The organism is Roseateles chitinivorans (assembly GCF_002761755.1).
Taxonomy (GTDB): Bacteria; Pseudomonadota; Gammaproteobacteria; order Burkholderiales; family Burkholderiaceae_C; genus Roseateles; species Roseateles chitinivorans.
The window spans coordinates 1-51,004 of sequence record NZ_PEOG01000042.1 but is presented as its reverse complement, the minus strand read 5'-3'; the positions used below and the strand labels follow the sequence as shown (position 1 = coordinate 51,004).

Annotated in this window: 41 protein-coding genes and 1 tRNA gene; 25 read left to right on the top strand and 17 right to left on the bottom strand. The window is 69.8% G+C overall.

Translation table 11 applies throughout. From position 1 onward, the window contains the following. A partial coding sequence (locus CS062_RS15815) for a di-heme oxidoredictase family protein (protein WP_199174257.1) occupies nucleotides 1-2,684 on the top strand: 2,684 nt, incomplete at its 5' end. 53 nt (nucleotides 2,685-2,737) lie between these two features. Further along, a complete protein-coding gene (locus CS062_RS15810; RefSeq protein WP_143742366.1) occupies nucleotides 2,738-3,364 on the top strand; it encodes an MliC family protein in 627 nt (208 codons plus the stop codon). A 31-nt stretch (nucleotides 3,365-3,395) separates the two neighbouring features. Here the strand turns inward: CS062_RS15810 and CS062_RS15805 are convergent, their stop codons facing one another. Beyond that, nucleotides 3,396-4,502: a Leu/Phe/Val dehydrogenase gene (locus tag CS062_RS15805; protein WP_099862560.1), complete on the bottom strand. Its 1,107-nt coding sequence runs from the start codon at nucleotides 4,500-4,502 to the stop codon at nucleotides 3,396-3,398. Between the two features lie 235 nt (nucleotides 4,503-4,737). Here CS062_RS15805 and CS062_RS15800 point away from each other — a divergent pair, with 235 nt between their 5' ends. The 3 genes from CS062_RS15800 to CS062_RS15790 are packed head-to-tail and all read left to right on the top strand — an operon-like array spanning nucleotide 4,738 to nucleotide 7,858. After that, nucleotides 4,738-6,195, top strand: a complete 1,458-nt coding sequence (locus CS062_RS15800; protein ID WP_233218087.1) for a sensor histidine kinase — start codon at nucleotides 4,738-4,740, stop codon at nucleotides 6,193-6,195. Then, nucleotides 6,192-6,617, top strand: coding sequence for a response regulator (locus CS062_RS15795; RefSeq protein WP_099862558.1), 426 nt, complete (start codon nucleotides 6,192-6,194; stop codon nucleotides 6,615-6,617). Before CS062_RS15800 ends, CS062_RS15795 begins: the two co-directional genes overlap by 4 nt. After that, complete coding sequence (locus tag CS062_RS15790) at nucleotides 6,614-7,858, top strand: hybrid sensor histidine kinase/response regulator (RefSeq protein WP_099862557.1); 1,245 nt, start codon at nucleotides 6,614-6,616, stop codon at nucleotides 7,856-7,858. The genes CS062_RS15795 and CS062_RS15790 overlap by 4 nt, the downstream gene beginning before the upstream one ends. 18 nt (nucleotides 7,859-7,876) lie before the next feature. Here the strand turns inward: CS062_RS15790 and CS062_RS15785 are convergent, their stop codons facing one another. From CS062_RS15785 to CS062_RS15760, 6 genes are all read right to left on the bottom strand, one after another. Then, the gene (locus CS062_RS15785) at nucleotides 7,877-9,220 is read right to left on the bottom strand and encodes an HlyD family type I secretion periplasmic adaptor subunit (RefSeq protein WP_099862556.1); all 1,344 of its coding nucleotides are present in this window, start codon (nucleotides 9,218-9,220) and stop codon (nucleotides 7,877-7,879) included. Next, on the bottom strand, nucleotides 9,217-11,460 hold the full coding sequence (locus CS062_RS15780; protein ID WP_099862555.1) for a type I secretion system permease/ATPase: 2,244 nt from the start codon (nucleotides 11,458-11,460) through the stop codon (nucleotides 9,217-9,219). Before CS062_RS15780 ends, CS062_RS15785 begins: the two co-directional genes overlap by 4 nt. A gap of 98 nt (nucleotides 11,461-11,558) precedes the next feature. Beyond that, complete coding sequence (locus tag CS062_RS15775; protein WP_099862554.1) at nucleotides 11,559-19,652, bottom strand: C2 family cysteine protease; 8,094 nt, start codon at nucleotides 19,650-19,652, stop codon at nucleotides 11,559-11,561. 127 nt (nucleotides 19,653-19,779) lie between these two features. Further along, the gene (locus tag CS062_RS15770) at nucleotides 19,780-21,162 is read right to left on the bottom strand and encodes a TolC family protein (protein ID WP_099862553.1); all 1,383 of its coding nucleotides are present in this window, start codon (nucleotides 21,160-21,162) and stop codon (nucleotides 19,780-19,782) included. A 441-nt stretch (nucleotides 21,163-21,603) separates the two neighbouring features. Continuing rightward, complete coding sequence (locus CS062_RS15765) at nucleotides 21,604-22,350, bottom strand: 2OG-Fe dioxygenase family protein (RefSeq protein WP_099862552.1); 747 nt, start codon at nucleotides 22,348-22,350, stop codon at nucleotides 21,604-21,606. Between the two features lie 106 nt (nucleotides 22,351-22,456). Further along, nucleotides 22,457-23,494: a CDP-6-deoxy-delta-3,4-glucoseen reductase gene (locus CS062_RS15760; protein WP_099862551.1), complete on the bottom strand. Its 1,038-nt coding sequence runs from the start codon at nucleotides 23,492-23,494 to the stop codon at nucleotides 22,457-22,459. Between the two features lie 155 nt (nucleotides 23,495-23,649). On the opposite strand from CS062_RS15760, the gene CS062_RS15755 reads away from it, so the two are divergent. Next, nucleotides 23,650-24,573 (top strand): NAD-dependent epimerase/dehydratase family protein, encoded by a 924-nt coding sequence (locus tag CS062_RS15755; RefSeq protein WP_099862550.1) that lies wholly within the window; start codon nucleotides 23,650-23,652, stop codon nucleotides 24,571-24,573. Between the two features lie 18 nt (nucleotides 24,574-24,591). Here the strand turns inward: CS062_RS15755 and CS062_RS15750 are convergent, their stop codons facing one another. Continuing rightward, a complete protein-coding gene (locus CS062_RS15750) occupies nucleotides 24,592-25,179 on the bottom strand; it encodes a rhomboid family intramembrane serine protease (RefSeq protein ID WP_099862549.1) in 588 nt (195 codons plus the stop codon). A 320-nt stretch (nucleotides 25,180-25,499) separates the two neighbouring features. Next, nucleotides 25,500-25,584: transfer RNA gene (locus CS062_RS15745), tRNA-Leu, on the bottom strand. 150 nt (nucleotides 25,585-25,734) lie between these two features. On the opposite strand from CS062_RS15745, the gene cysM reads away from it, so the two are divergent. The 3 genes from cysM to CS062_RS15730 all read left to right on the top strand — a co-directional run bounded on the left by cysM (nucleotide 25,735) and on the right by CS062_RS15730 (nucleotide 27,541). Continuing rightward, nucleotides 25,735-26,664 (top strand): cysteine synthase CysM, encoded by a 930-nt coding sequence (cysM, locus tag CS062_RS15740; RefSeq protein WP_099862548.1) that lies wholly within the window; start codon nucleotides 25,735-25,737, stop codon nucleotides 26,662-26,664. 64 nt (nucleotides 26,665-26,728) lie between these two features. Next, nucleotides 26,729-27,256, top strand: coding sequence for an NUDIX hydrolase (locus CS062_RS15735; RefSeq protein WP_099862547.1), 528 nt, complete (start codon nucleotides 26,729-26,731; stop codon nucleotides 27,254-27,256). A gap of 57 nt (nucleotides 27,257-27,313) precedes the next feature. Further along, on the top strand, nucleotides 27,314-27,541 hold the full coding sequence (locus tag CS062_RS15730) for a sulfurtransferase TusA family protein (RefSeq protein WP_067063834.1): 228 nt from the start codon (nucleotides 27,314-27,316) through the stop codon (nucleotides 27,539-27,541). A 141-nt stretch (nucleotides 27,542-27,682) separates the two neighbouring features. Here CS062_RS15730 and galU read toward each other — a convergent pair whose 3' ends face one another. After that, nucleotides 27,683-28,552 carry a UTP--glucose-1-phosphate uridylyltransferase GalU gene (gene galU, locus CS062_RS15725; RefSeq protein WP_099862546.1) on the bottom strand — a complete coding sequence of 290 codons (870 nt, stop codon included), beginning with the start codon at nucleotides 28,550-28,552 and terminating at the stop codon, nucleotides 27,683-27,685. Between the two features lie 84 nt (nucleotides 28,553-28,636). Between galU and CS062_RS15720 the strand changes: the two genes are divergently transcribed. Next, the gene (locus tag CS062_RS15720; protein ID WP_099862545.1) at nucleotides 28,637-29,611 is read left to right on the top strand and encodes an NAD(P)-dependent oxidoreductase; all 975 of its coding nucleotides are present in this window, start codon (nucleotides 28,637-28,639) and stop codon (nucleotides 29,609-29,611) included. Here the strand turns inward: CS062_RS15720 and CS062_RS15715 are convergent. Next, nucleotides 29,553-32,411: a valine--tRNA ligase gene (locus CS062_RS15715; protein WP_099862544.1), complete on the bottom strand. Its 2,859-nt coding sequence runs from the start codon at nucleotides 32,409-32,411 to the stop codon at nucleotides 29,553-29,555. The two genes, CS062_RS15720 and CS062_RS15715, sit on opposite strands and share 59 nt — an antisense overlap. Nucleotides 32,412-32,755: 344 nt before the next feature. On the opposite strand from CS062_RS15715, the gene CS062_RS15710 reads away from it, so the two are divergent. From CS062_RS15710 to CS062_RS15660, 11 genes are all read left to right on the top strand, one after another. Beyond that, complete coding sequence (locus tag CS062_RS15710) at nucleotides 32,756-33,424, top strand: hypothetical protein (protein WP_099862543.1); 669 nt, start codon at nucleotides 32,756-32,758, stop codon at nucleotides 33,422-33,424. Beyond that, entirely contained in the window at nucleotides 33,424-33,771 is a 348-nt protein-coding gene (locus CS062_RS15705; protein WP_099862542.1) for a 4Fe-4S binding protein, read from the top strand. Before CS062_RS15710 ends, CS062_RS15705 begins: the two co-directional genes overlap by 1 nt. Beyond that, on the top strand, nucleotides 33,749-34,480 hold the full coding sequence (locus CS062_RS15700) for a response regulator transcription factor (protein ID WP_099862541.1): 732 nt from the start codon (nucleotides 33,749-33,751) through the stop codon (nucleotides 34,478-34,480). The genes CS062_RS15705 and CS062_RS15700 overlap by 23 nt, the downstream gene beginning before the upstream one ends. After that, entirely contained in the window at nucleotides 34,477-35,763 is a 1,287-nt protein-coding gene (locus CS062_RS15695) for a HAMP domain-containing sensor histidine kinase (protein WP_099862540.1), read from the top strand. Before CS062_RS15700 ends, CS062_RS15695 begins: the two co-directional genes overlap by 4 nt. 235 nt (nucleotides 35,764-35,998) lie before the next feature. Then, nucleotides 35,999-36,583 (top strand): hypothetical protein, encoded by a 585-nt coding sequence (locus CS062_RS15690; protein ID WP_143742365.1) that lies wholly within the window; start codon nucleotides 35,999-36,001, stop codon nucleotides 36,581-36,583. Nucleotides 36,584-36,696: 113 nt separating this feature from the next. Beyond that, nucleotides 36,697-37,380: a response regulator transcription factor gene (locus tag CS062_RS15685; RefSeq protein WP_099862565.1), complete on the top strand. Its 684-nt coding sequence runs from the start codon at nucleotides 36,697-36,699 to the stop codon at nucleotides 37,378-37,380. Beyond that, a complete protein-coding gene (locus tag CS062_RS15680; RefSeq protein WP_143742364.1) occupies nucleotides 37,364-38,866 on the top strand; it encodes an ATP-binding protein in 1,503 nt (500 codons plus the stop codon). Before CS062_RS15685 ends, CS062_RS15680 begins: the two co-directional genes overlap by 17 nt. 92 nt (nucleotides 38,867-38,958) lie before the next feature. Continuing rightward, nucleotides 38,959-39,411 carry a helix-turn-helix transcriptional regulator gene (locus CS062_RS15675; protein WP_099862537.1) on the top strand — a complete coding sequence of 151 codons (453 nt, stop codon included), beginning with the start codon at nucleotides 38,959-38,961 and terminating at the stop codon, nucleotides 39,409-39,411. A 76-nt stretch (nucleotides 39,412-39,487) separates the two neighbouring features. Continuing rightward, nucleotides 39,488-39,901: a VOC family protein gene (locus CS062_RS15670; RefSeq protein WP_099862536.1), complete on the top strand. Its 414-nt coding sequence runs from the start codon at nucleotides 39,488-39,490 to the stop codon at nucleotides 39,899-39,901. Between the two features lie 12 nt (nucleotides 39,902-39,913). Continuing rightward, complete coding sequence (locus CS062_RS15665; RefSeq protein ID WP_099862535.1) at nucleotides 39,914-40,339, top strand: DUF1801 domain-containing protein; 426 nt, start codon at nucleotides 39,914-39,916, stop codon at nucleotides 40,337-40,339. A gap of 117 nt (nucleotides 40,340-40,456) precedes the next feature. Continuing rightward, entirely contained in the window at nucleotides 40,457-42,757 is a 2,301-nt protein-coding gene (locus CS062_RS15660; RefSeq protein ID WP_158238808.1) for a diguanylate cyclase domain-containing protein, read from the top strand. Nucleotides 42,758-42,923: 166 nt separating this feature from the next. Here the strand turns inward: CS062_RS15660 and CS062_RS15655 are convergent, their stop codons facing one another. Further along, complete coding sequence (locus CS062_RS15655; protein WP_233218086.1) at nucleotides 42,924-43,484, bottom strand: prolyl hydroxylase family protein; 561 nt, start codon at nucleotides 43,482-43,484, stop codon at nucleotides 42,924-42,926. 111 nt (nucleotides 43,485-43,595) lie between these two features. Continuing rightward, nucleotides 43,596-44,132, bottom strand: coding sequence for a hypothetical protein (locus tag CS062_RS25860; protein ID WP_143742362.1), 537 nt, complete (start codon nucleotides 44,130-44,132; stop codon nucleotides 43,596-43,598). 782 nt (nucleotides 44,133-44,914) lie between these two features. Between CS062_RS25860 and CS062_RS15650 the strand changes: the two genes are divergently transcribed. Beyond that, on the top strand, nucleotides 44,915-45,610 hold the full coding sequence (locus tag CS062_RS15650) for a hypothetical protein (protein WP_143742361.1): 696 nt from the start codon (nucleotides 44,915-44,917) through the stop codon (nucleotides 45,608-45,610). Between the two features lie 96 nt (nucleotides 45,611-45,706). Next, nucleotides 45,707-46,852, top strand: a complete 1,146-nt coding sequence (locus CS062_RS15645; protein ID WP_158238807.1) for an alpha/beta hydrolase — start codon at nucleotides 45,707-45,709, stop codon at nucleotides 46,850-46,852. On the opposite strand, the gene CS062_RS15640 is transcribed toward CS062_RS15645, so the two are convergent. From CS062_RS15640 to CS062_RS15630, 3 genes are all read right to left on the bottom strand, one after another. Then, nucleotides 46,840-47,259 carry a VOC family protein gene (locus CS062_RS15640; RefSeq protein ID WP_099862531.1) on the bottom strand — a complete coding sequence of 140 codons (420 nt, stop codon included), beginning with the start codon at nucleotides 47,257-47,259 and terminating at the stop codon, nucleotides 46,840-46,842. The two genes, CS062_RS15645 and CS062_RS15640, sit on opposite strands and share 13 nt — an antisense overlap. 216 nt (nucleotides 47,260-47,475) lie before the next feature. Next, nucleotides 47,476-48,078 carry an alpha-ketoglutarate-dependent dioxygenase AlkB gene (locus tag CS062_RS15635; protein ID WP_099862530.1) on the bottom strand — a complete coding sequence of 201 codons (603 nt, stop codon included), beginning with the start codon at nucleotides 48,076-48,078 and terminating at the stop codon, nucleotides 47,476-47,478. 72 nt (nucleotides 48,079-48,150) lie between these two features. Continuing rightward, nucleotides 48,151-48,681 (bottom strand): gamma carbonic anhydrase family protein, encoded by a 531-nt coding sequence (locus tag CS062_RS15630; RefSeq protein WP_099862529.1) that lies wholly within the window; start codon nucleotides 48,679-48,681, stop codon nucleotides 48,151-48,153. A 37-nt stretch (nucleotides 48,682-48,718) separates the two neighbouring features. Between CS062_RS15630 and CS062_RS15625 the strand changes: the two genes are divergently transcribed. Further along, the gene (locus tag CS062_RS15625; RefSeq protein WP_099862563.1) at nucleotides 48,719-49,093 is read left to right on the top strand and encodes a hypothetical protein; all 375 of its coding nucleotides are present in this window, start codon (nucleotides 48,719-48,721) and stop codon (nucleotides 49,091-49,093) included. 57 nt (nucleotides 49,094-49,150) lie between these two features. Then, a complete protein-coding gene (locus CS062_RS15620; RefSeq protein ID WP_233218085.1) occupies nucleotides 49,151-50,176 on the top strand; it encodes a threo-3-hydroxy-L-aspartate ammonia-lyase in 1,026 nt (341 codons plus the stop codon). A gap of 29 nt (nucleotides 50,177-50,205) precedes the next feature. On the opposite strand, the gene CS062_RS26230 is transcribed toward CS062_RS15620, so the two are convergent. Further along, on the bottom strand, nucleotides 50,206-51,004 hold a 799-nt coding region (locus CS062_RS26230; RefSeq protein WP_158238806.1), incomplete at its 5' end, for a hypothetical protein.

The window sequence follows — 51,004 nt, the reverse complement described above, 5'->3', positions numbered from 1 at the left end:
CTGCGCTGCAGCTGCCCACGGGCCTGGACCTCAGCCAGCCCGGCGCGGCGGTGGCGATCGTCAAGGCCACGTCCAGCGCGACCGAGAACGACGCCAACGGCCCGGACAAGGCGATCGACGGCAACCTGGCCAGCCGCTGGTCCAGCAAACCCGACGACAAGGCCTGGATCCAGTTCGACTTCGGCGCCAAGAAGCCGATCGGCTATCTGAAGCTGGTGTGGGAGAACGCCTATGGCAAGGAATACGCGCTGCAGGTGTCCGACGACGGCGAAACCTGGTACCAGCTGCGCTACGTGGCCGGCGGCAAGGGCGGCACCGAGGAGTTCTTCAACCTGAACGCCAATGTGCGCTACCTGCGCCTGCAGGGCGTCGCGCGTGCCACGCAGTACGGCTACTCGCTGTTCGAGGTCAGCGTCGTCGCGCCGGGCAGCGACAACACGCTGCCGACGCTCACCACCTCGGCCCTGCCGGTGCCCCCGGCGGGCGCGACGGCGGTGACGCCCGCCGCACCGGCGGTGCTGGAGCAGGTGCAGTTCTCGCTGCCGGACGGCACGCTGGTGACCCGCTTCGGCTTCGTCGGTCGCTCGCGCCATGCGCGCGAGCGCGGCGAGGACTGGAACGAAGTCGGCTTCGGCCCCAACGACACGGTGGACGCCAACGGCAAGCCGCAGGACAAGGGCCCGGGCGCCTACCTCAACTTCATCTCCAACTACTTCAAGAACCGCACCTGGGGTGTGGAGTTCATCGACAACAGCCGCGTGGCCGGCGTCACCAAGCCCCGCATCATCGTCAACCAGTACTACCAGCAGGCGCAGCGCGGGGGCGGCCATTCCTTCTTCCGTCGCTTCGACGACGCCGGCGTCACCGGCTACGGCTGGATGTCGCCGGGCCGGCTGCTGGACAACACCACCTACACCGACGGCTTCAAGGACCTGACCTCCTGCCCGGTGGTCCCCAAGCCGCCCGAGGGCGCGCTGCTCAAGCCGACCAGCGGCTTCGCCGGCGTCATCGGCGCGAATGACGGCTGCTCGGTGGTGCTGGACAACGTGCCGGGTCACCAGGACGTGGCCGCCAATGCCAATGGCGTGCTGGTGCCCAACGGGGTCAACGTGCCCTCGCGCGATCTCAAGATCGGCGACGCGATCGAGTTCACCGGTTCCTTCTTCGCGAGCCGCGCGTCGATGGACGCGATCGGGGACAACGGCAATTTCCGCTACTACACCAACGAGGTGACCTATGTCGTGGGCAGCGGCCTGCGCCCCTGGTACGGCGTGCAGCCGCGCCTGCTGAACGCGCCGCTGCCGGCCGAGACGCTGCAGGGCGGCACCGGCTCCATCTCCTACGACTACGCCGACAACGCGACCTTCATGTTCCAGCAGCCCAACACGCAGATCGGGATGCAGAACATGCAGCGCTTCGTCGAGGGCCGGCGCTGGTTCCACACCAACATGTGGACCGGCGATCACAACGAGGCGGGCAACGACCGCAACACCGCCGCGGTGAAGCTGCAGGGGCCGCGCTTCAACCAGACCAACTGCTTCGGTTGCCACATCAACAACGGCCGCAGCCTGGCGCCGCAGGTGATCAACCAGCGCCTGGACACGATGGCGGTGCGCACCGCCGCGATCGGTTCGGACGGCAAGCAGCAGGCGCATCCGGTCTACGGGCTGGCGGTCCAGATGAACGCGCGCTCCCTCGCCACCGGCGCCGCTCAGGACTGGGGCAATGCGGTGCGCGTGGCCGGCTTCGACACCCGCACGGTCACCCTGGCCGACGGCACGGTCGTGACGCTGAGCAAGCCGCGGATCCGCTTCGACGGCCCGACGCCGGCGGCCTATTCGCTGCGCAGTGCGCAACCGGTGATCGGCCTGGGCCTGCTGGAGGCGATCCCCGACGCGGACATCCTGGCGCGGGTCCGCAGCACGCCGGACGAGGATGGCGTGAAGGGCCAGGCCAACCTGGTCTACGACCCGGAGACCGGCCAGGTGCGGGTGGGCCGCTACGGCTGGAAGGCGACCAAGGTCAGCCTGCGCCATCAGACGGCCAACGCGGCGCTGCTGGACATGTCGGTCACGTCGCCGATCTATCCGAACCGCGACTGCCTGGCCGGCCCGGCCCAGTGCGACAAGAAGAAGGTGGAGAAGGGCCTGAGCGAGGATGAGCTGCAGCTGATCTCGCGCTACGTCGCCCAGCTCGGCGTGCCGGCGCAGCGCAGCCTGGTCAGCGGCTTCCCGAAGGGCGTGACGCCGCTGTCCTACCTGGCGGTGGATCCGGTCAAGGTCGCGGCGGGGGCGCAGGTGTTCTCCAGCATCCGCTGCACCGCCTGCCATGTGGCCGAGATGAAGACCGGCCTGGCCAGCGAGCTGGCGGAGATGCGCAACCAGACGATCAAGCCCTACACCGACCTGCTGCTGCACGACATGGGCAGCGATCTGGCCGACAACCTGGCCGAGGACCAGGCCAGCGGCAGCCAGTGGCGCACCTCGCCGCTGTGGGGCATCGGCTATACCGAGGCGGTGGCGGGTCCCGGTGTGAAGGTGGGTTACCTGCACGACGGCCGCGCTCGCACGCTGACCGAGGCGATCGTCTGGCACGGCGGCGAAGCAGCGGCCAGCCGCCAGCGTTTCGTCAAGCTGAGCACCGCGGACCGCGAGGCTTTGCTGGCCTTCCTCAATTCGCTCTGAGGCGGGGCGGAGAATGGGCCTCCGGATCGAGTTCCTTGGAGCAGGAGACCCTGATGACGCCTTTCCGTTTGACGCTGATGGCGCTGGCGCTGGCGCTGGCCGCGGCGCCGGCGGCCTGGGCCGCCGGCCCGAGCTTCTCGTGCGCGAAGCCGGCCGGCCAGGCCGAGCGCCTGGTGTGTGAGGACGCCGAGCTCGCCCAGCTCGACCGGGAGGTCGCGCGGCTGTACGGCCTGGCGAGCACCGGCCCCCAGGCCCGGCGGCATCCGGAGTTGAAGGCGATGCAGCGCGGCTGGCTCAAGGGCCGCGATGACTGCTGGAAGCGCGATGACCCGCGGCGCTGCGTCCGCGATGAATACGCGCTGCGCATCGCCGAGCTGCGCGCGCTGCCGGACGCGCGGCGCGAGGACCGGCGCGGCATCGCGGTCGGGCCCTTGCCGCTGCGCTGCCCTACTGTCGACGGCGAGGTGACCGTCACCTTCGTCAACAGCGACCCGGGCGCCGCGGTGCTCAAGACCGCGCAGGGCAGCGTGGTGCTCGACCACCAGGTCAGCGCCTCAGGCGCGCGCTACGGCGGCCGGCTCGCCGACGGCGACTACCTCTTGTGGAACAAGGGCCGGGAGTTCCGCCTGGAACGGCCCGGCCTGCCCGCCGCGGACTGCACCGACGCCGCAGCGCGCTGAGCGCGCGCCCACGGGCACGCGCGAAGGCCGATCAGGCCGGCTTCACCAGCAGCGAGCGCGCCCAGGCGTCGGCTTCGCGGGCCGGCGTCCGGCCGCTGGCCTTGACGCGTTCCAGCAGCTCGGCGACGCGGCCGCGGATCTGGCCGACTTCGGCCATCACGGCGGATTCCTCGCCCTCGTTGCGGAACTCGCGGGCGACGCTGATGATGCCGCCGGCGTTCACCAGGTAGTCCGGCAGGTAGGTGATGCCGCGGGCCTGCAGCGCATCGCCGTCGGCCGCCGTGGCCAACTGGTTGTTGGCAGCGCCGGCGATCAGCGTGGCCTTCAGCGCCGGGATCGACTGCGCGTTCAGCGTCGCGCCCAGGGCGCACGGGGCGACCACGTCGACATCGGCGGCCAGGATCTCGGTCACGCTCACCGCAGTAGCGCCCAGCTCGGCCTGCGCGCGGGCGACCTTCTCGGCATTGACGTCGGCGACGACCAGCTTCGCGCCGGCCCGGTGCAGGTACTCGGCCAGGTGCCAGCCCACCGCGCCCAGGCCCTGCAGCGCGACGCGCACGCCCTCGAGCGACTCGCGGCCCAGCACGCGCTTGACGCCTTCGTCGATCGAGACGAACACGCCGTAGGCGGTCTTGGGGCTGGGATCGCCACCGAAGGCGCCGTCGCGCGGGATGCCCGACACGTACTGCGTGTGGGCCAGCATGCCCGTCATGTCGGCGGTGGTCGTGCCGACGTCCTCGGCGGTGATGTAGGCGCCTTGCAGCGACTGCACCGCGCGGCCGAAGGCCGCGAACAGCGCGGCGCGGTCGAAGTCGCCCTGCGGCTTGAGGATCACCGCCTTGCCGCCGCCGAACGGCAGGTTGGCCAGCGCGTTCTTCAGGCTCATGCCCTGCGACAGGCGCAGCGCGTCATTCAGCGCGGCCAGTTCGTTGTCGTAGCTCCAGAAGCGGCAGCCGCCGAAGGCCGGGCCGCGCGCGGTGCTGTGCACCGCCAGGATCGCCTTCAGGCCGGTCGCCGGATCGGCGGCCAGCAGCACGCGTTCATGCGGGGCCTGGTCGGGCAGCCCGAAGAGCGAGGAGGGGAGGGAGTCGGACGAGCCGGCGGCCAGCGCGCGGGCGATGTCGGTCAGGGCGTTCATGGGTGAACCTGCACTTGTGATGCTTGAAGGGAAACCGGCCCGTGGCGGGCCGGCGGTGTGCCCGGCGCTTGTGGCGCATTGGGGGGCGCCAGTGTAAGCGGACGCCCCCGAAGGGCCGTTGCCCGGGCCCATCGTCCCCCTCTCGGGGACGGGTGACCCCTTGGCGCGCGCCCCAGGCCCGTGATACACCTCCACTCAAATTCATGTGCGCATGACGCACGCCCAGGGAGGGCCCGTGTCCGACAACCCCGCTGACGACCGGTTCCGGTCGATCGTGGAGGCGATCCCGAATGCCATCGTCCTGGTGGATCGGGAACGCCGCATCCGGCTGGTCAACCGCAAGGCCGAGGAACTCTTCGGTTACGCGCGGGAGGACTTGCTGGGCGCCGCGGTCGAGACCCTGATCCCCGCCCGATTCCAGGCCGGCCATCCCCGCCATGTGGACGATTTCTTCGCCCGACCCGAGACACGCGCCATGGGCGCGGGCCGCGACCTCTTCGGCCGACGCAAGAACGGCGAGGAAGTGCCGATCGAGATCGGCCTGAGCCCGATCGACACCGCCGAGGGCTTGTGCACGCTGGCTGCCATCATCGACATCACCGAGCGCAAGCGCGCCCAGGAACGCTTCGAGCTGGTGGTCGAGGCCTCGCCCAGCGCGATGATCATGATCGACGCGGCGCGCCGCATCCGCCTGGTCAATCGGCGGGCCGAGGAGATGTTCGGCTACGCGCGGGCCGAGTTCCTCGGCCAGCCGATCGAGATGCTGGTCCCGGAGCGCTACCGGGCCGGCCATCCGGGCCATGTGGCGACCTTCTCCGGCCGGCCCGAGGCCCGGCCGATGGGCGCGGGGCGCGAGCTCTTCGGGCTGCGCAAGGACGGCTCGGAGATGCCGGTGGAGATCGGCCTGACGCCGATCGACGCCCCCGACGGCCATTACGTCGTCGCGTCCATCATCGACATCACCGAACGCCGCCGCAGCGAGGACGAGCTGCGTCGCAGCAATGCCGAGCTGGAGCAGTTCGCCTACGTCGCGTCGCACGACCTGCAGGAGCCGCTGCGCATGGTCGCCAACTACACCGAGCTGCTGGCCCAGCGCTATGCCGGGCAGATCGACGAGCGCGCCGACAAGTACATCCGCTACGCCTCCGACGGCGCGCGCCGCATGCAGCGGCTGGTGGCGGACCTGCTGGCGTACTCGCGGGTGGGCTCCCAGGGCAAGCCGCTGATGCCGGTGGAGGCCGACCAGGTGCTGCAGGCGGTGACGCATGCGCTGCAGCGGCTGCTGCGCGAGTCGGGCGGCATCGTCGAGAGCGACCCGCTGCCGCGGGTGCAGGCCGACGAGGGGCAACTGCACCAGCTGCTGCAGAACCTCATCGCCAATGCGATCAAGTTCCGCTCGGAGGCGCCGCCGCGGGTCAGGATCTCGGCGCGCCCGCAGGGGCACCGCTGGCTGTTCCAGGTCAGCGACAACGGCATCGGCATCGACATGCAGTACGCGCAGCGCGTGTTCCAGATGTTCCAGCGGTTGCATGAGCTGGGGCGCTACGAGGGCAGCGGCATCGGCCTGGCCATCGCCAAGCGCATCGTCGAGCGCCACGGCGGAACCATCTGGATCGACTCCGTGCCGGGCCAGGGCAGCACCGTGTCCTTCACCCTGCCGCCGGCCCGCACCGAAGGAGCCTTAGCCCCATGAGCCAACCGCTGAACATCCTGCTGATCGAGGACAACCCCGGCGACGCCGACCTGGTGGCCGAGACGCTGGAGCAGAGCCGGCTGCGCCTGGACATCGCGGTCGCGGTGGACGGCGCGCAGGCACTGGCGCGGCTGCTGCGCGAGCCGCCCTATGAGGCGGCGCCGCGGCCCGACCTGATCCTGCTCGACCTCAACCTGCCGAAGCTGGGCGGCCGGGAGGTGCTGGCCCGCATCAAGGTCGAGCCCGAGCTCCGGGAGATCCCGGTGGTGGTGCTGACCTCCTCGGACGCGGAGCACGACATCGTCAAGAGCTACCAGCTCGGCGCCAACTGCTATGTGACCAAGCCGGTGGGACTGGTGGCCTTCCAGTCCATCGTGCAGGCGATCGAGGGCTTCTGGTTCACGGTGGTGAAGCTGCCATGAGCGCACTGCCCGACGACCTGGCCACGGCGCGCCGTGCGCCGCTGCCGATCCTGCTGGTCGAGGACAACGACGGCGACGCCGACCTGATCACCGACCTGCTGGCCGAGGCCACCGCCCGGGCGCCGCGCACGGTGGTGCGCGCGACACGGCTGTCCGAGGCGGTCGCGCTGCTGGAGCGGCACCGGGTGGCGGCGGTGCTGCTCGACCTGCACCTGCCCGACGCCGCCGGCATCGAATGCGTCAGCGCCGTGCGGGCCCAGGCGCGCGACACGCCGATCGTGGTGCTCACCGGCATGGAGGACGATGCGCTGGCGATGTCCTGCATGACGGCCGGCGCGCAGGACTACCTGTCCAAGCAGGACGTGCAGGCGCGCACGCTGGTGCGGGCGATCGACTACGCCGAGGCCCGCACCCGCGAGGCCCGCGTGCGCATGCGGGCGCAGGCGCTGCGCCTGCGCAGCGCGGAACTCGAACTGGAGAACAAGCGCATCCTGGAGATCAGCCGCCACAAGGGCCGGTTGCTGGCCAACATGTCCCATGAGCTGCGCACGCCGCTGAACGCGGTGATCGGCTTCTCCCAGCTGCTGGCGGACGGCGCCACCGCGCTGCCGCCGGAGCGGGTCCGCAGCTACGCCGGCCACATCCTGTCCGGCGGCCGCCACCTGCTGGACCTGATCAACGACATCCTCGACCTGGCGCGGCTGGAGGCGGGCAGCATGGAGCTGCATCCGGCCGCGACCAACGTGGTGGACATCGTCCGCGAGGTGGTGGATGTCGTCACCGGCAGCTTCTCCGACAAGCCGCTCTCGGTGGACCTGGAGATCGACGACGAACTCGGCCTGGTCTGGACCGACGCGCTGCGCCTGCGCCAGGTGCTCTACAACTACCTCTCGAATGCGTGGAAGTTCACGCCGGAAGGCGGCCATCTGACGGTGCGGGCGGCGCCTTGCGGGGATCACCGGTTCCGCGTCGAAGTCGAGGACACCGGACCAGGCATCGCGGACGAGGACCTGGCGCGCCTGTTCACCGAGTTCACGCAGCTGCCTTCGGCGGTGCGCTCCCAGTACCGGGGCACCGGCCTGGGCCTGGCCCTGACCAAGCGCATCGTGGAGGCGCAGGGCGGCCGGGTCGGCGCGCACAGCGAGCTGGGCCGGGGCTCCACCTTCTTCGCGGAACTGCCCGACCCGGACCCGCCGGGCGGCAACGCCGGCCCCGGCGGCGCACCGGCCCCGGTGCCATGAGGCGCGCCTGGCCGGGCTTCAGCGCTCGCGCAGGCTTTCCTCGCGGTGCTGGACCAGCGGCGACAGCACGTACTCGATGACGCGGCGGCGTCCGGTGCGGATGTCCACCGAGCCCGACATGCCGGGGCTGAGCGCGACGGCCTTGCCGTCCACCTGCACGCTGGTCTGGGACAGCTCCACGGTGACCGCGAACACCAGGCCGCGCTTGTCGTCGTGGATCGCGTCGCGCGAGACATGCAGCACGCGGCCTGGCAGCGTGCCGTAGCGGGTGTAGTCGAAGGCGTCGATCTTCACCGCCACGGTGTCGCCCTCATGGACGAAGCCGGCATCGCGGTTCTCGATGAAGGCCTCGAACTGCACGCGGTCGCTGCTGGGCACGATCTGCATCAGCGCCTGCGCGGCGGGGACCGCGGCGCCGACGGTGTGCACCGCCAGTTGCTGGACCGTGCCGTCCACCGGGGAGCGCAGCTGCAGCAGCGCCCGGTGGGCGGTCGCCCGGACCACGTCCTGCGCCGCCGCCTGCGTCGTGCGCAGGGCCTCGGCGAGGCGATCCTGCGCCGACTTGCGCAGGCTGGCGCGCAGCTCCGCCTGCTGGGCACGCGCCTGGGCGAGCTGGCCTTCGATCTCGAGCCGCGCCCCCTTGCGCTGCATCCACGCATCGCGCGACACGTCGCGCGTGGCGGCGAGCGCCTCGTAGTCGCGCTCGCGATCGACCGCCAGCGGCAGAGCCGCCTCATGGCGCGCGATCTCGGCGGCCAGCCGGTCGCGGCGGGCGGCGTACTCGCTCCAGGCATCGGCCAGGAAAAGCTCGCCGGCGCGGCGCCGGTCCTCGTCGACCCCCGCCAGCGGCTCCAGGCGCGGCGCGCGACCGGAGCCCAGCGCGTCGATCAGCGCCCGGTGGACGGCCGCCTGCACGGCAGCGGTCTGGCGCTCCCCGTCCGCCTTGTCGAATTCGCTGCCGGCCTCGCGCTCGTCGAGCTCGATCAGCAATTGACCGGCGCGCACGCGCTGGTTCTCGGCGACGTGGATGGCGCGCACCGATGCGACCTGGGTCGCGGAGATGGTCTTGGTCTCGCCGGTGACGGCGATCTTGCCCTGGCCGACGGAGACGACGTCGACCTGGCTGAAGGTGGCCCAGGCCAGCGCGATCAGCACCATCCCGATCAGGCCGCGTGCGACCCATCGGCCGGCCGGGGAGACCGGGCTGGCCTGCAGGGCCAGGGCGGCGGGCAGGAACTCGGCCTCGTGGGCCTTGAGGTCGGGCGTGCCCTGCGCGGATTGCAGCCGCCACGCATGCCGCGTGACCTGCGCATAGCGGCTCAGCAGCTCGGCTGCGGCCTGGAGTCGGTGTCGGAGGCTCATGCTCGTGTCTCCCGGGAGGTGTCCCGCAGCGTCTGCTGCAGCGTGTTCAGGTGGGTGTAGATGCCGTCGGGGTTGGCGAGCAGCTCGTCGTGGGTGCCGGACTCGGCCACCTCGCCGCGCTCCATGACCACGATGCGGTGGGCATCGCGGACCGCCGACAGGCGGTGCGCGATGATCAGCACCGTGCGCCCCTGGCAGATCGAGCGCATGTTGTCCTGGATGACTTTCTCGGACTCGTAGTCCAGCGCGCTGGTGGCCTCGTCGAAGATCAGGATGCGCGGATCGCCGACCAGCGCGCGCGCGATCGCGATGCGCTGGCGTTGACCGCCGGAGAGGCCGGTGCCGCTCTCGCCGACGATGGTGTCGTAGCCGTCGGCGAGCTCGCAGATGAACTCATGGGCGCCGGCCAGCTTCGCGGCCTGGATGACGGCCTCGATGGGCAGCGTCGGATCGGACAGCGCGATGTTGTCGCGGATGGAGCGGTTGAACAGCACGTTGTCCTGCAGCACCACGCCGACCTGCTGGCGCAGCGACGCGGTGTCGATGACGGCGATGTCCTGGCCGTCGATCAGCACGCGGCCTCGGTTGGGCACATACAGGCGCTGGACCAGGCGGGTCAGCGTGCTCTTGCCGGAGCCGGAGCGGCCGACGATGCCGATGACCTGTCCCGGCTCGATCGTCAGCTTCACGCCGCGCAGCACGTCGGACGCGTCGGGACGGTAGCGGAAGGCGACGTTGTCGAACTCGATCGCGCCGGCGAGCCGCGGCAGACGGGTCTTCTGACCGGCGACCTCAGGGCGCGCGTTGAGCACGTCGCCCAGTCGCGCGACCGAGATGCCGACCTGCTGGAAGTCGTTCCATAGCTGCGCCAGCCGCAGGATGGGACTCGACACCTGTCCGGCCAGCATGTTGAAGGCGACCAGCTCGCCGACGCTCAGCTTCTGGTCGATGACCAGCAGCGCGCCGACCCACATGATGGCGGCGGTGACCAGCTTGCTGATGAGCGTGATCGCCGCGTTGGCGACGGTGGCGATGTTGGTCACCGACTGGCCGGCGGTGACGTAGCCGGCCAGCTGCTTCTCCCACTTCTGGATCCAGCGCGGCTCGACGGCCATGGCCTTGACGGTGTCGATGCCGCTGATCGTCTCGACCAGGAAGGACTGGTTCTCGGCACCCTTGTTGAACTTGGTGTCCAGCCGCGCGCGCAGCACTGGCGTCAGCACGACCGAGACCACCAGGTACAGCGGAATCGACAGCGCCACGATCAGCGTCAGCGCCGGGCTGTACCAGAGCATCACGCCGAAGAACACGACCGAGAACAGCAGGTCCAGCACCAGCGTCAGCGCGTTGCCGGTCAGGAAGGAGCGGATGTTCTCCAGCTCGCGGATGCGGGCGACCGAGTCGCCGACGCGGCGCGCGTGGAAGTAGGACAGCGGCAGCGCCACGAGGTGGCGGAAGAGGCGCGCGCCGAGCTCGACATCGAGCTTGTTGCTGGTGTGCGAGAAGACCCAGGAGCGGATCCCGGTGAGCACGACCTCGAAGACGGTGGCGCAGATGAGGCCGACGGCGACCACGTTGAGGGTGCTCATCGCGTGGTTGACCAGGACCTTGTCCATCACGACCTGGAAGAATATCGGCGTGACCAGCGCGATCAGCTGGATGAACAGCGAGATCAGCAGCACCTCGCCGAGGATGCGGCGGTAGCGGACGATCGCCGGAATGAACCAGGTGAAGTCGAACTTGGCCATCTCGCCGGCGAAGCTCGCCTTGCTGGTGAACAGCATCAGCGTGCCGGTCCAGAGATCGGTGAAGGCGTCCAGGGCCAGGACCTGCGGCGCTTCGCCGGGGTACTGCATCAGCACCTGGAGCGGCTGGTCCGGCACCTGGCGGCACTGGGCCAGGATGAAGGGGCGGCCGGTGTGGTCGCGTCCGATGGCGGGCAGCGGCGCCTTCTGCAGGCGGTCCGCGGGCTGGCGGACCAGCTTGGCCGCCAGGCCCAGCGTCCGGGCCGCCAATTGCAGCGTCTGCTCGTCGAGGAACTCGCCGCCGAACTGGTGGCGGATCTGCGCTTCGTCGGCGGAGAGGCCGTGCAGCGCGGCGATCGACAGCAGGCATTGCAGCGCGGGATCGGCGGCCGGCGGGGCCGTGGTGGCGGCGCTGGTGGCTGAGGAGGCCCTGGCGGTGGCGGGGCAGGCCGGCGGCGCGGTGGCCGCGACGGCATCGTCGAGGGTGCAGTCCATGTTGGGGTCCGGTGAGGGTTTGGGGGAGCCCGGGCGGCCGAGGCCGCCCGGGAGGCGTCAGCGGGTGGGACGCGCGTCAAGGTCGATGCGAGGCGGTGTCATCGCGGGACCGCCAGGTCGAGCCCGGTGGTGACCGGCTTGTCGTCGAGCTTGCCGGTCGTCATCGCGCCGGTGGGCGCTCCGAAGCCGGCCATGGCTTCCACCAGGCTGGCCGCGTCCAGCAGCGGTTGCGACGGTCGCGCGGCCGGGACCTCGGCCGCCGTGAGCTCCGCGACCGCGGGTGCCGCGAGCGTCGTCGGCCGCGCCTCGCCGGCCGCGACGGGGGCCTGCTGCTGGGTCGTTGCCCCGGCGCCGTCCAGGAACTTGGTGACGACGAAGTAGCCGCTGCCGTCCATCGCGTCGAGCTCCTGGGCGGACAGCTCGAACACCAGGTCCGAACTCCACGGGTTGCGGAAGATCATCTTGCCGTTGGCCTCGTTGATGCCGATGACCGAGAAGGCATGCCCGCCGACCAGATTGGTCTTGCCGTCCGCCCCGGTGGAATTTCTCCACGACGAGTAGTTCACCATGCCGGACCGCGACTTCAGCGTGGCGGCGATGTCGTCGTAGGCCGCGGCCCCGGTGTCGTAGTCCCGGGTGAAGTTGCCCACGAGCGCCCGGTGGGCGCGACTGTCGTAGTTGCCTCCCAGGACGGCGCTGTACGCGTTGGCGGTCTGGGTGAAGCCGCTCTTGACCAGCTGGCCACCGGCGACCGCTTCCACCAGGGCGCTCTCGAGCAGCCGCTGCCAGCTTCCCGCGCCGATGCCGGCGCCACGGGTCGAGGTGCGGCCATCGACGGTGAGGAAGACCGGGTTGTTCAGGCCGCCGTCATAGAACTTCACCGCGTAGGTGCCGTTGCCGTTGGCACCGATCAGCCCGGACAGCCGATCGGGGTCGTTGGCCGCCAGCGATTCCAGCGATGCCATGAACCAGCAGTTGCCCCAGCTGCCCTGGTCGACACCCAGGGCCGCCTGCTCGATGCTGCCGTTGAAGAGCGCCATGTCCGACAGGTTGACGTAGGAGTCGCTCACCGGCTCATTGGTGCCGAGGAACCACTTGCCCACCGAGGCGCTGAACGCATCCGCGCTCATGCCGGCCGCCAGGCCTTCCTTGTCGATCATGCTGGTCAGCAGCGACGAGACATAGGTCTGCCCGCCGTTGACCGCCTTGGCGCCGGACAGCATGCCGTTGATCGCGGCGAACTGGTCGACCGAGAGGCCGTCGGCGCCGATGCTGTCCTTCATGCCGGTGAGCATGGCCAGCACCGAGTCATAGCTGATCGACGCATCGCGCGAGGCCGCCGCGATGTAGCCGGCATGGATCGTGTCGGCCTTGCCGAGCGCGATCGCCCGCCGCGTGGCGTCGAGGCCTTGCAGCGCCGCCAGCGACATCTGGTTGATGCCGTCGGCCGGGATGGCGGCGAAGGCCTCCACCGACAGCGCATTCAGCCAGCGGGCGCTGACCGTGTCCAGGTCGGTGACCCGGCCCAGTTGGTCGGGCCGGATGCCGGCCACGGCGGACTCGGGGATCCAGCCGACATTGGCCACGGCGGCGAACTGCTCCGCGGACCAGGCCGCGACCGCCCCGGCGGTGAGACCGCGCAGCGCGGCGGCGTTGAACTGGCCGAAAGCGCTCAGCGGGACCGCGGGCCAGGCGTTGGCCGACAGTGCCCCGAGCCAGGTCGGATTCAGCTTGCTCCATGCCCCGGCGGGGACGGCACTGACCTGGTCGGCGGTCAGCGCGGCCACCGCGGCGGGGGACAGCGATTCAACACCGGGGAGGGTCGAGATCCGGGCGGGCGACAAGGTGGCGATCATGTCCGGCCGCAGGCCCGAGGCACCGGCGGCGGACAGCCGGGTGACGTCGAGCGCCGCGAACTGGTCCAGGGTCAATGCGCCGATGGTGGCGGCCGTCAGCTGCGGGATGGAGCCGGTGTACATCGTCTTGATGCCCCCGGGCGGCACGGCGGCCAGGGCCTCGGGGCTCAATGCGTTGAACCAGGATCCCCACATCGCGGCAAAGGGCACGGTGATCGCGCGGACCTGGTCGGGCGTGAGCGCATGGACCGCCGTCGGATCCAGCTCATGGATGCGGGCGATGCGCGCGATCTGGTCAGGCGCCAGTCCGCGGATCACCTCCGCCGTCAGGCCGGCGGCCCCCGCCGTCGTCATCGACGGCAGGTTGCCGATCGCGGCCACCTGGGTCGCATTCAGGCCGCGCACCGTGGCCGCGTTCAAACCGGCGACGGCGGCGGTGGACAACTGCGCCAACCCGGTCAGCGGCAGCGCGGCCACCGCCGCTGGCGACAAGGCGTTGAGCCAGGCGGCGCCGACGGCGTTCCAGCCGCAGCGGATGCCGGCCACCTGCTCGGCGGTCAGCAGCGCGACCGCGGTCACCGGCAGCATCTCCGGATTGCGCAGGGCGGCGACCTGCGCGGGGGACAGGGCGGCCACCGTCTCCGGCAGCAGCGACTGCACCGTGGTGCCGGGCAGGAGGCTGAAGCCGCCGGCCGGCAGCGAGGCGAGCTGTGCCGGCGACATGCCGTTCAGCACCGTGGCCGACATCGTCGACCAGTCGATCGTGCTTGCGGTGCCCAGCGCCGCGCTGCGCACTCCTGCGGCCGCGGCCGACAGCGACGACGCGAAGGGAATCGCCGTCAACTGGTCGACGGACATGGCGGAGACCTGGGTGGCTGTCAGTCCGGCGACCGCCGTGGCGGAGAGCGAGGCGAACGCCGACGGACGCAGCGCGGCGATGGCCTGAGGCGTCAGCGCCGCGAGCCAGGCCGCGGAGGCGCCGGTCAGGTTGGTCAGCGCGCTCAGCTGGGTGATGTTCAGCGCCGCGACGGCGGTGCCGGACAGCTTGCCCACGTTCTGCAGCACGGAGAGTTGCTCCGGCGACAGGGCGCGGACCTTGTCCGCCGTCAGTCCCGCCACGGCCGAGGCGCTGAACTGCGCCACGTTGGCCGGCGGGATCGCGGCGAAGGTCTCCAGGGGCAGGCTGTTCAGCCAGGCCGCGGACATCCAGGACCAACCGATCGCCAGGTTCTGCACCTGCGGCGCGGACAGGCGGCTGGCCGCGGCCGGGGTGATCCAGTCCGGATTGGAGATTGCGGACACCTGCGCCGGCGTCATCGAAGCGATCGTGGCAGCCGTCAGCTCCTTGACCGTGGCGGCGGTCAACTGCTTGATCGCGGTCCGGGGCAGGGCGGCGAGCGCGGCCGGCGTCAGCGCGTTGATCCATGCGCCCGAGGTGCTGCCCAGGCTCTGCGTGATCGCGGCGGTCTGCGCCGGGCTCAGCGCCGCCACGGCGGTCGACGACAGCGTGGCGAACCCGGGCAGGACGGCGAACTGCTGTGGCGTGAGCGCGCGAACGGTGTCGGCAGTCAGGGCCGGTGCGATGCCGGGCGACAGCTTGGCCAGGCAGGTGGCCGGGATGCTGGCGATCGATGCGGGCGGCTGCGCGTTCAGCCAGTTGGCGTCCAGGGTGTTCCAAGCGATCGGCAGCGCGGCGAACCGGGCCGCGTCCAGGCTTCCGAGCACCGCCGGGGCGAGTTGCTCGGCGTGCGGCAGGACGGCCAGCTGCTGCGGGCTCAGCGCCGCGACCGTGGCGGCCGAGAGGCCCTGCACCGTCGTGTCGCGCAGCTGGGCGATTCCTGCCGGCGCGACCAGCGCGATCGCCGCCGGCCGCAGCGCGTTCATCGCTTCCGCGGTGATGGCTGACCAGTCGGGCGGCGCCATCAGCAGCGCTCGCACGGCGGCTGCGTCGGCGCTCAGTGCGGCGGGCGAAGCGAAGGCCGTCAGCTGTTGAGCGCTCAGCGCCTGGATCGTCATCACCGTCAGTTGGGACACGGTCGTCGCGTTCAGCGCGGCGATCGCCGAGACCGGCAGCGCCGCCACCGCCTCGCGGGACAGCGCGTTGATCCAGCTGGCTGGCGCGCCACGCCAGTCGATCGGCAGGCCGGCGATGCGGGCGGCATTCAGGCCTGCGAGGGTGGCGCCGCTGAGCTGCGCGACCTGAGCCGGCGACAGCGCCGCGGCGGCCTGCGGCGACAGGGCGTTCACCCAGTCGGCACCGACGCCGGAGACCTTGCCGATGGCGGCGATCTGCGCCGGCGACAGCGCGGCGGCGGCGGTGGCCGACAGCGCGCCGATCGTGGCGATCGCGCCCACCTGTTCGGGCGAGAGCGCCGCGACGGTATCGGCATCGAGTCCTCGCACCGACCCGGCCGAGAGCCGGGCCATCGCGGACGGCGGCAGGCCGGGCAGTGCATCGTGCGGCAGCGCATCGAGCCAGTCGGCGTACACGGTGTTCAGGCGGGAGGACAGCGCGCCGACCTGCGCGGCGCTCAGCACCGCCACCGCATCCAGGGACAGCAGGCCGATCGACGGCAGCACCGCGATCTGGTCAGGCGTCATCCGGCCCACCTTGTCCGCGGTCAGCGTCGGGACGACGGCGGAGGACAAGGCCTTGATGCCGGTGGGCGGGATGGCCGCGAAGGCCTCGGACGTCAATGCGGCGATCCAGTTGGCCGACATCGCCGAGTAGGACGTGGTGATCGCGCGCACCTGCTCCGGCGTGAGGGCGCCGACGGCCGCGGGGCTCAGCGCCTGGATGCGGGTCAGGCGAGCGATCTGCGCGGGCGCCAGCCCGCGGACCGCCTCCGCGGAGATGCCGCTCATGCCGAGCGCCGAGAGGGCCGGCAGGTTGCCGATGGCGGCGATCTGGTGGGCGTTCAGCGCGCTGACCGTCGCGGCCGTCAGGCCGCCCACCGCGCTGCTCGACAGCAGGGCCAGGCCGGACGTGGGCAGGGCAGCCGCCGCGGACGGCGACAAGGCGTTGAGCCACTTGGCATCGACCGCGCCCCAGCCGGCCTGGAGGCCGGCCACCTGCTCGGCGCTCAGGGCGGCGACCGCATCCAGCGGCAGCAGTTCGGGGTTGCGCAGGGCGGCGATCTGGGCGGGAGACAGCGCGGCGACCGTGGCCGGCAACAGCGACTGGACCGTCGTCGTCGGCAGGCGACTGAAGCCGCCCGCCGGCAGCAGCGCCAGGCTGGCCGCCGACATGCCGTTCAGCGTCTCGGCCGTCATCGTCGACCAATCGAGCGAGGCATTGGCGCCGAGCACCGCATTGCGGACCTCGGCCGCGGCCGCTGACAGCGACGACGGGGAGGCCAGCGCCGCCAGTTGGTCGACCGACATGGCCGACACCTGAGCCGCCGTCAGTGCCGCCACCGTCGTCGCGGACAGCGTGGCCAGGGCATACGGACGCAGCGCGGCGAAGGCCTGAGGGGACAGGGCCGCCAGCCAGGCGGCCGACACGCTGCTCAGCTTGGGAATGGCGCCGACCTGGGCCGCGCTCAGCACGGCGACCCGGGCGAGATTGAGGCTCTGTGGATTCACCGTGGCCATGCCGGCCAGCGGAATGGCCGCGACCGCTTCCAGCGTCAACGCGTTCAGCCAGGTGGGCGACATCGAGCTCCAGCTGGTGGTGATCGCCTGGATCTGCGCCGGCGTCAACTGGGCGGCGGACGCGGCGGGCAGGTAGTCGATGCGCTTGATCTGGCCGATCTGGCGCGGCGTCATCAGCGAGATCGCCTCGGGCCTCAGGGCTTGTGTCTGGCTGGTGGACAGCGCGTCCAGCGAGCTGATGGCCGCCTGCTGGGCGCCGGACATGGCGCTCAGCGTGGTCTTGGTCAGCCCCTGGATCGTGGCGCGCGACAGCTTGGCGATGTCGGTCGGCGCGATGGCGGCGATCGCCGTGGCCGTCATCGCGTTCACCGCGTCGGCGCTGAGGGTCGACCAGTCCACCGGCGGCGTGAGGGCGGCGTCGCGGAAGGCACTGGCCTGCGGCGACAGCAGTTCCGGATGCGGCAGCGCGGCCAGTTGCGCCAGGCTCATCGCGGACAGCGTCTCGACGCTCAGCGCGGAGAGGGCGGACGACGGGATCGCGGTGACCGACAGGGAGGCGACCACCGCAGGCGACAGCGCGTTCACCCAGGAAGCGCTGACCCGGGTCCAGTCCACCGTCAAGGCGGCGAACCGCTCGACGGACAGCGTGCCCATCGCGGCGGGTGACAGCAGGTCGGGGCGCGTGATCGCCTTCAGTTGATCCACGCTCATCGCGACGACGGTCGCCGCGGACAGGCCCTCCAGCGTCGTCGCGGACAGCTTGGCGAGATCGGTCGCGCCGATGGCGGCGATCGCAGAGGCGGACATCGCGTTGATCGCGTCGGCGCCGAGGGTCGACCAGTCCACCGGCGGGGTCAGCACGGCGTCGCGGGCCGCGGCGGCTTCCGGGGACAGCAGGCTCGGCGACGGGATGGCGGCCAGCTGGTCCCTGCTCATCGACGCGAGGGTCGCGGCGCTCAGCCCCGGCAGGGACGCCGCGGCCAGCGTGGCGATCTGATCGATCGTCAGCGACGCCAGCGCGTCGCGCGACAGCGCGTTGATCCAGGCCGAACCGCAGGCGGACAGGCTGGTCAGCGTGCCGACCTGCGCCGGGCTCAGCACGGCGACCGCAGCGGCTGACAGCGACGGGATCGCGGGCAGAGCCGCGAATTGCGCGGGTGTCATCGCCTGGATCGCGGCGGGGCTCAGGCCGGCCACGCCGACGACCGACAGCGTCGCGATGGCGCCCGGCTGCAGGGCGACGAAGGCCGCCGGGCTCAGCCCGTTGAGCCAGGCGGGCGTCGCGCTGGCCAGGCCGGTGATCGCGCGGGTCTGGGTCGGCGTCAGCGCCGCCACGGCGGCGGCGGTCAGCGTGCCGATCGCCGGGAGTACGGCGATCTGCGCGGGCGTCATCCGGCTGACGGTGTCGGCGGTCAGCTGGGGTGCCATCGAGGCGCTCAGGCCCTTGATCACGCTGGCGGGGATCGCTGCCAGCGCGTCGGCCTTCAGGGCGTTGAGGCCCATCACGTTCCACTCCCAGGCCGCGAAGCTCGGCGTCTGGATCGGCGTGAGGGCGGCGATGGCCGCCTGGGACAGGTACCTGGCGTAATCCAGGACCTTGATCTGTGCCGGCGTCAGCGCGGCCGCCGAGGCCGGGGTCAGGCGGGCGATCTGCGCGGCGGGCAGCGGCTCGAGGATCGCCGGCGGGATGGCGGCGATGGCCTGTGGCGACAGCGCGTTGATCCAGTCAGCGCTCCAGGTGTTCATCTTGACGGTCAGCGCGGCGGCTTGCGCCGGGCTGATGACCGCGACGGCCGCGAGCGACAGCGTCTGGACCGCGGGCAGGGCCGCGAATTGCGCAGGCGTCAGCGACTGCACCGCGGCGGCGCTCAAGGACGGGATGGCCGACGACGGCAGCGCGCCGATCCAGCTCGCGCTGAAGGCGGCAAGGCTGCTCAGGGTGGCCACCTGCGCCGCGCTCAACGCGGCGACGGCGGCAACGCTCAGCGATTGCGGCGATTTCAACTGCGTGAACTGTTGCGCGCTCATGGCCGACACGGCGGCCGGCGACAGACCGGAGGTGGCCTCGGCGGACAGCAGCGCGAAGCGGGCGAACGCGGCCGCCTGGGGCCCGGTGAGGGCGCTCGCGGTGGCGGCGGTGAGGCCCTGGATGACGGTGTCCTTCACCATGTTCAGCAACGACGGCTGAAGGGCAGCGAAGGCCGGCGGGGTCAACGCGTTCAACCAATCGGCGGTGACGTTGGGGTACCAGATCCCGAGCTGGGCGACCTGAGCGGCCGACAGCGCATGGACGGCGTCGAGCGAGAGGACTTCCGGGAACAGCCCTGCCGTCTGTTCCGGCGTCATGACGCGGATGGCTTCAGCGCCCAGGCCCTTCATGCCGTTGGTCGACAGGCACCGGACGGCCAGGGGACTCAAGCCTGTGACGGCCTGCGGCGACAGCGCCTGGATCCAGGCGGTCGACATGTTCGCCCAGGCGTTGGACGGTATCTGGGCTACTTGCGCGGCGCTCAACGCGGCGACCGCCGAGGTCGACAGCGAATGCGGCGACGTGAGCGCGCCCACCGCCGCGGGCGACAGCACGGCCACCTGCGCGGCGGTCAACGCACCGATCTGCGCCGCGCTCAGCCAGGCAGCATGGGTGGCGTCGAGCGACGCGATCTCCGCGGGAGTCAACTGCGCCATCTGCGCCGCCGTCAGGGCGGCGATCTGGGCTTGGGTCAGGGTGTTCAGGTCGGTCATGGTGTTTACGAGCTCGATCGCTCGGGGGTTGGAGAAGGAAAGGGCGAAAGGGCGGCAGGCCCCATCCGCCGGACAACAGCGGGCGCTTCTCCTCGGTCCTTCCGGGAGTCGCGTCGGGGCGGGGGAATCAGTTCGTGGCGGGCGGGGCCTCGAGGGCGGCGACGTCGTTCCGGTCGAGGCGGCCGAGGTCCGACATCAGCCTCAGGCGGGCCGCGTTCCACTGGTACTCGCACTGGGCGCGCGCATCGAGCGCGTCCTGCAGGAGGCCTTGGGCAGAGATCAGTTCCAGCATGTCGGCGACGCCGCGTTCATAGCGGTGGGTCGCGGAACTCATCGCGGCGTCGGCCGCCTTGAGCAGGTGCTCCGCCGCGTCGATGCTCTCCAGCGAGGCGGCCAGCTCGGCGTGGGCCTTGACCAGCTCCAGCAGCACCTGGTTCTCGGTGTCCAGGGCCTGGAGGGCGGACTTCTCCGCCTGCGCCTGCGCCTCCTGGATCTTGTGGCGGCGCGCGTGAGCGTCGAACAGCGGAATGGTGATCGTGGCGCCGACGGTGACGGTGCTGGACCGCGAGGCCTGCACGCCCTGGTTCGGATAGCCGTTGCGGTAGTTGGCCGCGGTGAAGTCGATCGTCGGGCGGCCGGCGGCGCGCGCGGCTGCGATGCCGGCCTGGCTGGCGTCGCGTTGCAGCCGCGCGGCCAGGATCGCCGGATGGCGGGCGCGGGCCTCGTCCAGCAACTGGGCCAGTTCGGGCAACTCGGCGCGGGACGGCGTGGCGCTCCGCTCCGGCAGGCGCGGCACCATGCCGGCCGGCGCGCCCATGGTCTGGGTCAGCACCGCCAGGGCCTTGTCCAGATCGGCCTTGGCGCGCTGCTGGTTCAGGCGCGCCCGGGCCAGCGCGGCGTCGGCCTGCAGCGTGTCGGCGCGGCTGGCAGCGCCCTTGAGTTCGCGGTCGCGTGCGGTGTCGCGGGTGCGTTCGGCCAGTGCCGTCGCCTGCCGGCGAGCGCCGAGCGTGGCCCGGGCCTGCAGCGCGGAAAAGTAGGCCTGGATCGTGTCCGAGACGGTCCGGCGGACCGCGTCGTCATGGCTGCTCGTCGCCGCGGCGAGCAGGCGGTCGGCGACATCCCTGCGCGCGCTGCGTTCGCCGAAATCGAAGAGGCGCCAATTCAGTCCCAGGTAACTGCTATGACCCAGGACCCGCTGGCCCTCGGACGGGTCCTGAGAATTTCGAGTGGTATTTTGCTGGGCCGTCAGGGAACCATTGACCGTCGGCAAATAGGCGGCGCGGGCCGATTCGGTCTGGATTTTCTGCAGTTTGATGGAAACCCAGGCGCTGGCGGTCCGGGTGTCGCGGCACAGGGCGCTGTCGACGGCGATTTCGAGGGTCAGCGGAGTTTCTGGGTCGACCGTCGTCGTGCAGTTTCCAGAACTCTCGGCGAGCGCGGGAAACTGGAGTGCGGCGCTGATTCCGATCATCAGCAGCGGCCGCAGCCAGAGGCGAGTGGATGAATTCATGAAGGCTTCCTGGAAATTCTCGCGGCGGAGGGCCGGCGGGGTGGCGAAATATCAAGACGCCACGAAAGTTTAGGAAGCGATGGAGGGTCCGAATGTCGATTCGGTCAATGCATTTCGGCACGCGCTGAACCGATCAGGGTTTGATCAATTCACGGCATTTCATTGGCTTGATTCTGGTGAATTTGTTGAGGGCAATCACCTGGATAGGTCGGTCACTTGTATTTGTTATTGACGACTTGGAAACCTATTAATGTTTGCTAGTTAATTTGAGTCATTCGCCAAACTCGCCAGCCCCGGCACAAGTTGCGGGTCGAGATAGCGGCGAGCCCGTGGTCAAGCGGGCTGGCGGTGGCCGTGGGTTCATGCGGGCGCAGAAAGGCCGACGCCCGATGCAGGCATCGGGCGTCGGCGGGAACTAGCAAAAAGAAGGGATGGGGCGGCTCAGCGGCCCATGAAGGCGTCGGCGCGCAGGGTCACGACCAGCGTGTCCCGGTGGCCCGGATGGGCGGGGTCGATGGGCTGGATGGGGGTGGTCTCGTGGATCACCCGCTCATCGTCGAGCAGCAGCAGCGTCCACGGCTCCATCATCGTGAAGCGCTGGCCGCGCGGGCCGTCGGCCTCGAAGACGCGCGACTCGCCGCCCTTGATGCCGTGACGGGCCAGCATGAAGACTGCCACCAGGTCCACGCCGTCGCGGTGCGCGCCTTCCGGCGTCGGGCGGCCGATGCCGCCGGCGGTGTCGATGCGGAACTGGTGCGCCTCGACGAACCAGGGGCGGGCGCCCTTGAGCCGGTCGGCCACGCCGGCCAGGCCCAGCAGCAGCCGCGGCCAGATGGGCAACTCGACGGCGGCGGGCGCCATCGGCTCGAACCAGCGCTCGATGCCGCCGTGCAGCGCGTTGTAGTCCACCGGCTGCCAGTGCGCACGGTGCGGTGCCAGCCGCACCGAGGGATCGGCCTGTGCATCGACGACGAAGCTCGCATGCCGACGGAAGCGGTAGCGACCGCCGTCACGCAGATAGGCGTCGGGCGGCAGGTCGTTCCAGAACGTCTGCAGCCCGCGCAGGTCCGCCGCCTGGCAGTGCAGCCAGTGCGTCAGGCTCTCCGGCGCAATGACGGTGTGACCGAGGTCCTGCAGTTGCTGCTCGAACTGCGCGGCGCTGGAGTAGGGCGGCGGGAAATGCTTCATGGCCGGGAGTATCGGACGGCTCCGCACGCCATGGCGCATCTCACCCCGGCAACGCGGGGTTCGCGGTGCGGAGGGCGGATGAGCGCCTTGTCCCCGGCTCGCCGGATCAGCCGGCGTGCTTGTCGGCTTCCGAGGTGAAGGCGTCGGCGTAGAACTCTTCGGCCGGCAGGCCGCAGCGGGCGACGAAGTCGCGCTGCGCCGACTCGACCATGATGGGCGCGCCGCAGGCGTAGACCTGGTGACGCGACAAGTCGGGCAGGTCGGCCATCACGGCCTGGTGGACGAAGCCGGTGCGGCCGGTCCAGCCGTCCTCCGCCTTCGGCTCCGACAGCACCGGCACATAGGTCAGCGTCGGCATCGCCGCGGCGGCCTGGACGGCCCAGTCGTGCAGGTAGAGGTCGGCCTTGCCGCGCGCGCCCCAGTACAGCGTCACCGGGCGGGTGATGCCCTGGTCCTGGATGCGCTCCAGGATCGCCTTGATCGGCGCGAAGCCGGTGCCCGAGGCCAGCAGCACGATCGGCTTGTCGCTGTCCTCGCGCAGGAAGAAGCTGCCGAACGGGCCTTCCATGCGCAGGATGTCCTTTTCCTTGAGCGCGCCGAAGACATGGTCGGTGAACTTGCCACCGGGCATGTGGCGGATGTGCAGCTCGATCGCGGGCGGCGTGCCCAGGCGGCTCGGCGCATTGGCCATCGAGTAGCTGCGGCGGGCGCCGTCGCGCAAGATGAACTCGACGTACTGGCCGGCGCGGTATTGCAGGTTCTGGTTGGCCGGCAGTTGCAGCCTGACGACAGCGACGTCGCTGGCCGGCTTCTCGACGGTGATCACGCGGCTAGGCAGCTTGAGCACCGGATGCTCGCCGGCGCCTGGGACGGTGCGGGCCTCCACGACGCAATCGGTCTGCGGCTTCGCGCAGCAGGTGAGGATCATCCCGGCGGCCTCGTCGGCCGGCGGCAGCGCCTTGGACTGGTGCTCGCCATGCACGACCTGGCCCTCGACCAGCTTGCTCTTGCAGGAACCGCAGGCGCCGTCCTTGCAGCCGTAGGGCAGGCCGATGCCCTGGCGGATGGCGGCGGCCAGGACGGTTTCGTCGTCGTCGACGGTGAAGTTGCGGCCGGCGGGCAGGACGGTGACCTGGAAGCTCATGATGGTGCGGGGGCGGCGCGGGCGGACCCGCGTCAAGTCGTGAGGGGAGGAAGGGGCGGAAGCGACACGGCCCGCGCGGTCCGGAGACCGGGGCGCGAGCCGTACCAGCCGTAAACTGGCCCGCCATTTTGCCCCAGCCCCGCAGCGCCCTTCCCATGCCCGGTTCCTCTCCCGCTTCGCCCGCTGCGTCTCGCCGTGCCCGCCGCGGCCGCCTGTTGATCGTCGGCTGTGGCGACATCGGGCTGCGCGTGCTGCGGCTGCTGGCCGGCCGCTGGACGGTCTTCGCGCTGACCAGCAGCGCCGCCCGCGTCGACGCGCTGCGCGCCGCGGGCGCGATCCCGCTGATCGGCAACCTGGACGACGCGGCGACGCTCGGCCGGCTCGGCGGGCTGGCGGACCGGGTGCTGCACCTGGCGCCACCGGCCGCGCAAGGGCGCACCGATGAACGCACGCGGCGGTTGCTGCAGGCGCTGTCGCGTTCCGGGGCGCCGCGGCAGCTGGTCTATGCGAGCACCAGTGGCGTCTACGGCGATTGCGGCGGCGCGCGCATCGACGAGACCCGCATGCCGCGCCCCGCCAACGACCGCGCGTGGCGGCGTGTCGATGCCGAGTCGCAGCTGCGCCAGTGGGGGCGGGTGACGGGCTGCCCGGTGACGATCCTGCGGGTGCCCGGCATCTATGCGTTCGACCGCGAGGGCGGTCATCCGCGCGAGCGCCTCGCCAAGGGCCTGCCGGTGCTGGCGCGCGAGGACGACGTCTACACCAACCACATCCAGGCCGACGACTTGGCGCGCGCCTGTCTGCTGGCGCTGGTGCGGGGGCCGGCGCAGCGGGTGCTCCACGCGAGCGACGACAGTGAACTGCTGATGGGCGACTACTTCGACCTGGCCGCGGCGCTGTGCGGCCTGGCAGCGCCGGCGCGGGTCGCACGCGCGCAGGCCGCGGGCGTGTTCTCGCCGATGCAGATGAGCTTCATGAACGAATCGCGCCGGATGGACAACCGCCGTCTTAAGCGCGAACTGCGCCTGCGCCTGCGCTATCCGACGCCGCGCGAGGGCCTGCTGGCCGTCGAGGACTGAGCGGCGCGCCGGTCCGCTTCAGCGGCGCCGTCCGCCGCGCCAGTAGTTGACCATCAGCCAGGCGCCCAGCATGCCGCCCAGGTGGGCGAAGTGGGCGATGCCGCTCGAGCCGGTGATGCCGAGCACCAGTTCGATCGCGCCGAAGATCGCCACGAAGACCTTGGCCTTCATCGGGATCGGCGGGAACAGCGGCATGATGATCCGGTCCGGGAACATCAGCCCGTAGGACAGCAGCAGGCCGAAGAGCGCGCCCGAGGCGCCCACCGTGGGCGCGCCCGAGCCGATCAGCAGCGTGAACACGAGCTGCGCCGCGGCGGCCGTCAGCGCGCTGGCCACCAGCAGTTGCGCGTAGCGCTTGCCGCCCCACAGCGCCTCGAGTTCCGAGCCGAACATCCACAGGCCCAGCATGTTGAAGAACAGGTGCCAGGCGTCGCCATGCAGGAAGGCGTAGGTCAGCGGCTGCCACGGCTCGAAGCGACCGGTGTTCAGCGGCCACAGCGCCATCTGGAAGTTCAGCATGGCCAGCGAGGGCACGACGATGGGCAGGCAGAACAGGCCCACGCAGATCAGCATGAAGGCCTTGGTGACCGGTGGAATGAATGGCATCGCGGCGCGTCTTCGGGGGGAGACAGGAGGGAAGGCGCCCTGCGGCGCCACCGGCGAGTCCTGACCCCGTCGTTGGGGGGAGGATGATCGGGCGAGTGTATCCAAGCTTGATGCGGGCAAGCACTGGCCCCGGCAGGGGCCGCCTGCGGTGGGAGCGAAGGATCATCGGAGGCCGTGGGCCTGCCGCCGCATCGTGCGGACGCGGCAACCCGAATGCGGAACGACCGCGCGGCAGATGCGGAACGATCGGGGGAATGGGGATCGAAGCGGAACGAGACCGTTCGTGAGAGGTTGCTGATGACGAGAGGGACCAAGAGGCTTGGTGCCCGGAGTCGGACTCGAACCGACACGCCTTGCGGCGGGGGATTTTGAGTCCCCTGCGTCTACCGATTTCGCCATCCGGGCGTCATCAGCAACGCGGCCCCGGTCGGATCGACGCTGGGGCCGCTGTGCGGGCCGCCAACTGAAGCTTCGTCGTGGACAGAGCCAGAGGGGCCGCGAAAGAAAAGGCATTATGCCACCACAGCCATACGCCGACTGAGAGAATGCGCGGCTATGAGTGATGCAAGCGCCTTCGATCCCACGAGCTATCCGACCCTGGAAGACGTCATCGGCCATACGCCGCTGGTGCGGCTGCAACGCGTGCTGGGTCCGGCGCTCGCCGCCCGCGGCAATGTGCTGCTTGCCAAGCTGGAGGGGAACAACCCGGCCGGCTCGGTCAAGGATCGTCCGGCCATCAGCATGATCAAGCGCGCCGAGGAGCGTGGCGAGATCAAGCCCGGCGACACGCTGATCGAGGCGACCTCCGGCAACACCGGCATCGCGCTGGCGATGGCCGCGGCGATCCGCGGCTACCGGATGGTGCTGATCATGCCGGAGGACCTCTCCGTCGAGCGCGCCCAGACGATGAAGGCCTTCGGCGCCGAACTGATCCTGACGCCGCGCTCCGGCGGCATGGAATATGCGCGCGACCTGGCCGAGCAGATGCAGCGCGACGGCAAGGGCCGGGTGCTGGACCAGTTCGCCAACGCCGACAACCCCCGCATCCATTACGAGACCACCGGTCCGGAAATCTGGCGCGATACCGGCGGCCGCATCACCCACTTCGTCAGCGCGATGGGCACGACCGGCACCATCACCGGCGTGTCGCGCTTCCTGAAGGAGCAGAACCCCGAGGTGCGCATCGTCGGCGCGCAGCCGGCGGAAGGCTCGCGCATCCCGGGCATCCGCAAGTGGCCGCCGGCCTACCTGCCCAAGATCTACCGCCCGGAGACGGTGGACGAGCTGGTGCTGGTCGGCCAGTCCGATGCCGAGGACATGGCGCGCCGGCTGGCCCGCGAGGAAGGCCTGTTCGGCGGCATCTCGGCCGCGGGCGCCTGCTGGGTCGCGATGCAGATCGCCCGTCAGGTGAGCCATGCGACGATCGTGTTCGTCGTCTGCGATCGCGGCGATCGCTATCTGTCGACCGGCGTGTTCCCGGCCTGACGGGCGGTCGGCGATCGGAGATGATCGCCGGATCGCGACTCGACGGCGCCGCGCGCCTCCGCCCATGACCTTCCGCTTCTGTCCGCAATGCGCCAGCGAACTGGCGTGGATCGAACTGCCGGAGGACGGCGGCCCCAAGACCCGGCTGCGTTGCCCCCGCTGCGACTTCACCCACTGGAACAATCCCACGCCGGTGCTGGCGGCGGTCGTCGAGTGCGTCGACCGGGAGGGTCAGGTCTTGCTGGCCCGCAACGCCGCCTGGCCCGGGCGCTTCTTCGGCCTGATCACCGGCTTCATGGAGGCGGGCGAGTCGCCGGAGGAGGGCATCCGGCGCGAGGTGCTGGAGGAGACCTCGCTCGAGGCGCTGGGCGCGACGCTGATCGGCGTCTACGACTTCCAGAAGAAGAACCAGGTCATCATCGCGTACCACGTGCCGGCACGCGGTGAGGTCACGCTGTCGCCGGAGTTGGTCGAGTACTCGCTGACGCCACCGGAGCAGCTCGAATGCTGGCCGGCCGGCACCGGCCAGGCGCTGGCGGACTGGCTGCGCAGCCGCGGCTTCGAGCCCAACTGGATGGCGCCGCGCAGCTGAGCTTGGCTGACTAGAATCGGCCTCATCGCCGGCGCGCGCGCCGGTCAGGACACACACATGGACATCCACAAGGAACTCGACACCCGCGGCCTGAACTGCCCCCTGCCCATCCTCAAGGCCAAGAAGGCGCTGGCGGAGATGGAGAGCGGCCAGCTGCTGAAGGTGGTCGCGACGGACCCGGGCTCGACGCGCGACTTCCAGGCCTTCGCCCGGCAGACCGGCAATGAGCTGGTCGAGCAGAGCGCCTCGGGCGACGAATTCATCCACGTGCTCAAGCGCCGCTGAGCCGGACGCGATCCCGCGCGGGCACCATCGGAGGCCGCGCCCGGATGACGCGCCAAATGAAGAAGGCCACGCGACTGCGTGGCCTTCGTGCTTGATGACAGTGCAGTGACGGGAAGTCCTGCCGTCAGAAATGCAGTGCGGTCAGATTTCCAGCGCCTTCAGATACTCGCGGAAGCTGGCGCCCAGTTCGGGATGGGCCAGCGCGAGCTCGACGTTGGCCTGCAGGAAGCCTTCCTTGCTGCCGCAGTCGTAGCGCTTGCCGTCGTAGCGGAAGGCGAAGACCTTTTCACGGCGCATCAGTGCGGCGATGCCGTCGGTCAGCTGGATCTCGCCGCCGACGCCGCGCGGCTGCGTGGCGATCTCGCGGAACACACCCGGCGTGAGGATGTAGCGGCCGGCCACGCCCAGGCGCGACGGCGCGTCTTCCGGAGCGGGCTTCTCGACCATGTGGGTCAGGTCCATCAGGCGGTCGCTGATGGCGGAGCCGGCCACGATGCCGTAGCGCTTGGTGTGCTCGGCCGGCACTTCCTGGACCGCCAGGATGGAGGCCTGCCATTCGGAGAACTGGTCCACCATCTGCTTGAGCACCGGCGGCTTGCCGACCATCAGGTCGTCGGCCAGCAGCACCGCGAAGGGCTCGTTGACGACGACACATTGCGCGCACAGCACCGCGTGGCCCAGGCCCAGGGCCTTGGGTTGGCGGATGTAGATGCACTCCATGTCGTCGGGCTTGATCGAATGCACCAGCGCGAGCAGTTCCTTCTTGCCGGCGGCTTCGAGCTCGGTCTCGAGTTCGAAAGCGGTGTCGAAGTGATCGGGAATGGCGCGCTTGTTACGTCCATTCACGAAGATCATCTGACGGATGCCGGCCGCGTAGGCCTCCTCCACCGCGTACTGGATCAGCGGCTTGTCGACCACCGGCAGCATCTCCTTGGGCTGCGCCTTGGTGGCGGGCAGGAAGCGAGTGCCAAGTCCAGCAACCGGGAAGATTGCCTTGTTGATGAGGGCCATTTACGTACACTCCAACGGTAATTGCGCCGGCATTCTTGCATGGCGCTACTGAAAGAAAATCAAACAATCCTCTCCAAACCCCTCATGTCAGTGCTAGTCCTGGAACCGCTGGAGGCAGACGTCCTGGAATGGCTGGCGGAGCGCCATGCCGTCCAGGTGGCCCCCGAGCCGGCGGACGCGCCGCTGACGCTGAGAGAGCATGTTGCGCAGGCCCAGGCAATTTTCCTGCCCGCCTCCATCGCGCTGGATGCGGACACCGTCCGCCGCGCGCCGCGACTGCGTGCCGTCGGGCGCATCGGGGCCGGCGCGGAGAACATCGATCTGGAAGCTTGCCGCGCCGCCAACGTCGAAGTGGTGCGGGCGCCGACCGCGGCGGCCTCGGCCGAAGCGGAGTTCGTCATCGGCGCCTTGCTGGCGCTGCTGCGCCGCGTGCCGGTGCAGGGCGCGGATGGCAATTGGGTGGGCCGCGAGCTCGGTTGCGCCACCATCGGCCTGGTGGGCCTGACGCCCTCGGCGCGCCAGCTCGCCACGCTGCTGCCGGTGTTTGGTGCGCGGGTGATCGGTTATGACCCCAGCCTGCACCATGCCGATCCGCTCTGGGCGCAGTGGGGCATCGAACCTTATGGTCTGCGCGAGCTGATGCAGGCGGCCGACGGGGTCAGCGTGCAGCTGGCCTACTTCCCGCGCTATCGCGGCCTGATCGGCGAGCGGGTGCTGAACTTCTGCAAGCCGGCGCAGGTGCTGGTGTCGACCTCGCACTCGGCCCTGTTCGACGAACAGGCGCTGGCGGACGCGTTGCATGGCGGTCGGCTGCTGGCCGCATGGCTGGACCTGATGGAGCCCGGCCTGATGGAAGCCGGGCGCCCCTTGCAGGGTGCGCCCGGATTGCAGGTCACGCCGCGCGTGGCGGCGACGACCCGGGAGTCACGGATGCGCGCCGCGTGGAGCGTGGCGCGGCGGATCTCGGAGATCCTGTCCACGCCCGCGGCGCAGGCCGAGTTCAGGCCGACGCACCCAGGCGTGCTGCCTGATCTTTTAGCCGAACCACGGTGGCGCTGAAGTCGGCGATGCGCTGACGTTCTTGCTCCACCACGGCCGCCGGGGCGCGCGCCACGAAGCTCTCGTTGCCCAGCTTGGCATTGGCCTTGGCGACCTCGCCCTCGAGCCGGGCGATCTCCTTGGCGATGCGGGCACGCTCGGCCTCGACGTCGATCTCGACCTTCAGCGCCAGGCGCGCCGCGCCGTGCACCAGCACCGGCGACATCGCGCTCTGCTGGTTGAAGGCGGCCTCGTCCTCGATCAGCTCCACGCTCTGCAGCTTGGCCAGCACCTTCAGCGCGGGCGCGGCCTCGCGGAGGAAGGACAGGTCGCCGCCAGCGAGCAGCGGCACGCGGTCGGACGGGCTCAGGCCCATCTCGCCGCGCAGGCTGCGGCAGGTGCCGACGACGGCCTTGAGCTGCTCGACCCAGGCGATCGCCTGCGGATCGATGCGCTCGGGCTGCGCCACCGGGTAGGGCGCGGTCACCAAGTAGTCGGTCGACTTGCGGCCGGCGATCGGCGCGACGGTCTGCCAGAGCTCCTCGGTGATGAACGGCGCGATCGGGTGCAGCAGGCGCAGGATGGTCTCGAGCACGCGGATCAGCGTGCGCCGCGTGCCGCGCTGCGCGGCTTCGTTGCCCTCGGCCTGCGCGGTCTGCAGCTGGACCTTGGCCAGCTCCAGGTACCAGTCGCAGTACTCGTCCCACACGAAGGAATAGATCGCGTTGGCGACCTGGTCCAGCCGGTAGTCCGCGAAGCCCTGGGCGACGGCCTGCTCGACCTGCTGCAGCTCGCTGACGATCCAGCGGTCGGCCTGCGAGAACTGCAGGTAGCCGTGGGCGCTGCCGCCCGGCGCGCATTGCTCCTTCGTGTGCTCCACCAGGCCGCAGTCCTGGCCCTGGGTGTTCATCAGCACGAAACGGGTGGCGTTCCAGAGCTTGTTGCAGAAGTTGCGATAGCCCTCGCAGCGCTTGGAGTCGAAGTTGACGCTGCGGCCCAGCGTCGCCATCGCGGCGAAGGTGAAGCGCAGCGCGTCGGCACCGTAACCGGGGATGCCGTCGGGGAATTCCTTTTCGGTGGCCTTGCGCACCTTGGGGGCGGTTTCCGGCTTGCGCAGGCCCTGGGTGCGCTTGTCCAGCAGCGGCGCGAGCTCGATGCCGTCGATCAGGTCGACCGGATCCAGCACGTTGCCCTCGGACTTGCTCATCTTCTTGCCTTGCGCATCGAGCACCAGGCCGTGGATGTAGACATGCTTGAACGGCACCTTGCCGGTGAAGTGGGTCGTCATCATGATCATCCGGGCGACCCAGAAGAAGATGATGTCGTAGCCGGTCACCAGCACCGAGGAGGGCAGGAAGAGGTCCTGCTCGAGCGTCCTGGCGGGCCAGCCCAGCGTCGAGAAGGGCACCAGCGCCGAGGAGTACCAGGTGTCCAGCACGTCCTCGTCGCGGGTCAGCGTGCCGCTGTAGCCGGCGGCGTCGGCCTTGGCGCGGGCCTCGGCCTCGTCATGGGCGACGAAGACCTCGCCGCCGGTGCCGTACCAGGCCGGGATCTGATGACCCCACCAGAGCTGGCGCGAGATGCACCAGTCCTGGATGTTGTTCATCCACTGGTTGTAGGTGTTGACCCAGTTCTCCGGGACGAACTTGACCTCGCCCGAGGCCACGACGTCGATGGCCTTCTGCGCGATCGACTTGCCGTCCTTGCCCGGCTTGCTGGTGGCGACGAACCACTGGTCGGTCAGCATCGGCTCGACGATCTGGCCGGTGCGGGTGCAGCGCGGCACCATCAGCTTGTGCTTCTTGACCTCGACCAGCAGGCCCTGGTCCTCGAGCTGCTGCACGATCCGCTTGCGCGCGGCGAAGCGGTCCAGGCCACGGTACTCGGCCGGGATCTCGTCCATCGAATCGACGACGGTCGCGTCCAGCGTGAAGATCGTCAGCATCGGCAGCTGGTGGCGCAGGCCGACCTGGTAGTCGTTGGTGTCGTGCGCCGGCGTGACCTTGACGACGCCGGTGCCGAAGTCCTTGTCGACGTATTCGTCGGCGATCACCGGCACCAGGCGGCCGGTGATGGGCAGCTTCACCTGCTGGCCGATCAGGTGCTTGTAGCGCTCGTCCTCGGGATGGACCATGACGGCGGTGTCGCCCAGCATGGTTTCCGGACGGGTGGTGGCGACGACCAGCGATTCGCTGCCTTCGGCGAGCGGATAGCGGATGTGCCACAGCGAGCCGTCCTCCTCCTCGCTCTCGACCTCCAGGTCGGAGACGGCGGACTTCAGGATCGGGTCCCAGCTCACCAGGCGCTTGCCGCGGTAGATCAGGCCCTCGTCGAAGAGCTTGACGAAGGTGTCGACGACGACGGTCGACAGCTTCTCGTCCATGGTGAAGTACTCGTGGCCCCAGGAGACCGAGTCGCCCATGCGGCGCATCTGCTGCGTGATGGTGCTGCCGGACTGCTGCTTCCATTCCCACACGCGCGCGACGAAGTTCTTGCGGCCCAGGTCATGGCGGCTCTGGCCCTGGCCCTGCAGCTGGCGCTCGACGACGATCTGCGTGGCGATGCCGGCATGGTCGGTGCCCGGCACCCAGAGCGTGTTGTGGCCGCGCATCCGGTGGTAGCGCGTCAGCGAATCCATGATCGTCTGGTTGAACGCGTGGCCCATGTGCAGCGTGCCCGTGACGTTGGGCGGCGGCAGCTGGATGCTGAACGACGGCTTGGCCGGATCGAGCGTCGGCTCGTACAGCCCCTTGGACTCCCACAGCGGGCCCCAATGGGCTTCCAGGGACGCGGGTTCGAAGGACTTGGCGAGTTCGGTCATGGGGGCGCTCCGCCGCGAGGCGGTGTCATCTAGGCGGGGGACACAAGGTGAGCCCGCGATTGTAGGGGGGACCGGCCCGCCGACGCCCCCCGGAAGGGCCCGCGCGCAGGGGACACGAGGGCGAGCTGGCGATGTGCCCACGGGATGTCGAAATCCGAGACCCTGACGCGTCGTGTCAGCAGAGGCCCCGCCTCCCCCCTTGGAGGCATTCCGTCGGGTGGGGTGGGGCGATACAAAACGAAAAGCAGCGATACCGCGGTGAGATGCCCCGACGGACGGGCATGGGAATCATGGCGACATGGATTCACCGCCCGGACAACCGGGCTTTACCGAGGAATTGCACCATGCACCTGTTTCGACGCTGGAGCCACCACCATGAACGTCAGCACGCTCACTTCGGCCACGATGGTCGCTTCGGTCCTTTCGGCCCTGTGTGTGACGATGGCTTCTACGGCCCGCTGCCCGTCCACGGGCCCTGGCACCGGTTCGCCGGTTTCGGCGGTTTCCCGTGGGGCTGGGGCGGGCTCGGACGCGAGCATTTCCGACACGGCCGCCACCGCCACCACGGTGGCCCAGGTCACCACGGCGGTGATGGGTGGGGCGGCTTCGGCGGGGGCCTGGGATCCGATGCCCACGGTCGCCGCGGCGGGCGGCTGCAAGCCCGGGCCCGTGCCTTTCTGGACCTGAACGACAGCCAGGCCGAGCTGCTGGACCGCCTGGTCGACCGGCTCGGCACCGCGCGGCGCGCGGTCAAGGCGCTGGCGCGCGGCCCGGAGGTCGCCCGCCTGATCGAGAGCGACAACTTCCGCCGCGAGGAGGCGCAGGAGCTCTTCGATGGCCAGGTCGAGGCGCTGCGGGCGACCGGTCCCGCGCTGGTGGCCGCCGTCGGCGACTTCTTCGACGCGCTCGATTTCGACCAGCAGCAGATGCTGCGCTTCCTGCTGCGCCGGCTGCGTCGCCGCGCGGGGCGGGACGGCGGCCGCGGCGAACACCCCGACCACCGGGGCCTCTGATGGACGGCCGCGACTGCCGGCAGCCGCCGGGGCTGCTGCGGCCGGTCGTCGACCGGAACCGCTGCGAGGGCAAGGGCGATTGCGTCGAGGTCTGCCCCTATGGCGTCTTCTCGGTCGGCACGCTGCCGCTGGAGCGGCGCCGGGAACTGAGCCTCTTCGGCAAGCTGCGCGGCTATGCCCATGGCTGGCAGCAGGCGTTCACGCCCAATGCCGACGCCTGCCGCGCCTGCGGCCATTGCGTCAAGGCGTGCCCGGAGCGGGCGATCACGCTGGTGCGCCATGCCGGGGTGCCGGGACAGGCGGCTGGGCACAATGGACGGCACGATGCACCGACTGCTGCTGATTGACGACGACGAGGCGCTGGCCGCGCCGCTGGCGAGCTACCTGGCGCGTTTCGACTTCGCGTTGAGCGCGGTGACGCGGCCGAGCGCCGCGCTGGCGCGGCTGGCCGAGGAGCGTTTCGACGCGCTGATCCTGGACGGCATGCTGCCGGAGATGGACGGCTTCGCCTTCTGCAAGCGTGTGCGCGGCGGCAGCGAGGCATGGCGCGAGATCCCGATCCTGATGCTGACCGCGCGCGGCGACCTGACCGACCGGGTGGTGGGCCTCGAGCTGGGCGCGGACGACTACCTGGCCAAGCCCTTCGAGCCCCGCGAGCTGGCCGCGCGGCTGCAGACCATCCTGCGTCGCACGCGCCTGGCGCCCGCGATGGCCGCGCCGGCGACGCTGCTGCGCTTCGAAGGGCTGGAGATCGACACCGCGCGGCGCCTGGTCGCCACGGGCGCCGGCCCGGTCGAGCTGACCAGCACCGAGTACGAGCTGCTCGTGATGCTGGCCCGCGAGCCTGGACGGGTGTTCTCCCGCGACGAGATCCTGAACCGGTTGCGCGGGCAGGAGGCCGACCTCTTCACCCGGGCGGTGGACATCCTGGTGAGCCGCATGCGCCGCAAGCTCGAGCCGCTGGAAGCGCTCAAGACGCTGCGCAACGCGGGCTACTGCTTCGCGCTGCCGGTGGCGGGCGGCCCGACGGCGGGCGGCGGGGAGGACGGGTCATGAAGGGGCCGCGTCATCCCTACGACCATTGGCGGGACCGGCGCGGCGATCGCGATGCCGGCGAAGCACCCGGGGAACGGCGCACGCGTGGCGAGGAGATCCCGGGCGGTCCGGGCGGTCCCGCCGACTGGGGCGATCCCCGCTGCGGCGATCCGCGCTGGCATGCGCGGCGCGACGCCTGGTGGCTGCGCCTGCACGAGGAGCGGCTCCGACACCACCGCAAGCGCCTGGACAAGATGCGGCGCTGGGCGGAGATGGAGGCCATGGGCGGGCCGTTCCCGCGGGCGCGCGGCTGGCGCTGGCACATGCGGGCGCGCAACCGCTGGCACCAGCGGTGGCACCGTCACCATGCGCATTTCAAGCACTCGCTGGGCGCGCGGCTGATCGCGATCTTCGTCGTGCTCGCCTGTGCCGGCAGCGCGATCCTGTGGGCCTCGATGAAGGTCGAGTACGGACTGCTCTGGGCCGTGCCGCTGCTCTTGCTGGTGACGGGCCTGGCGTACGGCGGCATCCGCCGCCTGGTGGCGCCGCTGCGCGAGCTGGCGGCAGGCGCGGAGGCTTTCGGTCGCGGCGATCTCGCGCACCGCGTGCCCATCTATCACCGCGACGAGATCGGCGATCTGGCGCACCGCTTCAACCAGATGGCCCAGGACATCCAGGCGATGCTCGACGGCAAGCGCGCCTTGCTGCTGGCGATCAGCCACGAGCTGCGCAGCCCGCTGACCCGGGCCCGCCTGCATGCGGAACTGGTCGACGAGAGCGCCTCGAAGGCGGCGCTGCTGGACGAGCTTGCGCAGATGCGGGAACTGATCTCCGCCCTCCTGGAGAGCGAGCGGCTGGGGAGCGGGCATCGCGCCCTTCAGGTCGGCGACTGCGATCTCGGCGCGCTGGTGCGGGAGCAGGACCAGCCCGGCGTCGCGCTCAGGATCGATCGTGACCTGCCGGTGCTGAAGCTTGACCGGATGCGGATGCAACTGCTGCTGCGCAACCTGGTGCACAACGCGCTGCGGCACAACGACGCGGCGATCGGCCCGGTCCTGGTCAGCGTCGAGCGCGATGGCACCGGCGCGCGGCTCACCGTGCGCGACCACGGTCCCGGCGTTCCGCCCGAGGCGCTCGCGCAACTGGGGCAGCCCTTCTTCCGTCCCGACGAGGCGCGAGCGCGCAGCGAAGGCGGCGTGGGCCTGGGACTGTCGCTGTGCCGGCTGGTGGCCGAAGCGCACGGCAGCCGACTCGAGCTGCGCAATGCCGAGCCGGGATTCGAGGCGGTCGTGCGATTGCGCTGAATGGCCCCAAGCGAGTGGCAGTCGTCGCCGGTGCCACCGAGACAAGTCGGTCGCCCCACGAGGACAGGTGTGGCGCTCATGCCGACGGTTTCATCGAATCGATTTCATTGATCTTTTCGTGCCAGGTCTTGCGCCGGCCCCGCTGAAGATCCATCCCCCGCGTCGCTGATGCGGTCCCTGTCATCCCCACGAAGGTGATGCCTATGCATTGATCCGATCCGAACTGGAGCTGTCCATGTCCACGATGTCCCTCTCTCCCTCCGCCCCGGCCGTCCCGGTCACGCCGTCCGGCCTTCCCGCCACCGAAGCCACCGCGCCGCTCGACGATCTCGACGGAGCCGACGCGGTCCCCGGCGCCAGCGCGCCGCCGCCGGCTTCCCCGCCCGCGCCGCCGCGTCCTCCGAAGCTGCTGTTCATGCAGCGAGTGCTCGAGCAGATCCGCCCCCTGGAGGGCATGACGCGCGAGGAATTCGAGGCCTTCCTCTACAGCTCGCGGATGTATCCCTCGCTGAGCCGGTTCGAGCCGGCCTGCGTCGAGTATTTCGTCCCGCGCAGCGACATCACCGTCGGGCTTGCGATGAAGACGCTGCGCGAGCGCATCGAGCATGCGGCGGTCGTCGCCGAACTCGTCTACCGCCTCAAGCGTGACGACGACGAGGACGGCGCGCTGTGCAACGACGACGAGGCCGTCATCGCCTCCGCCGCGATCCGCGACGACCTGCGCGAGGCGCTGGGCATGCTCGGCGTCTATGAAGAGGCGATTCGCGACGGGGTGGCCGTCGTCCAGTACCACGAGCGGGTACCAGCCGAGGTCTCCTGAACGACGACCCGCGGGGGCGGGCGGCCGCCGCCCCGCCCCGGTAAGAAACGGGTAAGGCGCCCGGGCGGAGGATGGCCGTCCCTTACCATGTGCCGCTTCCGCCCCCGCTCCCCATGAATCGAATTGCCCTGGTGGAGGATCATGTCCGGCTCGCCGGACTGATCCGTCAGGCTCTGCAAGCTGCAGGCATCCCGACGGACGTCTTCCATGCGATGGAGGCGGCCTGGGTCGCGCATCGCGAGGTCGGCTATGCGGCGCTGGTCATCGACCGCGGCCTGCCCGACGGCGACGGCCTGGCGCTGGTCAAGCGCCTGCGCGCCGAGCGACAGGGCACGCCCTGCCTGATGCTGACCGCGCGGGATGCGCTCCACGACCGGATCGACGGCCTCGAGTCCGGCGCCGACGACTACCTCGCCAAGCCCTTTCCGATGGAGGAACTGGTGGCGCGGGTGCGGGCGCTGATGCGCCGTCCGGCGGCGGTACGGCCGCCGCGTGCCATGTTCGGCGACATCGAAGTGGACGTCGGCCAGGCACTGCTGCTGCGCGGGGCCACTTCGGTGGCGCTGGCGCCAGCGGAGTTGCAGATCGCGATCACGCTGGTGCAGCAGCAGGGACGCACGGTCCGGCGCGCGGCGCTGGAGGCGGCGGCCTGGGGGCTGTCCGAGGCGGTGACGCCGAATGCACTCGATGTCGCGCTGCACCGCCTGCGCAAGAAGCTCGCGTCGCTCGGATCGAGCCTGCGCATCGTCAATCTCCGGAACCATGGGTATGCGCTTCAGGATGTGGTGGCCGAATAGCCTGCGCAACCGCGTGCTGGCGGTGCTGGGTGCCAGCATGGTGCTCAGCGCGCTGCTGGTGGGGCTGGCGTCCACGGTGCTGTGGGAGCCGTTCACGCGCTGGGTGCTGCGCGATCAGATCGAGGACAACGGCGATGCGCTGGCCCGGCACATGAGCTTCGATGCCGCGGGGCGTCCGAACGGGTTCGACAAGGCGGAGATCGAGCCCTGGATCTTCGAAAGCTTCCGGGCGGAGGTGCTGCTGCGGGTCGTCGACGCCAACGGTCGCGCCATCTATTCCACCGACGGCGAGACGGCGGTGCTCACCCGCGACGGTAAGGGCTTCGAACCCTGGCGCCAGTCCTTCACCTTCACCCGCCGCGGCGTGGCGATGCATGGCGTGACGATTCCGCGCGACCACGCCGGCAAGCGTCTGTTCGTCCAGTTCGCGGTCAGCGACCGCATGGTGCTGCAGATGCGGGAGTCGATCGGCTTCGACGTCCTGCGCCAGGGCATGCTGGCCTTGGGGGCGACGTTCGTGCTGGTCTTCTTCGTGACGATCCACCTGGTGCTGCGGCAGGCGTTGCAGCCGGTGCGCGAGGCCTCCAGCGCAGCGCGCCGCATCGCGCCGCGCACGCTCGACCAGCGGCTGCCGGTCACCGGCCAGCCGCGGGAACTGCGACCGCTGGTCGAAGCCTTCAACGCCGCGCTGGACCGGCTGCAGGGCGGCTTCAAGACGCAGCAGGAGTTCCTTTCGAACGCGGCGCACGAGCTGAAGACGCCGCTGGCGCTGATCCGCGCGCAGGTCGAGCTGGCGGATGCGAGCGCCTGGCGCGACCAGATCCTGGACGATGTCGATCGCGTCGCGCGCCAGGTGCAGCAACTGCTGCTGCTGGCCGAGGCCAGCGAGCCGCGCAACTACCGGATCGAGGCGCTGGATCCTCAGCCGGCGGTGCGGGAAGTCTTTGACTTCATGGAGCGGGTGGCTTCGCGGCACGACGTCACCCTGGGCCTGCAACTGAGCCCGGCGCTGCGCTTCTGGCGGGCTGACCGGGGAGCGCTGTTCACGCTGCTGAAGAACCTGCTGGAGAACGCGATCCAGCACAGCCCGCCGGGCGGCGTGGTGACGCTGGGCGTCAGTCCGGACGGCTTCTCGGTGCTGGACCGCGGCAAGGGCGTGGCCGAGGAGGACCTGCCGCGCCTGTTCGAGCGCTTCTGGCGCGGCGTCGACCGGCGAGAGCAGGGCGCGGGCCTGGGTCTGGCGATCTGCATCGAGATCGCGGCAGCCCATGGCTGGCGGCTGAGCGCGCATCGCCGCTCCCCGGGCCTGGAGCTGCGCTGCGACATGGTCGCGACCACGCCGGCCGAGCCCGCCCCGCCCCCGAGCGAAGGCCCGGCCGGGCCGCCGCTCCGAGCGCCTGCGTTGGACAACTCGTCGCCGGGGCTTGCCGCCGCCAGCGGATTTCAGGCCGACTATGCGCAGTCGATGCGGCGGGCGCTGTTCTGATCGGGCGGGACTGACTTCCGGCACGGGCCTCTCCGGGATGGTCCCGAGGTGACGGCTTGAGTTCCCTGCGTGGCGCTGGGTAGGATGGCCGGATGCCTGCCGCCGCCGCCGACAGTTCCACCGACACCCGCCTGCGCGACCTCGCCCGCCTGCGCCGCGTGCGCGACCGGATCGATCGCGAGTACGCCCAGCCGCTGGACGTCGAGGCGCTGGCCGCGGGCGTGCACATGTCCTCCGGGCACCTGAGCCGGCAGTTCCGCCTCGCCTACGGCGAGTCCGTCTACGCCTACCTGATGACCCGTCGCATCGAGCGCGCCATGGCGCTGCTGCGCCGTGGCGATCTCAGCGTCACCGAGGTCTGCTTCGAGGTCGGCTGCGCCTCGCTGGGCACCTTCAGCACGCGATTCACCGAGCTGGTGGGCGTCTCGCCGAGCGCCTACCGCCGCGATGCCGCGCGCCAGGCCGAGGGCCTGCCGTCCTGCGTCGCCAAGCAGGTGACGCGTCCGATCAGGAATCGAGAAGCGCCGGAAAAGGCGCCCACCTAGACTGCGTCGCAAGGGGCCGGACCCCGGCGGCGACGGCCGCCGACCTTCGCTGACTGCCACCCATCTGGAGACATTCATGGACATCACCATCCACTCGACCTTCCTGCCTCACACCGATCCCGAGGCTTCGCTGGCCTTCTACCGCGACGGCCTGGACTTCGAGATCCGCAAGGACGTCGCCTTCGGCGGCAACCGCTGGATCACCATCGGCCCGAAGGGCCGGCCGGACACTTCCATCGTGTTGTTCCCGCCCAATGCGACGCCCGGCGTCACCGACGACGAGAAGCGCACCATCGCCGAGATGATGGCCAAGGGCACCTTCGCGATGCTGCTGCTCGGCGCGAAGGACCTGGACGCGACCTTCCAGCGCCTGCAGTCACGGGACGCGGAGATCGTGCAGGAGCCCACCGACCAGCCTTACGGCGTGCGCGACTTCGGCGTGCGCGACCCGGCCGGCAACATGATCCGTATCCAGCAGCTGAAGAACTGAGCGGAGGACGACATGCCCACCACGACCACGGAAGCGGCCGGCGCCGTCGATGCCGCCGCGATGATCGATGCCCGCATCGCCGAGCTCGGCGACTGGCGCGGCGAGATGCTCGCCCGGCTGCGCCGGCTGATGAAGGAGGCGGTCCCCGGCGTCGAGGAGACGTGGAAGTGGCGGGGCACGCCGGTCTGGGAACGCAACGGCCAGATCTGCACCGGCGAGACCTACAAGGAGGTCGTGAAGATGACCTTCGCGAAGGGCGCGAAGCTGGCCGATCCCGCCCGTCTCTTCAACTCGAGCCTGGACGGCAATGTGCGCCGGGCCATCGACATCCGCCAGGGCGACCCGGTGGACGAGCAGGCGCTCAAGGCGCTGTTCAAGGCCGCCGCCGCGCTGAACGACGCGGCGGCGAAGCCGAAAAAGGCGACGCGCGCGGCGTGACGCCGGCCAGGGCCCCGATCAACCTTCGAGGGCTCGGTGACGGGCGGCATGCCAGGGGGGAGGAACCAGTCATGCATCGTTTCCACGGGCGTCCCAGGCTCCCGGGGCCCTGACATCGTGACGGGCGTCTACGACCCGCTGCTGGTGGCGCTGTCCATCGTGACGGCGGTGATCGCCTCGTTCGTCGCGCTGGACATGGCGACGCGGGTGGTCGCGGCCTCCGGGTCGCCGGTGCGCTCGGCGCTCTGGCTCGCCTGCGGCGCGCTGGCGATGGGCACCGGCATCTGGGCCATGCACTTCGTGGGCATGCTGGCGTTCTCGCTGCCCATCGCGCTGGCCTATGACGTGCCGATCACGCTGGCGTCGCTCGCGGTGGCGGCGCTGTCCTCGGCGCTGGCGCTGCACACGATCGCGCGGCCGAGCCTGGGACGGCGGCGGCTGCTGATCGCCGGCACGCTGATGGGGCTGGGCATCGCCTGCATGCATTACCTCGGCATGGAGGCGATGCGGATGCAGCCCGGCATCCGCTACGACCCGGCGCTGTTCGCGCTGTCCGTGGTGCTGGCGGTGGCGGCCTCGACGGCGGCGCTGCTGATCTGTTTCCGGCTGCGGCACGAGACCATCGTCACCGGGCCCTGGAAGAAGTCCGCGAGCGCCGTCGTCATGGGCGCGGCGATCGTGGGCATGCATTACACCGGGATGGCGGCGGCCAATTTCCCGGAGGGCGGCGTCTGCGGCGCGCTGGCCGACGGCATGGGCGGCGCCTGGCTGGGTTTCGTGATCGCGGGCCTGGCGACGCTGTTCCTGCTGACCACGCTGCTCAGTTCCATCTATGAGGCGACGCCGCCGACCATCCGGTCGCGGCTGGTGTTCCTGGTCATCGCCGCCGTCATGCCGGTGGCCGTGATGACGCTGGCGCTGGTGCTGCTGGACTTCGAGCGCGTGCGGGACGTGAAGGCCGGCGACCGCCTGAACACGGCGCGCGCCATTGCCGCGGCGGTGGACCGGGACTTGAGCGGGATCGAATCGGGCCTGCGCGTCCTGGCGGCCTCGCAGCTGCCGCCGGGCGACGGGCTCGCGGCGTTCTCGCTCGAAGCCCGGGAGGCGATGCCCTTGCTGCATGCGTCCGGGCTGCGGCTGGAGGATTCGGCCGGCAACCTGGTGATGGACATCCGCCAGCCGCGGCATGGCTCGACGGTGGTCGCGGGCCCGACCGGCGCGTCGTCGCCGGCGATGGCACCGAGGCCGGGGTCGGCGCCGACCGAGCCGATGGCGCCGACGCTCCCCGGAGGGCCTTCGCAGGAGCAGTTGATCGAGGTTTCGGTGCCCCTGCCGGCGGACAAAGCGGCGCAGCTTCAAGGTGCGACCACGCTGCGCGCGCGGCTTGTGCCAGACCGTTTGCGCGACCTGCTGGCGTTGCAGCAGATGGACCGGGACTGGCTCGCGACGGTGTATGACCGTGAGGGTCGCGTCGTGGCGCGCACGCAGGGGGCGGAGCGCTACTTCGGCGTCGAGGCGCCGCGGGACCTGTTGCTCAAGCTGCGCGGGCAGTGGGAGGGATTGACGGACACGACCAGCCTCGACGGGGTCGCGGTGCAGACGGCGTTCGTGCGGACGGAAACGTCGGGGTGGGCGGTGGCCATCAGCGTGCCGAGCGCGAGCCTGAGGCTGCCATTGACGCGGGCGTTGGCGTGGGTGGTGGGCGGCTTCCTGCTGACGATCGCGGGCAGCCTGCTGCTGGCGTGGCGGATCGGCGGTCGGATCGCCGGCGCGGTCCAGGCCTTGACCCAGCCGGCGCTGGCCTTGGGCACCGGTGTGGCGGTGGAGGTGCCGCCGCTGGGCGTGGTTGAAGTCGATCGGGTGGGGCGCGCATTGACGCACGCGGCGCGGCTGCTGGACGCGGCGCAGCATGAGGCGAATCACGACGCGCTGACGGGGCTGGCCAACCGATCGCTGTTCCGGCAGATGGTGCAGCAGCAACTGGCGCTCGCGCGCCGCAACGGGACCAGCCTGGCGGTGCTCTATGTCGATCTGGACGGCTTCAAGGAGGTCAACGACACCCATGGGCATGGGGTCGGCGACCTGCTGTTGAAGGAGGCCGCGCAGCGCTTGCGCGCGGCGGTGAGGGCAGGGGATCTGGTGGCGCGGCTGGGGGGCGACGAATTCGCCGTTGCGCTGGTGCAGCCCGGACAGCGAGGCGCGGCCAAGGTCGCGGCCAAGCTGGTGCAGTGGCTCTCGGAGCCCTTCGAGCTCGGCGGGCTGCGGGTGTCGGTGTCGGCGAGCATCGGCGGAGCGTCGGCGCCGTCGTCGCCGGCCGGCGAGCCGGCCGATTGCGAGGCGCTGCTGGAACAGGCCGACGCGGCCATGTACCAGGCCAAGCAGTCGGGGAAGTCGAGGTTTGTGCTGGCGGAGGCGTAGGGGAGTTGGAAAGACGGAATGACGCAGTGAAGCGAGCGAATGTTCAATGCGAACCGAGGGGCGCTATCTGGTTCAGCTGGAGGTTGATGCATTCGCCGATCGGGGATGCGCGTTTCAATCGGTCGACGCTCGCGCGCTGCGACTGCGCGTCATGTCGAGCGACCTGTTAGACCTGCAGCGCTCCAACACCATGGGAGTACAGGACGTCTGATCGAAGAACGTATTTGATTCCTTCGGTGACGGATGCGCCTTCATGCCAGGTTTCGTGGATAAAAAGCAGAGCAGTGCCCGTTGCAGGTACGACGTTGAACTCGCGAAAGGCCGTCTCGCCGCCGACGAAACCGTCATTCAGATAGACCAGGAAAGTGAGCCTGCTTGCAAGGCTGCCTTCTTTCCAAGGGCCATCCTTGTGCATCTTGAAGCGCTGGCCGCTCAAGTACTTATAGAAGCGCAGGTCCTTGGGAAGTCCGACGGCGACCTGGCCGTCCACGGTTGGCAGGGCTGCGCGAGACAGCCGCTCCCAAAGCGTTGCTACCCAAGAGCGATCCTCGAACATGGCCCGCTCGTTGTTTCGAATTTTCGGCATCGCAACTTGGCCCTCAGCCGTCCGCACGTTCGCTGACTCGAAGCCGCTGGTCTCTGCGAGTTCGATGAGCTGTGAGCACTCGTCAGCACTCAGAAAGCAGGGGATGCTGAAGACCCGATCCGTGTGAGCAATCAACTGCATGGCGCAAGTGGTCCAGATGTCCAATGTTTGACGTGAGGGGTTGCCAGAGACGCGAAGCGGTGGAGGGTGTTTGCAAGCGCAGCTTGCAGACCGTCTCGCGCGGTGGAGTTGCTAGGCATCTCCGGCGACAACATATGTTTCCTCCATATCTCGCCTTAGAAACAGCAGGGCTCCTGATTGGCAGTGCTTTCCTGCCACGATGAACTGAGTGCGTTCTGCAAAAGCCAGGCCAAACGGCTTCATGGTCGGATCACTCAATGCTCGCTGGCGACGGCTCTCCCGAATGGCTTCGAACTGCCTGGAAGAAACATGTCCGGCATTCGCGAGCTTGTATTGGAGCTTAGGGAGAGCCCAGTATGGCCTTCTGTGCAGCGGCAGTTCCCAGTTTGCAATCTCGATGTTCTTTGAGAAGTAGTAGCACCAAGTGATGAGCAGCGCCTCGTCTAGGGTCGGAACCACAAGGCGGAAATCTTCTTCCCCAGGGCCGGGGACGTTTTCCCAAGAACTGACCTGGTAACCGGCGTCGGTTCTCGCGAGGTCAATCATCCGATCGCCTTCGCGACTGACGGAGAGCCTTTCGGACGACACGACGTTGGTCTGTAGTCCCTTCTCAGAAAGGTACTTCGCCGATGTTTCCAGGGTGCTCACGTCGAATGCCTAACGTTCGACATGCAAGGCGTACCCACCGACGCGAAGCGGCGGTTGGCAGGTCCGATCATGGAAGGGTGAGGCCGCTTCCGCACCCGACCTCCCAAGGAGGAACACCAAGATACGTAGCAGCTGGGCAGGGGACTCATGCTGATGAACTTGTGCATCGCTCTCAGTCTCGGCTCGTGGCCCAACGTTTGAGCTGAGCAGCGGGCTGCGGCATGGCGCTCGGCCCGTGCAGCGGATGATATGAATAACTGTTGCGCGGGCCAAGTGGCCGGCCCCGGAGCGAAAAGGACTCCGTGGCCTGTTCCGCTCAAGCCCACACTTCGACCACCGGTTCAAAGCGACGGAAGACCACGCGCTTGCCATCGACAGGCATGGGCGGATTGCCGGTGAGTGGCGGGGTCCACGCGCGGATCTTCCATCATCTCTCCGCGCCGGTACCGCGCGGCCTTGTCGGGCTCTCTCCCGAACCTGAAGTCACATCTCGGCATGACGGCAGGCCTTTGTCCGTCGACTGCTGATGGTGCGTCACAGTGCGGTCCCCTACGCTGGAGTTGTCAGAACTTGAAGCTCGGTGCCAACCTGGACCCACCATGACAACAAGTCTCAGCGCCCGCCCCGACGCACCTCAGCTCCGCAAGCCCGCAGCGATGCGTGCTGACGAACGGTCGGTGCCGAGGGCCACTCACCAACTCCTGGCCGACCACCTCCACCGCTCACCGCGCATGCAAGCGCAGCGCCGCGCGATGGCGAGTTGGGGGAGCATGGATCGACGCATGAGTCCGGCAACCGAAGCCGCCGGACATCAGTCCCAAACCTCGGTGACGCAACGAACCGCCGTGCAAATGCAGGATGGGGAGGAGGAGCCGGAGGCGTCGCAAGGCGGAGGCCGCACCGGCATCATGGGCGAGAAGCTGGCGGGGATGATCGGCGAGGCCTTCAACTGCCTGGCGGTCGTTCCAAACTACCTGCCCAAGGAAGCGCAGCCCATTGTGAACATCGTGGCCGGCACCGCGCTGCTCGGTGCCGCGGGGTACCAGTACTGGACGTCAAAGGACGGGGTCGAAAAGATCCAAGCCGCGGCGAATGCTGCGGCGGCCGCAACGCAGCTCAGTCAAGGTGCGTTACAGGTCGCCGGGTATGACGGCGCGGCAGGCGTCGTGGGAGTGCTGCCCAACTTGCTATGGGCCACGGCGGAAGCCTGTAACACCTTCTACAACTACAACAAGTACACCGCCACCATGGTCGCGGCCGGCAGCATCAAGGCCATCGGTGCCATCAGCAACAGCGTGAGCAGCGCCGGCAACTGGAATTTCGGCATCTACTCCACGGCTGCATTCGCGATGCTGGGGACGGCCATAGCCGCGGTCTCCCATGCGTCGGAACTGTGCGAGAACGAGCAACCAGCGGCGGACATCGAGGAGGCCGAGCACCTCGACTCAACGCAAGACCGGCTCTATGGCACGGCTTGAGCCTCCCCCGGCAACTGAGAGCTTCGCGCGCTCGCGCTCCTCGGACTGGAGTCACGCGGCGACGCCATTACTCACCTCGGAGTGACCCAGATGACCATGAGCTTTCCCACCCATACCTACATGCTGTCGAACCGCGTCAACGGAGCGGATTGCTCCGCGCCGGGACCCGTCGTCTACCTGAGCAACATCAATTTCCCATTGCAGGGGTACAACGAACTGCTTGATCAGCAGACCCTCGACAAGACGACATGGATCGTCCAGCTTGCCGACGATCTCCACCGGGTCTGCACGGACCAGCAGCAGCCGGTGGTGCTGGCGTTCTATGTCCACGGCTTCGACACCTCGGCGACGGACGCACGCATCGCCCACGCGTATTACGGCTCGCGGCTCAGTGCCACGGGACTCGGTCAGAGCCTGGTCGTCGCTGCGAGTTGGCCGTCCAACTGCGACTTGCCATCTTCGGCGCGGCAGTACGCCGACCAATCCGCCAATCTCATGGCGGCAATGATCGAGGCGATCACCCTGGTCAGGAAACAGCTCGATGCGAAGTACGGCAAGAGCGCGCCGCAACTCGTGACGGCGGTCATTACCCACTCGATGGGCAATTACCTCATGAGCAAGACGCTCGCCAGTGGAAAGGTGCCCAACTACGTGGGCGCCGTGGATTGGGTGTTGATGCTGGCGCCTGACGTGGACCATGCCATCTTCACGAAGGGAAGCTCGGTCGAGAATCAAGGCAAGGCGATTTACCAGATGGCCAACGGCAAGGTCTGGGTGTTCTGGACCTGGAACGATGAGGTGCTGGAGGCCGATGAGTACGCGGGCGATTGGTATGTCCTGGGCTATCGCGGACCACAGCAACCGATCTCGCCGGCGACGCCCAACGTGGTGTTCATCGATTCAGGGCAGGTGGCGAATTCCGGCAATGCAGAGATCTATGTGCCGTACGACTATGGCCTGCTCGCTGTAGTCCACAGCTCGTATCGGTTCATCACTCAGCTCGTGTTCTGGCAGATCCTGGCCCTGCGTTACGGCAAGCCCGACGAACAGTTGGCGCGCATCATCGCCGCGAGCCAGTCCGGCGCCGAGGCCCACGCGACTGCGCCCGAACGTGAGCCGCTTGAGCAGTACATCTTTCGCAACTTCCGCAGGCGGTCACACGCGTCGCAGAACCCGCGCGGCGCCAGCTGCGGCGAGGCCGGCGGCAGCCGGCCCCCATCAACCGCCCGTCAACCCTGCTGACTCGCGAAGGTCCTGCGGAACTCCGGTGACGCGTCCTCGCGGGTATTGACCTCGAGCATCACGCCGCCCGGCATCCAGCAGAAGAAGCGCGAGCCGCGCACATGCGTGATCAGCTCGGTCTCCATGCGGATGTCCGCCGCGAGCATGTCGGCATGGATGCGCTCGAGGTCGAGGCGCGTCGCCACTTCGACGCCGACATGGAAGTTGCCCGGCCAGGTGCAGTCGCGGTCGCGGCCGTCCTCGATGACGATATCGAGCTGGTCCTTCTTGACGATGCGGCTGTGCCCGAAGGAGGCCACCGAGAAGCCCAGGAAATGCTCGAAGAACGCGGCCGTCGCGGGAGCGTCGGGCGAGGGGAAGCTGAGGTGGTTGAAAGTGGAACGAACCGTGGTGGAGTGCGTGGTCATTGCTAGGCCTATGCGCAAGCCGGCGCGACGCTGCTGCGTCGAGGAACCGGCGGGGTTGCGCGTTGGCTGACGTAAACGCTTACGGCTCGGTGCAGGTCATGACGATCACTGCGAAGCGGGCGCGATCGTAGGGGCGAGCCGCGCGGACGGTCAAGCGGCGCGATGCAAAGGACCGGCGTCGCGTGGGGCCATCGATGCAGGCCCGGTGTTGATCGATCACTTCGATCGCGCGGTCCGGAAGGTGATCGACCATCGCAGCTTGTCGACCGGCGCGACGCTGTGCTGCCACGCCCAGCGCGAGGCGCCGCGCAGCGCGTAAATCGATCGCGGCTCGACGGTGAGCTTGAGGACGTCGGCGCGCTTGGGCGCATCGGGCGGGTAGGGGCGGAATCGCAGCGTCGCCGGTGCGCCGAGCGACACGCCGAATACCTCTTCGAAGTCCGGCACGTCGCGGTGCCAGCCGAGCGGCGTGCCGGGCGCGTACTCGGCGACCAGCGCGTGAACGAGGGCCTCTGGCGCGACGTCCGCCCATTGCGCGACGCGCTCGCGCAGCGGATGCAGCGCCTCGATCAGTGGCTGCGCGGGGCGCAGGCGATTGGCGTCGTAGTCGAAGCTGCCGCCATAGCTGACGACGCGACGGCGGGCGGTGTACTGCTTGTACTGCGCGGCTTCGAGCGGCAGCGTGCCGATGAGCGCGATCAGCGCGCGCTCCTCATCGGGGGACAGGAAGGCCGACTGATAGCGCATGCCGTCGGGCAGGGCGTCGGCGGGCGGATCCAAGTCCTCGAAGAGGGAAGGCTGATCGGCGCTGGGAGGCATGCGGGCGAGTATTGCAGTTGCCGCCGCGCCGTCGCGAAACCGGGAAATCGCGAAGCGCGAAAGCAGCGTCGCTCAAGCGCCCAGGTAGTTGTCCTTCACCCGGATGTAATGCTCCGCCGAGTACTTCAGGTAGGCGATCTCCTCGTCCGTCAGCGCTCTCACGGCGATGGCCGGGCGGCCGACGTAGAGATGGCCGCTCCTGAGCGTCTTGCCCGGCGAGACCAGGCTGCCCGCGCCCAGCATCACGCGGTCCTCGATGACCACGTCGTCCATCACGATCGAGCCCATGCCGATCAGGCACTCGTTGCCGATGCGGCAGCCGTGCAGGATGACCGAATGCCCCACGGTGACGTGGTCGCCGATGATCAGCGGCGAGCCCTCCGGCTTCTTCGCTGTCTTGTGCGAGACATGCCCCATCGCCAGGTCCTGCACGTTGGTGCCGGCGCCGATGACAATCCGGTTCACGTCGCCGCGCAGCACGGTGTTGCACCACACCGAGCTGTCGGCGCCGATTGTGACATCCCCGATCACCTGGGCGGTGTCGTGGACGAAGACGCGCTCGGCGAGCACCGGGGCGGTATCGAGGTAAGAGGACAGCGGCATGGCAGCGGGCGGGAAGCAGCGGGGGAAGGCGCCGATTGTGGCGGCTGAGGCCGCGCCCGTCGCCGCCAAGGGCGCCAGGCGCCCGCGCGAGAAGCGCCATCACCACCACGTCTATGTCGTCGAGCTCGCGGACCAGGTCTGGAACGAGCCGCGCTTTCGCAAGGCCAATCCGGACTACCGGCTCGGCATGCCCTTCGTCTATGTCGGCATGACCGGCCTCGATCCCGACCTGCGCTTCGACAAGCACAAGGCCGGCATCCAGGCCAACCGCTTCGTCTTCGACTACGGCCTGCGCCTGCTGCCGCGGCTCTACGAGGTCTACAACCCGATGCCCTACGAGGCCGCGCGCGAGATGGAGGTGGAGCTGGCCATCGGCCTGCGCGAGGCCGGCTACGGTGTATGGCAGGCCTGAGCCTGTTGCGGTACAGCGCGCGGGCATGATGGCGCGTCCCATCGACCAGGAGCCGAGATGACCGCAACGCCCGCCATGCCCGCGTCGCCCGACGCGTCGCTGGATCTCCCCAGCTTCGACGACGTCGAGGCCGCCGCCCGCCGCATCGAGGGGCAGGCGCACCGCACGCCGGTGCTCACCTCCCGCACCGTCGATGAGCGGCTCGGCGCCCGGGTCTTCTTCAAGTGCGAGAACTTCCAGCGCATGGGCGCCTTCAAGTTCCGCGGCGCGTTCAATGCGCTATCGCGCTTCACGCCGGAACAGCGCCGCCGCGGCGTGGTGGCCTTCTCCTCGGGCAACCATGCGCAGGCGATCGCGCTGTCGGCGCGCCTGCTCGGCATGCCGTCCACCATCGTGATGCCCAAGGACGCGCCCGCCGCGAAGATCGCCGCGACCCGCGGCTATGGCGGCGAGGTCGTCCTCTACGACCGCTACACCGAGGACCGCCAGCAGATCGGCCGCGACCTCGCGGAGAAGCATGGCCTGACGCTGATCCCGCCCTACGACCACGCCGACGTGATCAGCGGCCAGGGCACCGCGGCGAAGGAACTGATCGAGGAAGTCGGCCCGCTCGACGCCGTGTTCACGCCGCTGGGCGGTGGCGGGCTGCTGTCGGGCACGGCGCTGGCGGTGCGCGCGCTGTCGCCGGCCGCGAAGCTCTACGGTGTCGAGCCCGAGGCCGGCAACGACGGCCAGCAGTCCTTCCGCAGCGGCAAGCTGGTGCACATCGACACGCCGCGCACCATCGCCGACGGCGTCCAGACGCAGCAGCTCGGCGACCTGACCTTCGCGCTGATCCGGCGCCTCGTCGACGATGTCGTCACCGTCCCGGACGCGGCGCTGGTCGAGGCGATGAGCTTCTTCGCGACGCGGATGAAGATGGTGGTCGAGCCCACCGGCTGCCTCGGTTTCGCCGCCGTCCAGGCGATGAAGGACGCGCTGAGGGGCCAGCGCGTCGGCATCGTCATCAGCGGCGGCAATGTCGACCTCGCGCGCTTCTGCGAGCTGGTCGGCGCGGCGGCGGATGGGGCGCCCGCCGCCTGAGCGCGCGGACACCGCCGCCCCGGGCGCGCTCAGGCCGGCGGCTTGAGGAAGCGGTCCACGTCGCGCGCGACGACCGCCGCGCGCAGCCGCTCCACCCAGGCGAGCACCGCCGCGCGGCGCTCCGGATGCTCGCCCGCCTCCACGCTGGCCATCACGGCGTCCTCGCGCGTCGCCGTCCCGCACAGGCCGTCGGCGAGGCAGGGGCCCCAGACGGCCGCGTCCTGCCCGTCGCAGACCAGCCCGAGCGAGCAGGGCAGCAGCAACGCCGCGGCCTCCAGCAGCTGGCGTTCCTCGCCGTCGATGCGCTTGCCGTCGAAGACGATGGCCTCGCCGTCGCGCGCCAGCAGGCTGGGGCCGAGCTCGGCGAGCATGAGCGGGTCCGGTCGCGACAGGATGGTCGCCAGGCGCTCGCGGGCCTGCGCGCTGCCGGGGCGGGCCGGTTGGTCCATCGCCGCGATCAGCGGATCGATCGCGCCCGGCGGCACATTGATCGCCTCGCGCAGTTCGTCCGGCTGCAGCTGGGAGCAACCGGCCGCGAGCTGGTCGCGCAGCGCCAATGCGCGTTGCGCGCCCGGCTGGTTCAAGTCGACCGGCGGTTGGAAGGCGGCGGGCGCCAGGCCCTCGCGCATCTCGACCATCTCCAGCATCGAGCAGTGCCGCGCCAGCGCGCGGGCGTACAACCAACCGCCTTCGGACCGGTGCCGCAGCGCGGTGAGCAGGCTGGTGCGGAGTTCCGACAGTGGCGCGCGCAGCAGCGCGCCGAGGTCGACGCGGCCGTCGGCGCCGGCCGGGAGCGGCGCGAGCCGAGGCGCCGGGGCGGCGCCGGCC

Coding starts and splice junctions, on each gene's coding strand:
- CS062_RS15810 (WP_143742366.1), top strand. CDS start 2,738: ATGACGCCTTTCCGTTTGACGCTGATGGCGCTGGCGCTGGCGCTGGCC.
- CS062_RS15805 (WP_099862560.1), bottom strand. CDS start 4,502: ATGAACGCCCTGACCGACATCGCCCGCGCGCTGGCCGCCGGCTCGTCC.
- CS062_RS15795 (WP_099862558.1), top strand. CDS start 6,192: ATGAGCCAACCGCTGAACATCCTGCTGATCGAGGACAACCCCGGCGAC.
- CS062_RS15790 (WP_099862557.1), top strand. CDS start 6,614: ATGAGCGCACTGCCCGACGACCTGGCCACGGCGCGCCGTGCGCCGCTG.
- CS062_RS15785 (WP_099862556.1), bottom strand. CDS start 9,220: ATGAGCCTCCGACACCGACTCCAGGCCGCAGCCGAGCTGCTGAGCCGC.
- CS062_RS15780 (WP_099862555.1), bottom strand. CDS start 11,460: ATGGACTGCACCCTCGACGATGCCGTCGCGGCCACCGCGCCGCCGGCC.
- CS062_RS15775 (WP_099862554.1), bottom strand. CDS start 19,652: ATGACCGACCTGAACACCCTGACCCAAGCCCAGATCGCCGCCCTGACG.
- CS062_RS15770 (WP_099862553.1), bottom strand. CDS start 21,162: ATGAATTCATCCACTCGCCTCTGGCTGCGGCCGCTGCTGATGATCGGA.
- CS062_RS15765 (WP_099862552.1), bottom strand. CDS start 22,350: ATGAAGCATTTCCCGCCGCCCTACTCCAGCGCCGCGCAGTTCGAGCAG.
- CS062_RS15760 (WP_099862551.1), bottom strand. CDS start 23,494: ATGAGCTTCCAGGTCACCGTCCTGCCCGCCGGCCGCAACTTCACCGTC.
- CS062_RS15755 (WP_099862550.1), top strand. CDS start 23,650: ATGCCCGGTTCCTCTCCCGCTTCGCCCGCTGCGTCTCGCCGTGCCCGC.
- CS062_RS15750 (WP_099862549.1), bottom strand. CDS start 25,179: ATGCCATTCATTCCACCGGTCACCAAGGCCTTCATGCTGATCTGCGTG.
- cysM (WP_099862548.1), top strand. CDS start 25,735: ATGAGTGATGCAAGCGCCTTCGATCCCACGAGCTATCCGACCCTGGAA.
- CS062_RS15735 (WP_099862547.1), top strand. CDS start 26,729: ATGACCTTCCGCTTCTGTCCGCAATGCGCCAGCGAACTGGCGTGGATC.
- CS062_RS15730 (WP_067063834.1), top strand. CDS start 27,314: ATGGACATCCACAAGGAACTCGACACCCGCGGCCTGAACTGCCCCCTG.
- galU (WP_099862546.1), bottom strand. CDS start 28,552: ATGGCCCTCATCAACAAGGCAATCTTCCCGGTTGCTGGACTTGGCACT.
- CS062_RS15720 (WP_099862545.1), top strand. CDS start 28,637: ATGTCAGTGCTAGTCCTGGAACCGCTGGAGGCAGACGTCCTGGAATGG.
- CS062_RS15715 (WP_099862544.1), bottom strand. CDS start 32,411: ATGACCGAACTCGCCAAGTCCTTCGAACCCGCGTCCCTGGAAGCCCAT.
- CS062_RS15710 (WP_099862543.1), top strand. CDS start 32,756: ATGCACCTGTTTCGACGCTGGAGCCACCACCATGAACGTCAGCACGCT.
- CS062_RS15705 (WP_099862542.1), top strand. CDS start 33,424: ATGGACGGCCGCGACTGCCGGCAGCCGCCGGGGCTGCTGCGGCCGGTC.
- CS062_RS15700 (WP_099862541.1), top strand. CDS start 33,749: ATGCACCGACTGCTGCTGATTGACGACGACGAGGCGCTGGCCGCGCCG.
- CS062_RS15695 (WP_099862540.1), top strand. CDS start 34,477: ATGAAGGGGCCGCGTCATCCCTACGACCATTGGCGGGACCGGCGCGGC.
- CS062_RS15690 (WP_143742365.1), top strand. CDS start 35,999: ATGTCCACGATGTCCCTCTCTCCCTCCGCCCCGGCCGTCCCGGTCACG.
- CS062_RS15685 (WP_099862565.1), top strand. CDS start 36,697: ATGAATCGAATTGCCCTGGTGGAGGATCATGTCCGGCTCGCCGGACTG.
- CS062_RS15680 (WP_143742364.1), top strand. CDS start 37,364: ATGTGGTGGCCGAATAGCCTGCGCAACCGCGTGCTGGCGGTGCTGGGT.
- CS062_RS15675 (WP_099862537.1), top strand. CDS start 38,959: ATGCCTGCCGCCGCCGCCGACAGTTCCACCGACACCCGCCTGCGCGAC.
- CS062_RS15670 (WP_099862536.1), top strand. CDS start 39,488: ATGGACATCACCATCCACTCGACCTTCCTGCCTCACACCGATCCCGAG.
- CS062_RS15665 (WP_099862535.1), top strand. CDS start 39,914: ATGCCCACCACGACCACGGAAGCGGCCGGCGCCGTCGATGCCGCCGCG.
- CS062_RS15655 (WP_233218086.1), bottom strand. CDS start 43,484: ATGCAGTTGATTGCTCACACGGATCGGGTCTTCAGCATCCCCTGCTTT.
- CS062_RS15650 (WP_143742361.1), top strand. CDS start 44,915: ATGAGTCCGGCAACCGAAGCCGCCGGACATCAGTCCCAAACCTCGGTG.
- CS062_RS15645 (WP_158238807.1), top strand. CDS start 45,707: ATGAGCTTTCCCACCCATACCTACATGCTGTCGAACCGCGTCAACGGA.
- CS062_RS15640 (WP_099862531.1), bottom strand. CDS start 47,259: ATGACCACGCACTCCACCACGGTTCGTTCCACTTTCAACCACCTCAGC.
- CS062_RS15635 (WP_099862530.1), bottom strand. CDS start 48,078: ATGCCTCCCAGCGCCGATCAGCCTTCCCTCTTCGAGGACTTGGATCCG.
- CS062_RS15630 (WP_099862529.1), bottom strand. CDS start 48,681: ATGCCGCTGTCCTCTTACCTCGATACCGCCCCGGTGCTCGCCGAGCGC.
- CS062_RS15620 (WP_233218085.1), top strand. CDS start 49,151: ATGACCGCAACGCCCGCCATGCCCGCGTCGCCCGACGCGTCGCTGGAT.